This window comes from Actinomadura sp. NPDC048021 (genome assembly GCF_040653135.1).
GTDB classification, from domain to species: Bacteria; Actinomycetota; Actinomycetes; order Streptosporangiales; family Streptosporangiaceae; genus Spirillospora; species Spirillospora verrucosospora.
The window spans coordinates 1-57671 of the sequence record NZ_JBEZJQ010000040.1; the positions used below are offsets into that span (position 1 = coordinate 1).

The following is a 57671-nucleotide window of genomic DNA, read 5'->3' on the forward strand; positions in this document are numbered from 1 at the left end:
GTTCTTCTTGGTCGATGAACCATCTACCGGAGACCTCACTGCGTCCGGCTCACAACACGCCGATGCTCACCCCACTTCGAAACACGCCCTAGGCGCGTCGATGTGCACGCGCAGCACGGTCGGGCCAAGAGCGATCTCGTCGCCCGTGCGGAGGTCGTGTTCGGGGAAGTGCCGGTGGTCCGCGTCCTCGGGTGCCTGGCCGGCCTCCCTCTGCCCGATCTTCACGCCGTTGACGTATGTGCCGTTGCGGCGGCCGAAGTCGCGGACGCGGATGTCCGGCGCATTTGATGTCCAGCAGGCAGTGGTGCCGCGAGATGGTGCGGTGGTCACTGTCGTCGGGAACCCCGCGGTGAGCAGTCCGATGCACGCCCGACGATGCAGGTGGAGCGTTCGTGGAAGACGAACCTCCGGCCCCGCTGGGCCCCCTCGGTCACCTCGAGCGTGACGATCGCCTTCACCGGATCGCGCCCCCCGACTCGGCCGGGTCGTGGACTTGGAGTTCCCAGTCGAGCTCCCAGGTACGGACGGTCGCGGCCATGTCGGCGGACAGAGCGAAGCGGCCGTCGGCACTGAGGTCGACGCTGGTCACACGGTCGGTGTGACCAGCGAGGGTGCGCAGGCATTCGCCGGTGGCCAGGTCCCACAGCCGGAGGGCGGCATCGCCTCCGCCGGAGAGCGCGAAGCGCCCGTCGGTGCTCATGCTGAGCGCCTGCACATTGTCGACGGCGTCGATCAGGGTCCGCAGGCATCGTCCGGTGCCGACGTCCCACAACCGGATCTCGGCGTCCGCCCCCCCGGACAGGACGAGCCGTCCGTCGGCGCTGAGGCACACCGCGCGGGCCCTGCTCACCCGCGCTCCCATTCCGCCCAGCCGTGGGTCACACGGAAGGTCGACGGGCTCCGATCTAGCCCTCTGAACTGCGAAAACTCTGTCGGGACGGCGGGGTTTGAACCCACGACCCCTTGACCCCCAGGCACAGCAAACCAGTCGATCAAGGTCGATGGAAGTCGATCGGGGAGCCCCTCACCTGCGAAAGCGTGTGGGGGAGTCGTGACGAGTCCGGAGGAGTCCGACCACGGTGGCTCCCCGATCGGCTCCCCATGTTCTTCCGCCCAGGAGGGTTCTACGGCGGGCAGAGCTCGAAGCTTCGATGGTGTGTGGGTGGCTGTCAGTGCGCGTCGATGGAGTCTGTGATGCGGCGGGCCTACTGTCATGTCCACCGTGATGATGCCGTGGGCAAGGGGAGCCCGGCCGTTCGAAACCCTGCAGATCTCGACATGGTGTCCCCCGCACTGGGCGAACATCAGCCGCGCGAGGATGTCGTTGTAGTAGCGGACCGCATGCCGCCACCGGCCCCGCTCGGCGGAGGTGTCCACACCGATCTCCACTACCGACTTCGGCGAGACACCGATGTGGCGGATCGGTACCTGCGCCACGGGTCAGCCTCCCGCCCCAGCCCATTGGCAGCGCCGTGGGCCGGGGTGCTCTCGGCCCACGGCGGTGAGCTGGCCGGCGAGCTTGAACCGGGCCGGTGCTGCCAGCGGAGCCGAACGCGCCACGACCCCGTCGCCCCCTCATGTCCCTCATCGGTCCCGACCGAGGAGTGACCGGGAAGTGACTGGCGCGAGAGCGGCCTGGGGCAGCCTGAACAGGTATCCGATCCGCTAGTGCGTCGCCTTGGCCAGCGGACTGCCGCATGCCGGAGCGCGACGGCGTCAGAACGACAGAAAGGACGACGGCATGAGTGACGAAAAGATCACCTCTGACCTCGACGGCCTGCCCATGGACGTCTTCGAGCTGGCCGAGCTGGCCGGGGTGTCCCAAGCGGAGTTGGAAGTGGAGTCCTTGACCGCTGGTCACGGAATGCTCGAGACAGGTGCCTCCCCTTGCGCCTGCGTGTGCAGCAGCCTCTGCTCCTGCACATGCTGCTCCGCCTGACCGGCAGGGCGGGACCCGAGGCCGGCAGGCGCGGCTGACCGGGAGAGGAATCACGGAGAGGACCACGAAGGGAAAGGGCAATGCGGAATGCCGGGGCACATGGGGAGTCGCCGTGCGGTGAGTGGCAGGTGGGGCCGGTTCCGCTGGTCCGACTGGCCGGGATGCCGTCGTCCGCTCTCGCAGGCCTCCGCTGCGCGAGATCCTTCGCCCAAGTCCAATTCCTCCTCGACCAGGAGGACCGGCTAGCCGCCGAGGCGGAGGCACTGACGGACGCGCTCCACCGTCTGATCGGTGGCCTGGCGCCGGATTCGAGGGCGCGGCCGGGGCTCGTGGGGCTCCGCCGCGCACTCCACGCCCGGCGGCTACCGGGACCCCGCGCGTGGAACGCCGAGTTGGCCTCCGCGCTGCCTGCCGGTCTTGCCGGTCAGGTGGCCGACTGGACGGCACTGTGCACCGACCGCGACGGGACGCGAGAGGGGCTGCCGGCGGTTCTCGCGAGGGAGCACGCGGCCACCAATACGGCCCTGCGCGAGGCGGCGGCGGACGCCGGGTTCCGGCGCGCCTTATCCCAGGGGGCCCCGGCACTGCTCGACGACATCGGGAGCTGGATCCAGGACCCGAGACGGGCCCCGCGTCCGCGCAAGCGGCTCCGGATCGCCAAGTACCTCTCACGGGCAGCCGCCAAGACCAGTCCCTACAGCACCTTCATGTACGTCGCCACCGGACGGTGGCTCTCTGACGACCCGTCCGAGGCGCCACCGGCCGGTGCGCCGGTCGTCGCGGTCCGGCGCGGCTCGGCCGATCCGCTGGGCATGCTGGAACTCGATGGCGGGCCTCTTACCGCGCTCCGCACCCACCTGGCCCGCCATCCGGAACTGGTGGGAGCGGCCGTGGTCCGCATCAACCCCAGTGCGACGTACGTCGGCGATTCCGTGAGTTTCCTTGCCGCGTCACCGTCCGAACCTCTCATCACCCTGCGCTGCTCACCGGCGGTCACCCGCTGCCTGCGACTGCTGCGCGATGTGCGCGCTCCCCTCACCAGGGAGAAACTCGTCACGGCACTGGCACCGGGCCGCCCCGCCGGTGGCGGGAAGGACGCCGAGGGCTGCGCCGAGGCAGACCGACTGGTGGGCCTCCTTCTGGCCGCCGGGCTGCTCCAGGCCGATATCCCCATCGACGAGCACGCCGTCGATGTGCTGGGCGAGTTGAGCCGGTGGGTGCGCGCCCGCGCCCGCGAAGACACCGGTGACCTCCGCGAACTGGCCGAGCTGATCGAGGCGGTACGGGCCGAACTGCGGCTGGATGTGCCGGTGCCGGACGTGGACCGGAACCGCGCACGCCACGACCGGCTGCGGATGGCCGTCAACGCGCTGACGCGGCACATCGACATGGCTGCCGGGTACGACGACCGCGCCGCCTCTCCCACGGCCCGCCACCCAGCAGCCGGGTCCCCCGTTGCGGTCCCGCCCGCACCCATCGCGCATGAATCGGCGCTGCTGCTTGGTGAGGACGCCGAGCTGTCCATGGCCCGATGGCGTCCAGCCCTTGACGATCTCGATGTGCTGAGGTGCTTCCTCACCGTTTTCGACCCGAACCTCTCGCTGCGGATCACGTTGGGGCAACACGCTCAGGAACGCTTCAGCGAGGGCGAGGAGATCGGATTCCTCGCCTTCTACCGCTCCGTCCAAGAGGAACTGGAGGGCGACGGCGACAGCGTTTTTCACGCAGATCTCCGCCGGGCGCTCGTCCCTCTCTGGCCGGGTGTCCCAGCCACGCCCGCGGGCGGGTGGCGCCTGAAGCGCCTTCAGGAACTCGAACAATTGCGTGCACAGGCCGGTGATGCCTTATTCGGCCGGGTGGAGCGCGACGGCATCGCCCGCGCCGAGTCAGCGGTGCTGGCGGAACTGGTGGCCCGATGGCCCGACTGGATCGTGCCCCCCGTCTCGGTCGCCTGGTACGTCCAGGTTCTCTCCGCCGGTCACGAGTCCTGCCGGCTGGTGTTGAACAGCGTCCACGGCGGCCACGGCAGGGGACTCAGCCGCCTGCTGCATCTGAAGAGGCGCGCGGAGACCGGCGTACCACGGGCGTTCCCGGTCAAGGGCACGAACAATGGCATTCTCCGCGGGGGCGTACACGCTCCGACCCCCGCGGAACTCAGCGGCCTGTTCGGCTCGACCCTGAACGTGCGGCTGCCCGTCGTACCGTACGAGATCGACTACCCGTACACCACGAGCAGCCGTCCCACGGCCGAGCGGATCCCCCTGGGAGAGCTCAGTGTCAGGCTTGATCCTGCCACCGAGATGCCCGAGCTGCTCTGGGCGCGGGAAGGAATCCGGATCGTCCCCCACCACCTGGGCATGACCGCGGAGTTCACCCTCCCCAGGGCGGCGCGGTTTCTGATGCGCGCCTTCAGTCCCAGCTATTTCGTGCACTCCGTCGCCCCGCCGCTGTCAGCCGTGGGATCGTCCAGGCCCGCCGCGCCGGCCGAGGAAGCAAGCGCCGTCCACGAGCCCCGCGTCGAGGTCGGCCGCGTGGTGCTCCAGCGTGCCCGGTGGACCGTCCCGGGCGCGCTGGTCCCCTCCCGCGGGAGCGGCGAGTCGGACGCGGTCTTCATGGAGCGAATCGCCGCGTGGCTGCGGCGAGAGGGAATCCCCAGCCGGGTCTTCGTACGGGCGTGGCACACGCCTTTCCGTGTCGACGACATCAAGTCGCGCAAACCGATGTACATCGACTTCGCTTCGCCGTGGCTCCTCGCGCTCTTCGAACGCATGACAGGACCGGGTAGGACGGTCGTGCTCGACGAGGCCCTGCCCGACCCGCTCACACCACCACTCTGCGGCGCCAGGGAAGCCGTGGTGACGGAAGTACTGCTGGAGATGTCAACGGGGAGGAGCACGGGCCATGCATGAGCTGTCGATCCCGCGGGCCGGCGACGAGTCCGAGTGGGTCAGTGTCCACGCCTTCCACCAAGGCGACCTTACAGACCTCCTGCTGACCGCCGTCGAACCGCTCATGACCGCCCTCACGGCCGAAGGTACGGCGACCGCCTGGTTCTTCCTACGCTACTGGGACGGCGGCCCCCATCTGCGGCTGCGCGTGCTGCCCACCAGCCCCGCCCACCGCGACCAAGTACTGGCCCGGGTCACCGGAGAACTGGAACGGCATCTGCAGGACCACCCCTCGTCCCGGTGGCTTGAGCAACGGGAGTACGCGCACCTCGCACCGCTGCTTGCCGCGAGGGAGCACATGGCGTCATACGAGCGGCTGATGTACCCCAACGACTCCGTGGTCGCCCTGCCCTACCGCAGGGAGCACTGCCGCTACGGGTACAGCGTGAGTATCGAGGCCGTGGAGAGGCACTTCGCCGAATCCAGCCGGCTCGTCACCGGGCTGCTCCGCGCCGGTTGCCGGCGCCCGGCCCTGCGTGACACCTTCGCCTTCTGCCTGCTGCTGGTCACCTGGTCGGTCGCCCGGTCCCCATGGTCCGGGCGACGGCCGACCCCTGACGACCTCCCGGACACCGCTGAACTGGAGGCCTGCTATCTCGGTCAGCGGGACAGGCTGACCCGACTGGCGGCCGGCGTGCGGGCGTACGGGGTGCGCGGCAACGGGGAGCGCGGCCCGGCGAACGGCGCACTCGGCTTCTGGGCCAGGTCCCTGGACGAACTGAGGAGCATGCTCACCGGCGCTGGCAACGCCGGCACCCCCATCCCCGCCGTGCTGGACCTCTGCGCCCATCTGGCCTGCAACCGCCTGGGCGTCATGCCGAACGAGGAGTGGCGCATCCGCTATCTGGCCGCCCGCACGGCCGCCGAGTCCCTCGGCGACGGAGCCCGGTGATGACCGGCAACCTCAACCGGGCCGAAACCGAAACCGGCGCAACATGGCGAAGTATCCATGTGCACCACCACGACACCCGCCGTCAGGACGACCTCCTGCTGGACGCGGTGCGGCCGGTGATGGCACAGGTGCGCGATCGGGTGACCAGCGCGTTCTTCGTCAGACACTGGTTGAGGGGCCCGCATGTGCGGCTGAACGTCCGCGCCACGCCAGAGGTCTTCACCGCGGTGGTACGGCCCGTGGCCGAAGGCATGGTGGGGGAGTACCTGCGGACGGCGCCTTCCCGCACCGGCGGTCCCACGCCCAGGACGCTGGCGGGTCACCGGCGGCTGGCCGAGCTTGAGGCGGAACCGGGCCCCCTCCTGCCCTGGCATCCCGACAACTCGGTGCGTGAGCAACCGTACGATCCCCGGCTGTCCGTACTCGGCAGCGAGGAAGCGACCCGGTTGCTGACGGACCTGTACGACGCAGCGAACGACCTGGTCTTCCGTACGCTCGCGGGCGTACGGGAAGCAGGGATGTCCCGCCTGGGCGTGGCCTACGACCTGTTGATCGCCACCGCGCACGCCTTCGCCCCGTCGGGAATCGGCAGCGGATTCGTCTCCTTCCGCTCACACGCCGAGGCCTTCCTGACAACCTGGCCGGAAGGCCACGGCAAGCGTTCCGCGTGGGACGAGCACTACACCCGACACGCCGACGCCCTCACCCGGCGCGTGGACACGGTGATCTCGGCCGCGGCTCCGGGCACGGATACGGCACGGGACTGGGTGACCGTACTGGGCCGGTCGGCACGCCGCGGACGTGAACTGATCAATTCCGGCCACGACTTCGGCATGCGCCCACGCCCTGGCGGACCAGTCCCGGCCGCCCACGGGGAACTGCTCGGCAGGAGCCCTTTCCACCGCGCTCTGGAGGACAGCCCCCGTTGGCCGCGAATCCGCGAGTCCGCAGAATTCCTGCACTATCGGCTGAGCCTGAACCTGCTCTATCTCCACCTGACCCGGCTGGGCGTCACCCCCATGGAACGCTTCATGCTGTGCCACCTCACGGCCAACGCGGTGGAGGACGCCGTGGGAGTGCGGGCCATAGACCTCCTCCGGTCCTGAAAGAACCCGTAAGCCCTTCGTCGAAAGGCACTCCATGCCGGATGTCACCGCAAGCCTCGAAGAACTGCTCGGGATGCGCCGCGGCGTGTACAGCGCGACTAGTCCCAGTGGAGAACTCTTTCTGCTCTCGGCCGGGCAGGCCCAGTCCCTCGGCAGACCAAGCTCGGTACAGCGCGCGCTCCTGCGCGAACTGGCGGGACCGCCGCGCACCTTAAAGGAGCTGCTCGCCGCGGCTCGCGCGCCGGACAGCGACAACGACACTCTTCGCCTGATCCATCGCCTGCGGGAGGCAGGGTGGCTCACCATCACGGCTGTCACTGAGGGGAGACACACCCACACGGTGGAACCGCTCGTCCCGCCGCCACCACCGCCCCAGCCGCCAGCCGAGACGGAAGAAGGATGGCCGGTGCTGTCCCGCTTCGCCGCCGTCTTGCGACGCGATGACGGGCTGGTCCTGCAGTCCCCCCGGGCCTGGTGCGACGTCAGCCTGCACGACCCGGCTGCGGTGGGGCTACTCGGCTACCTGGCCGGTACAGGAACGCATCAGCCGCCCGGCAATCTGCCGCACCCGGCCACCACGGCCCGGCTCCTGTATGACCTGCGCTGGGCCGGTTTGACCGTCCGATCAGCAGGTGAGGAGGACGGCGAAGCGCGCACCCGTCAGTGGAGTCCGCACGAGCTGTGGTTCCACGAGCGCAGCCGGGTGGGATCCAGGGCCGCACTCGGTGAAGGGTTCGGTGCCACGCTCTGGGCCCATGACCGCTTCCCACCCGTCCCCGCGCGCCACCGGCCGTATCCCAGCCGCGTCGTCGACCTGCCCCGCCCCGACCTCGGTGCGCTGCGCGCTACCGACCCGACGCTCACCACTGTGCTGGAAGACCGCCGCAGCATCCGGGTGCACGTGGACGCCCCGGCCCTGAGCACCGCGCAGCTCGGGGAGTTCCTCTACCGGTGCGCCCGCACCAAGAAGGTCGTTTCCTACGGGGGCGGGGTGGAGTCCGCAGCGCGCCCCTACCCATCGGGAGGGGGGGTCCACGAACTGGAGGTGTACCCGGTCGTGCGCCGGATGGCCGATCTCGACCCGGGCATGTACCACTACGACTCGCACGCTCATGAACTGCGTCTGGTGCGCGAGCACACCCACCCGGCGGTACTAAGGCTGTTGCGCACCGCCGCCACCGCCCACCGCGGTCCGTTGCAGGTGCTGCTGGTAATCGCAGCCCGCTCCGGCCGGGTGATGCTGAGGTACGAGGCCATGGCATACGCACTGACTCTTAAACACGTTGGTGTTCTCTACCAGACCATGTACTGCGTGGCCACGGCGATGGGACTGGCGCCGTGCGCCCTGGGTGCCGGCGACGCCCCGGCGTTCGCGCATGCGACCGGTCGCGACGCATTGGAGGAGTGCGGCGTGGGGGAATTCGCCCTTGCCTGCACTCCCGCAACCCATCAGAAGGGGGAGCAGTGAAGCCCCGGCCGGACGATCCGGCGAACGGTTCGCGCCTGCGCTGGCGGGACGACGCGTATGCGGCGCTCTCGCCCACCGGTACTGCCGTGCTCACCCACCGCGGCACCACCATCTTTACCCAACCGGGAGCGCTCCGGTGGATCGAGCGGCTGATGCCCCATCTCGACGGGCGCCATACCCTGGCCGAGCTGACCGCTGACCTGCCGCCGGACCGTGCGCGGTACGTCGAACGCCTGGTGACCGCGTTGCTGGATGCCGACGCAGTGCGGGGGGCAGCGGAGGCAATGTTCGATCCAGGTGACTCTCCCCAGGGGGCCGCCGCTGCTCACCGAGGCGAGACGACGTTCCTCAGCTACTTCAGCGACGCGGGGCCACAGGCATTCCAGCGCTATCGCGACAGCACCGCCCTGGTCCTCGGCGCGGGCCCCCTGCTGCCCGCCGCCCTGCGAGCCGCCTACCGCACGGGACTCCGCAAGGTGCACGCTGTCGTCACCGCCGAATCCCCTACCGACGAGGAAGCGCTGTACACCGCCGCTCGCACCGGTACGGTGACCCGCGGTGGCCCGCCAGCGTGCATCAGTTGGTACCAGGGCGTCGCGGAAACTGAGGCGGAACTGGCCCGGCTGCTGGGCTCTCCCGATTTGATCGTCCACTGCGCAGGCCGGCCGCTGCCCGAACGCGCCAGGCTTATCGACCGCCTGTGCGAGCGCGGCGGCGCGATCGTGGTGCAGATGCTCCTCGCGGGAGATGACGTGTGGCTGGGGCAGGCCGGCTGCCCGGGCCCGGGCCGGCCGGGTGCCTCTGCGGCCCTCCACCGGCTCACCCGCCCCGGCGACGAACACGCCCCAAGCGGACAGCGAGCGGCGGAACGGGCAGGCGTGGCCGCCGCAGCCAACCGAGCGGTCCATGACCTCTTCCGCCGGGCCACGAACGTAGCGCCGTCCTCCGACCGCCCGCACCTGACCCGGGTGACGGGGCAGGGCCTCGACGGCGGCGTCCACCACTTCCTGCCGCACCCCCTCGCCTCACCGGCCGCACCCCCGTCCACGGAGGAATTCATCGACCACGTCCTCCGGCTCCAGCAGACCCCGGCACTGGCCGCCGACGACTTCTCCCGGCGCGCCGCGGCTTGCTCGGATCCACGACTCGGCGTCATCGGGGAGGTCTCGGAAGGTGACCTCCCACAACTTCCCCTGCACATGGCACGAAGTCTCGTCTCCGACCCCGTCGGACTGCTCGAACCGGGCGGCCGCGCACCCGTGACAGCGGTGGGCACGGACTTCACCGCCGCTCGGCACCGCACCGCAATGGCCGCCCTCGCGGCCTACACCTCGCTGATGGTCGACCCGCGTCGCCTGCTGACGGCATCGGGCCGTCCTCTGCTCGAAGCCGACGCGGCACCATCCGCCGCGCTCGCCACCCTGACAGGTCCCGGCCCGGCCGGCGTGCTCCCGGCCACGGCACACGCGTCCAGCGGCTTCGTCCACACCCTCTGCCTGAAAAGCGGCCGACCACACCGACTGCCAGCAGCGGTGGCCTTCCCCGCCCTGCGGCGCGTCCCCGGCGCCTACCGAACCCCCTGCGGAGTCGCAGCGGCGCACACTTGGACGGCGGCGCTGCAGATGGGCCTCCTGCAGCATTGCGAGCAATTGACCGTCTCCTGGGCCCGCTCACCATCCCGACCACCCCTGCCGCAGATCGATCCGGAGTCCATTCCCCAGGACGCGACGGTCCGCTGGTGCTTGCCCATGGCGCTGGCCCTCGGCCTGTCTCTCACCGTTCACGATCTCACCGGCCCGCTGGGGGTGCCGGTTCTCGCCTGCCGCCTCGGCGACCGTCTCACGGCATACGGCAGCGGCACGACCTACACCCGCGCTCTGGGTGAGGGACTGCTGCAGCTGCTGGCGTCCTGGCAGACACCCCCAGGACTCGGCAGATCCCCCGGGCATCCGTGGCACGGAGAACCGGCGATGCCGCCCGGCCGGCTCGGCCACCGCATCATACGGCCGGTGCGGCCCAGGCCTGCGCCGCCCATGTCCGACCTGGTGGCCGCCCTGACACGCTCGGGCCTGCGTGTTCTGGCCGTCCCCCTGGATCATGACCCGCAGGTCCACGCGCTCGTGCCGTTCACCGTGCATGTGGTGGTGACTCATGACAGCCCCTGACCTTCCGACGGCCGCATTCCTGGTGCTGGGCGAGGGGGTGCTTCGCGACGCAGTCGCCGGCACTCTCGCCGAGTACGGCACGGTGCTCCCGACTGTGCCGGAACCTGCCCCGATGGGTGACCCACACAGCAGCGCCATCCGGGCGGTGGTGTCGCTCAGCGACATCTGGCGCGCGGAGCACCCGGCGCAGCTGAGGCGGTGGCGCCCGGGCCTTCCGGTGCCCCGGCTTCCCGTACGCGCACGGCTCGGCACCGTCGTCATGGGACCGCTGGACTTGCCGGGAACCACGGGTTGCGGGCTATGCATGCACATGCGCGCCCGCCGTGTGCGCCCGGGCCTGGAGGACACCGAAGCCGTGCGGGAAGCACACTCCGCGGCGCTTTCCGAGCGGCCCTCGTCGTGGCTGACCACGCTGAGCTGCGACACCGTGGCCGCACTGGTCGCCGCGGAGATGACGCGCCTTGTCCGCCCCACCAACCCCGTGCTTCCACCCGACCCCTCCGCCGCGCCCCTCACCCACCGGGCGGTCCTCCATGTCGACCTGGAACAGCTGGCCGTCACCCGGCATCCTTTCCTCCCGGAACCCCTGTGCCCGGAGTGCGGGACACTCCCCGACGATGGACCCGAGCACGCGCAACTCGTAATCTCCGCCCGGCCTAAACCCGCACCGGACCACCACCGGATTGGGCTGGTCCACGGCCGATACGACGCCGTCCTCGACACCTACGTCGACGCGCAGGCCGGAATGATCCCCGCCCTCGGCCACGACACCCAAGGCGGGCTCGTCGTGGCCGTCGCTCCGTTGCCGCTGCGCGCTCCCGGCCGTACCGAACATGGGTTCGGTCGTACCCGCAGCCACCAGGCGAGCTCACTGACGGCGGTGCTGGAGGCACTGGAACGCTGGGGCGGCGTAGAGCCGGGAGGGAAGAGGACGGTGGTGCGTGGAACTTACGCCGACCTTGCCGGCCGGGCACTGGACCCTCGTGTCCTCGGAGAGCACTCCGAGCAGAGCTATCGGCTTCCCGGCTTCGGTTACCGGCGCTTCACCGAGGACGCCGTCTGCGATTGGGTGTGGGGATACTCCTTCGCCCGGCGGGAACCGATCCTGTTGCCGCAGACCTTCGCCTACTACGGCGGACCCCACCGGAGGGCCTCGGAGGAACGGCCTTTCGCTTACGAGACCTCCAACGGCTGCGCCCTGGGCAGTTGCCTGGAGGAGGCCATCATCTACGGAATCCTGGAAGTCGCCGAGCGCGACGCGTTCCTGATGACCTGGTACGCCCGCATCTCCGCGCCCCTCATCGATTTGGAATCCTGCACCGATCGAACCGTGCCGCTGCAGGCCGCGGCCATCACCGCTCGCACCGGCTACCGGGTGCGGGTCCACGACACCACTCTCGAGCATGGTGTCCCGACCGTGTGGGCCATGGCGGTGCACCCTGGCGACCACGCATTCGGCGGCCGCGCCGGAGGCCTTCCCAGGACAGTCTCCGCCGCCGGCTCCCACCTGCTCCCGGAGAAGGCCGTGCTGAACGCGCTGAGCGAACTCGGCCCCATCCTCGCCGACCGTATCCGCAGGCATCCGGCTGAGCAGCAGCGCGCCAAAGACCAGGTCGACGACGCCTACCTGGTGGAGACGATGGCAGACCATGCTCTCCTGTACGGGGCCTGGGAGGCCTACGACCGCCTGGGCTTCCTCACCGAGGAACCGGCGACATGCGCCATGAGAGACCTAGCCGCTAGACGAGACGGCGAACTTCGCGGACCCGGCGGCTTCCACAACGACGACCTACGAGACGATCTGGCGGGGCTGGTCCGGCGCTACACCGATGGGGGGATGGACGTCGTCGTCGTCGACCAGACCACGCCCGAGCACCAAGCCGGCCGACTCGCCTGTGTCAAGGTTCTCATCCCCGGCACCCTGCCTATGACCTTCGGACACCAGCACCGCAGGACACATGGTCTGCCCCGGCTGCGTGACGTCCCGCACCGCCTCGGTCACACTGCCCGCCCGCTGCGCCATGACGAGATGAACGACCATCCGCACCCGTTCCCCTAGGCCAACCGGTCATCGCGGGCCCACGCACGGCCGCCCATGCCTCTAGGAGCCCCTATGTTCGTCGCGGTACTCGCTTGGGATCTGGCTGAATCCCCCGTGACTTTCGCCGAGCTTCGCGCCTGGGTGGCGGGCACGGCTGCCGCCCAGTACGCGGCGTTGCCGGGAGTCTGTATCAAATGCTGGTTCTCGAACGAGGAACGGAGGGTGTGGGGGGCCGTCTACCTGGTGGAATCTCCTGAGGCCATCCATCCGGACAGGCTGCCGCGGCTACCGGACGGCAGTACCGGGCCGGTGGGGACCCCCCCGACGTCCGTAGCGTGGTTTGCGCTCGAAGCGTGTGTGTTCGGGCCTGGTGACATGGCGACCCTAGTATCCGCAGGACTTGCGATGTCCGCAGGTCTCCGCCCCTCGAAGCGACCGACGGCACGTCTGCGCCGTACGGCTCCCACTCGCCCGAGCGACCGATCGGTGAGGCCGTCGCAGCCGCCGCCCTCTGGGCTCGCCTGAGGATCCAGCCCTCACTCAACTCGAATGCAACCGCATTGCGATCGACGGGTCCGTTCCGTGAGCGATGGGGCGTGGGGCCACTACGTGCGAGGCTGTTTCTGCAGGTCAAGCCGAGGGTGCGGCGGCCTCGTGCGGTGGTGCGGACTGCGGGTCGGGCTGAGCAGTGGCGGCGGATGGGGGACCCTTCCTCGACGCCGAAATGCGGTTTCTTGGTGACCCCATCGAGAGCGCTCGATCCGCGATGCCTACCGATGTCCGTCCGGTCACGTGGGCTGCTTCGGGCAATGCCCCGACCGCATGGCCTTCGGTCGGCCCGTATGTCTCGCCGCGAAGGAGAATGGGCTCGGCTTGGCCCGCATTCCGCAGACGGTTCCAGATAAGCAAGTAGAGGGCGAATCCGGTGGACGCCGCTATGGTCACGAGCGGTGCAAGCAGCAGGCTCTCGGCGAGTGCATGGCGGGTGGCATGGGGCTCCTTTATAGGCACTGGTGGTCAGGGACAGAATGGTGTTCTTCGCGGTCATTGCGGAACTGTGCATACACCCGTGCGCAGCCGTGGGCGTTCCACTCTCGCTCCCAGCTGCCCGTTGCATTTGGCCGGGGCCGATCCGGAACGTCACGGTTCGGTGGTCGTCCACATCGTCGAGGTATCCGACGGCGATGTCGGTAGCGAACCCGGTCCGGTGATAGGCAGCGGTGGCGGTGTCGTCGTCCAGGTGAGGTTCACCGAGTCGGAACTAAACCCGAAAGGAGCACCGTCCAGGACCCGGTTCAGGGCCCTGACGAGCCCGCCTCTCTTATCTCTCCGGTGATCACCATGTCATTGCGATCTGCCAGTTGAGAACAACGCTCACCTGTCACCGGCCGAGCGACGGTCGGTCAGTTCTCTGGAAGTGGTGGCGGGCTTGCCGCGGTGGCCTGCAAGGACCTGCTGTCAGGGTCGGGGGCGAGGTTTCCTTCCATGTCGACCCAGGTGTCGTGCCAGGCGTGGCCGTGTTCAGGGCCTTGCTGCCAGGTGTGGGTGACACGCCCGCCGGGGTCGCGGGCGAACACCGACAGGTCGCCGCTGGGATTGAGGACGACGGCCGGGTCGCTGGTGAGCTGGCCGCCCAGAGGCGTCCATCCTGACCAGGGCCCGCCGGTTCCGGTCTGCCAGCGGTGGTGCAGGCCGCCGTCGGTGCCGCGGGCGAACAAGACCATCCCGCCGTCACGGCCCACCAGCACCGTCGGCCGGCCCACCACTGCGCCTTCCATATCGACCCAGCCTTCATGCCAGGCGTAACCCTCCTCGGAGCTGTGCTGCCAGGTGTGGGTGACCCGCCCGCCGGGGTCGCGGGCGAACACCGACAGAGCATCGTTGGGGCTGAGCACCACGGCCGGGTCGCTGGCCAGTTGGCCGCCCAGAGGCGTCCATCCTGACCAGGGCCCGCCGGTTCCGGTCTGCCAGCGGTGGTGCAGGCCGCCGTCGGTGCCGCGGGCGAACAGGACCATCCCGCCGTCACGGCCGACGAGGACGGTGGGGCGGCCTTGGGTGGCGCCTTCCATGTCGACCCAGCCCTCGTGCCAGGCGTAACCCTCCTCGGGGCCGTGCTGCCAAGTGTGAGTGACACGCCCGCCCGGATCACGAGCGAACACCGACAGAGCGCCGTTAGGACTCAGGACCACGGCAGGGTCGCTGGCCAGTTGGCCGCCCAGGGACACCCAGTTGGGGGCCCATGCACCCGCCTCGGACTGCCAGGTGTGCCACAGAGCCCCGTCGTCACCGCGGACGAACACCGCCAACTTGCCGTAGCGCCCCACCAGCGCCCACGGACGCCCCACCGCCGCCGCCGCAGGACGGCCCAGCGGCGTCCACCCCGACCACGCACCACCCGGCGCGTTCTGCCAGCGATGAATCACCCCACCGGAAGCATCGACACCGAACACCACCATCCCCGAACCATGGTCCACCACCGACGGCACCCCCACACTCACCCGCGACACCCACCGGGACGCGGTCCACCAGGTGGTCTCCTTGCGGGCACCGGCCCAGTTGAAGCTGAAGTGCACGTGGTTGGTGTGCGGGTTGTCTCCCGTGTACGGTCGCCAGCCGGCGTCGGGGCGGTACGCCTCCCACATGCGCCGGTTCCAGATCATGTACATGATCCCGAAGCGGCGGGCTAGTGCGTGCGGGTTGCCGTGCCGGTCGGTGGCCAGCAGCCAGTCGATGAGATCGGCTGCTATATGGGCCTGGGTGTGGACGTCCACGCCCCAGTCCCAGGCACGTCCTTCCTTGTGTTCACTGGGGCCGCCGCGGCCGCACTCCCTGCTGATTCCGAGGTCGTGTGTCTCGGGATAGGCGGCGAGCACCAGGTCACGGAACGCGGCCACTCCGGGCTTGGCCGCCGGGTCGCAATCCTGCTGGCCTTCGTACCTCGCGTACGGATCGATCTGGGGACCGAAGTCCGGCGGCCGAGGTGGCATGGCTGTGCTCCTTGAACAGGAAAGTGGTCCCGACACGACCTACTCTTCGCCCGCCCTCTATCGCCTCGGTCACCTCCCGGTCACGCGGTTGGGCCGCGGTCCCGCAGGGGCGTCGTGGTGGGCGTCCTCTGGCGGAAGACCTCGTCGGCGATGCCGAGCGCGAGCGTGACGCCGTCCTCGGCGTCGCCGCCGATTTGCCAGGCTTCGGCATACGCCTCCGCTTCCAGGTGTTCGCGGGCCCGATCCTTCGCGCGCGTGTGCTGGACATGGAGAGGGATGAGGCCGGTGAGCGCGGCACCGGTCACCTGGCGTTGGCGATGCGCGGCTCCCAGCAGTTGAGCGGCATGATGATGATGCTCGAGCGCGCTCGCCGCCCAGGCGAGTGTCTCCAGGGCCCATGCGGGACCCCACCGGTCGTCTATGCGGCGTTGCCGCACCAGGGCGTCGCACAGAGGCAGCAGCGCACCGCTGGGATCCCCATGCAGGAGTTCGGTCAGGCCGGTGCACCATTGGGCCCAGGTGCAGGCCCACTCGGCGCCAGAGGCGTTGGCGTCGGCGACGTAGGCTTCGCACGCGGAAACGGCGGTGCTCTGGTCCCCGAGGAAGGCGGCGGCAATCGCCCAGAACATCGTGGCCATGTGAGCGTCTCCGGTGTGGCCGGCGGCGCGGAAGCCCTCCCGCGCCCGCGCCAGTTGGTCGATGCAGGCGGGGTCGCCGTGCGCCAGCAACATGTGCACACCCTCGACATAGGCCACGGCCGGGGATTGCGCGCGCGACGGATCGGCCGAGTGGCAATGGTCCAGGAACGTTCGGGAGGCCGCCTGGTCTCCCTGGAGGGTGGCGATGAAGGCCTTCATGACCGTCGCCACGATGGTCGTCTCGCAGATTTCGGGGGTGAGATTCGCCGACAGACTTTCCAGCCAGTGCCGCGCCTCGCCCAGAGTGCTGCTGAAGAACCAGGAGCGGGTGCGGGTGAGGTCCGCGGCGATCTGCGCCCCATTGTGAGCCCGCTCGGGTCGGGTGAGGCAGAACCCGAGGGCGGCGCGCAGGTTGGGGAGTTCTGTGCGCAGCCGGTCCAGCCATCGGACTTCTCGAGGGCTGCACCAGTCCGCAGCGGCAGATTTGGCCAGGGCCTGGTAGTGGTCGCAGTGGCGACCGCGGTACTGGACATCGTTGTCGCCTGCCCGGAGGCGGTCCAGCCCGTATTGGCGGATGGTTTCCAGAAGCCGGTAGCGAGCGGCGCCACCGGTACGCAGCCGGATCTCGCCGTCGACCGCCAGGACCGACTTGTGGATGAGCCCGGTGATCAGGTCGAGCAGGTCGGCTCCGTCGATGCCGTCCCCTGCGCAGACGGCCTCGGCGGCTTTGAGGTCGAAACTCCCGGCGAAGACTGACATGCGTGTCCACAGCAGGCGTTCCGCCGACGTGCACAGGCCGTAGCTCAGGTCCATGACGCCGCGCAGGGTCTGCCGATAGCGGTTCTCCGCAGGTGTCCGTGGGGCGGCCAGGAGCCGGAAGCGGTCGTCCAGACGGTCCAGGATCTCCTCGGCGGTAAGGGATGTCAGGCGGACGGCCGCAAGCTCGATGGCCAGCGGAATGCCGTCCAGCCGGCGGCAGAGTTCGGTGGCCGAGCCACTGTCGCGCACTGGGGCTGCGCAGGCCTGCGCACGGTCGCTCAGCAGCCGGACGGCCTCGCAAGCCCCCTCGGCGAGATCGTCGTGAAGGCCCAAGCCGGAGACGACAAGCACGTGCTCGCCCGGCACCGCGAGCCGCTCGCGGCTGGTGGCGAGAACCCGGAGGCCTGGAGCCGCGCACAGCAGGTGCTGCACCAGCGGCGCCACGGCGTCCACCAGATGTTCGCAGTTGTCCAGGACGAGCAGCAGCCGCCGATCGCGCACATGGTCGGCCAAGGAGTCCACTGCCGAGCGCACGGACTGGTCGCGTATCTCCAGGGCTTCGGCGACTGCGCGTGCCACCAGCGTCGCGTCGGTCAGCGCGGCCAGGTCCGCCAGCCACACCCCTTCGGGGAAGGAGGCCGACACCTGCCGAGCAGCGCGCAGGGCGAGCCTGGTCTTGCCGACTCCTCCTACTCCGGTCAGCGTGACCAGACGGGACAGGCGCAGGAGGCGCCATGTCTCGGCCAGTTCTTTCTCCCTGCCGACGAAGGACGTCGTTTCGGAAGGCAGGTTCCCCAGATCGCGTGCTGTGCGCGGGTGTACCGCGGCGATCTGCGGGTCCGCCGCGAGTATCCGCCGATGAAGCCGCTGGAGTTCTTCGCCCGGATCGATTCCCAGCTCGTCGGCGAGCAGACGGGTGACCTGGCGGTAGCACTCCAGCGCCTCCGCCTGCCGACCGCGTTGGAAGAAGGCGAGCATCTGCTGCGCCCAGAAGCGCTCGCGCAGCGGATGGCGCTCGGTCAGACGCCGCAGCTCGGGGAGGGCATCGCTGGGACGCCCGCACCGGATGACCGCGTCGATCCACGACTCCTGCGTGGCCAGGCGCTTCTCGTGCAGGGCCGCGACGACATCTTGAAACCGCTCTGTGGGTAAATCCGCCAGGGCTTCGCCTCTCCACAGTCCGAGGGCCTCGCCGAGCACCGCCGCGGCCTGCTCGTGGTCTCCCACAGATGACAGGGTTTCTCCCTTCCGGACGAGCGAGTCGAATCGGCGCGCGTCCAAGCCGTCCCGTGTCACGTGCAGCACGTAACCGTGACGATCGGTCACCACGACGTTCGGTCCCAGAACCCGGCGGAGCCGCAGGACGTAGTTCTGGAGGGCGTTGCGCGCCCCTTGCGGCGGGTTCTGCCCCCACAGTCTGCTCACCAGGGCGTCCATTGAGACGGTCTGATCGGCGTTGATGAGCAGCGCCGCTAGGAGACAGCGTTGCCGCTCGGCGCGGATCGTGACGCTGACGCCATCGCGTGTGACGTTGAGAGGGCCCAAGATCCCGAACTCGTACCGAACCACCACCCAAGAATATAACAACGAGTTACCAAATAGACACTCTACGACTCCATGTCTCAACGCTGCCAGGCCGTCCGGACGGCGGTACTCGCACCCGCCCAGTGGAGGAGGATCTCCTGCAACTCGGCTTCTGGCGGCCTCGCTTCGCTCCAGGCCGGTGTGCCGGGCGGCGGCGGCCGCCAGGTCGGTGCTCTTTAGGCGGTCACGGCTCCCCGGTTCAGACCTGTATTCGATGGGGTCACGGTCCAGGACACGGCTGTGTCTGGAGAAAGCGCCCAGTCGTCGGTCCTGCTTTCACGGCGACCCGTTCGGTGCCCTCCGGAGGAGCGCTGTACCCGATCGAGGCCTACGTCGCCGGGGCGGGCGCCCCTGGGGCACTACGCCCCCGCGCACCACGTACTGGAAACCGTGCGCGAAGGCGATCATCGCGCCGCGGTGAACGCGGCCCTGGCCGAACCAGTGGAGGGTCCCGCGGGGGCCTACCTGCTGCTGACGGCTGTCTTTTGGCGGTCGGGATTCAAGTACGGCGACTTCTCCTACCGGCTGCAGTGTCAGGAAGTCGGCGCACTCGCCGCTCAAGCCCGCGCAGTGGCCGAACGCGACGGCACCACCGTCCAAACGTACCTGCGCTTCGACGATCACGCGCTGACAGGGCTGCTGGGGCTGGATCCCGAGGCCGAGGGACTGCTCGCCGTCCTGAGCCTCCCGCAGGTGCCGGCCTCCGCCCGCCTGCTCCGCGCCCGCACGTTCCCCGCCCGGACGGCGGTGCCTGCACGACCAGCCCGTCCCGCCGTCTCCTCGCCCCCGGTCGCCGGCCTCTTACCGCACCTGGTGGCGCCGCACAGGGCGGCCGGGGCGCGAGCCCCCGCACCCACACGCTCGCCTGAGCCCGCCAGTCAATCCCGCTCCGGTGGTCTCGATGACAAGTACCGAGAGCTCCCGCCTTGGAAAGATCTTTCGAGGGGTACTTCTACGCTGGTGCTTGCCCGGGCGGGATCAGTGATGCGGCCAAACTGGCAGCCCGGTCCGTCGCCGACCCCCTCCGGTCGATCCGGGCTGAGTTTCACGAGACCCCCTGCGGCGACCATGCGCGCCACGGTCGAGATACCGGTGACCATCTGAGCATGTGCCTCAGGCCGGGCCTGGGTCTGGCGGGCCGGTCCTGGCAAGTGCTGTTTGTACTGCTACCCGCCCTGGCCTCCAGGCACTCGAACGCAAACGGGGCGCTGCACGGGCCGCGGAGACAGACCCCGCACGAACGCGCCGTCGGGGCGAACAGGCCCCTGAATGCCCGACCTGCGGCCCTGCCCTCGCTTCGAAGAGCAGAGCGACAGGAAGGCCCAGAACGCATCTGCCTGGGCGGGTGACCCACCACGGTTTTATCGCTCAGGGCGGACCCGGCGCGATCTGTCACAGGTGCGGCCAGAGGTGGGCGAACTCATGCTCGATGGCGTTGAGGGTGCGTGGGGCACCGATCATCCGCTCGATCAGGGCGTAACGGCGGCGCCTGACCCAGCCGCCGACCAGGCTGCCGGCGATGGCCGCACCGGGGATGAGGGCTCCGATGACCGGCGAGCCGATACTGACCAGGTCCTTGGCCGCTCCCACCATCTGGTCCCGGTTCGGGCGGCTACCAGCCAGTTCGCTCTCGAACCGGACGCCGTAGGCAGACAGTTCCTTGCATGCGCGCACGACGTCGGCCCGCTTGCCCTCGGCGATGGCGGCGTCGACGCGTGCGCAGTACTCGCGGAACCTCCGGGCCTGGCGGCTGTCTCTGATCTCCAGAGTGATCTCAAGGACCTCGGCGGGTCGGCTGGCGCGGCTGAGCACGTACCTCAGGACCAGCGGAATCCGGATCTTGAACGCCTCGTAGCCGAGCACCTGGTTGATCTGGTGGTCGGTTTCGGCCTCGGCGTCGCCGATCAGCACTGCAGCCCGTTCGGCGAATCCGGAGGGCCCGCGGGGCTCGACCAGTTCGGCGCGAAGCGCGTCCGCGCTGTACGGACACCCGAGCATGTCGGCCAGCAGCGAGTACACCTGCGCTCGGTAGATCAGCTGCGCGGCGAACCGTTCGGGCGTCCCGTCGGTCGACGTCACCTCCGTCTGGCTCCGCGCGAGGAGCAGGGTCGCGAAGTTACGGGGATAGAAATCGCGGTCACGGGCGATCCAGCGCATCTTGTGCGGGGATTGGTGCGCCACGTGGGGGGTCAGCCGCTCAAGGGCGGCGAGAACCAGGTCGGGTTCCAGGGGCAGGCCCAGAAGGCCGCTGACCACCTCGACCTGGCTTTGTCCGTTAGCGCCCGTGTGGCCCTGGCCACCGACGGCTGCCAGGCAGGTCGCCTTGGCAAGCCCGAGCACGGCGGAGTACCTCGGGCCAGGTCATCTTCTCCGTAGCGACCCTGATGACGCCCGCAGCGTCTCCCAGTATCTGAGCATGAGCCGCTCTGGACGCGCCGCCCGGCCCCACCGTTTGCGTGTACGAACTGGTGCCCGCCTCTGGCCCCGTCAGCACGCGTTCGTAGAGCACGAAGGCGTTGACGAGTTCCGCGACCGCCAGCATCATGAGGCGTGGCCGCGCAGGCCGCTGGCTCCCCGACAGTTCCCTGCCCGCGGTGTCGAAGTAGCGCAGGGCGTGGTCGATCGTGGCGTTGTCGAGGAGAATGCTGGAGATTCTGGGGCGGTTTCCGCCGTTGGCGTCCACGCGCTGCACGACGGCTCTGGCTAAATCAGGGGTGTCGAACAACGCACGGGCGTACTGCTCATAGAGCCTGTTGCGCTCTTGGTCGCGCTGGGGGTTGAACGGTTCCGCACCTGTCACGCCCTCCAGCATGCGCGTCGCAGCGGCGCCGCGCACGGCGAATCTTCCCTACCGCCGATAGTGGTCCAGGACCAGAGCCACCCCCCCAATCAAGGGCCATCCGAAGACGCCGGGCGAACACCACGCCCAACGCGCAGCATCGAGTTCTCTCCCCCGCGTCCTCTGACGCGGTCTCAGCAGCACCGATCCCCTCCATGAGGCTGGTACTTCCGCTCAGGGCCGCGCCGGCGAGGGAGGGCCGCGCAGTCGAACGCTGCATCGGACGTCTCAAACAATGGCGCGGCCTCGCCACCCGGTTCGACAAACTCGCCCGCACCTACCGGACAGCGATCGTCCTGGTAACTGCTCTGCTCTGGAGCAACACGTGATCCGCCGGACACGCCCTAGGCAGGACGTCCACGGGCCTGCTGGGTGGGAAGACAATTGGGATCGTTCCGTAGATTCGGCCGCAGTGTAGGGCGAAGTCGTCCGCGCCCAGTACCCTGGTACGACCCGATGAGCGGGGCGTGGGGTGCCGACTGGGTGGCGTTCCTGCACGGCTGGTCGCTGGCGGCCTGACCGGCATCCAACCGGTACCGACGCACGCCGCCCTGGTCGAGGCGATCGGATCGACGCTGACCGGGTCGGGCTGGCAGCGGTGCCAGCCCCCACTATCCGCGCCCCCTGCTCAGCTGCGTCCCCAAGTCCGCCCAGCCCTGAATCACGCGGGAACTGGTTCACCATTCCACTGGACGTGACCGGTGCGGACCGTTTGACCGAGCGTCATGCGCTCAGCGCGGCATATCCGGCTAACGCGGTCGAACCACCGGGACGAAAGTCCCTTTCTGGTTGTGAGACTGGGGGGTGATGGCTCCCCCTGCGGCTCCCGAGCGACGTTCGGGAACCGAAAAGGGGCCTCGAGTGCGATGCTCGAAGCCCCTCTGACCTGCGAAAACTCTGTCGGGACGGCGGGATTTGAACCCACGACCCCTTGACCCCCAGTGCCCAAAAAGCATTCATCCCGCCTCCTGCGCGATCAGTCGAATCCATGAGAACATGCAGGTCAGAGGCCTAAAGTGCGTGACGTGCAGTCATCCTGAATCCCGCCCCGTGGGGCAGAGTCCACTAACGAGCGACTAACAAACGATCATTCGGGGGAGTGACGTTGGGGTACGCGTTCAAACGCATCGACCGCCACGGCAAGCCGCGCTACACCGCCTGCTACGAAGACCTCAAAGGCAAGATCACATCGGCGGGGACCTTCTCGTCCAAGAAGGAGGCCGACAGGGCCTGGCAGCGCGCCGAGGCCGAGGTCGGCAAGGGCCGGGACTTCAACCTCAAGCGAGGCCGGCAGACCTTCAAGAAGTACGTCGAGGAAACCTGGCTGCCCAACCACGAGGTCGAGCCGACCACCATGCAGAGCTACCACTACTCGATCTACAAGCACGTCATGCCCGAGTTCGGCGCGATGCGGATGATGGACATCCTCCCCGAGCACGTCCGCGCTTGGATCAGGCAGATGAAGAGGAACGGCGTCTCCGCCGCCACCATCCGCTACAACAAGGTCGTCCTGAGCGCCATCTTCACCACCGCCCTGAACGACCAGGTCACCTACATCCACCCCTGCAAAGGAGTCCGCACCCCCACCGTCCCCGAGAAGCCACTGGAATCATCAGCCCCGAGCAGTTCGACGACCTCTACCACGCCCTCCCGGACGCCGACTCCAAACTCCTGGTCGAAACCGCCATCGAAACCGGCCTGCGCTGGGGCGAACTCACCGAACTCCGCGGCCGCGACCTGAAAACCCGCTCCCGCCTCCTGACGGTCAGCCGCGTCGTGGTGGAGCTCAATCCGAAGTTCCACCCCGAGGGCAAACGCTTCCTGGTCAAGGACTACCCCAAAGACAAAGAGTGGCGCCGCTTCAAGCTCAGCGACCAGATCGTCGCCAAACTCGAAGACCACATCATCGAAGAGAAACTCGGCACCGACGGCCTCCTGTTCGTCTACCAGCGGAGACCACGACCGAGGAGCGACCCGCCCCGCTCGACCCCGAAGCACTCGGCTGGACCGAAGAGAACGCCAAGGGACGTCGCTACCGGCACGGCACGCTGAGCGCCTACAACGCCGCCAAGTGCCGCTGCGACCACTGCAGACGAGCCTTCGCCGAATACCGCGCCCGCCGCCGCGCCGACGGCAAAGACAACCCCCGCGAACCCCGCCGACGCGAGACCGACGGCCACATCCCCGCCAACTGGTTTCGCAACCGGATCTGGAAGCCCGCCCTCAAGAAAGCCGACCTGGACGCCAAGGTCCGCATCCACGACCTCCGTCACGCCCACGCATCCTGGCTCCTGGCCGGCGGCGCCGACCTCCAAGTCGTCAAGGAACGCCTCGGCCACGGATCCATCTCCACCACCGAGCGCTACCTGCACACCCTCGACGACGCCGACGACACCGCCCTCGCCGCCTTCGACAAAATCCGCAGCCGCCGCCGCACCGATTGACGAAGTGGGCGTTCCGCTCAAAGCAGGCCGGACAAGGAGGCATCAAGCGGAAGCGATCGCCCTCTATGTCCGTGTCATCCTGCAGCGATGCTGCGTCGATCTCGGCGAACATGATCGCTTCGATGTCGTCCAACGCGCGGTCACAGCGCCGCGGGACGTTCAGCCCCCTGCCGGTGACCCGGGCGCGCAGCACGCGCCCGCCGTCCGGATGCGGATCGCGGCGGATCAGCCCGCGCCGTTCCAGGTCGCGGATGACCAGACTCATCGCCTGCGGCGTGGCCTCGGGTAAAAGAATGGCCCGGCGCTGGCCGGGCACTGAGCCGAGGGCGGTGCGCGATGCCATCGCCGCAACCCTCACCAACTGGCCCGAGCAACTGCGCCGGTCGCTGACCTGGGACAGGGCGCGGAGATGGCCCAGCACACCCAACTACGTCTCGACACCGGGACTGGAGATCTACTTCGCCGACCCGCATAGCCCCTGGCGGCGCGGCACCAACGAGAATACCAACGGTCTGTGCGCCACTACTTCCCCAAAGGCACCGACCTGAGCCCACACGGGCAAGACGCACTCGACGCCGTCGCAGCCGCACTCAACAGCCCGGCCCCGAAGACCCTGGCCTGGAAAAGTCCCGCAGAAGCCCTCAGCAAGCATCTATGCTCTCCGACAGGCAGTGGGTGACGACTCTTTGAAGCCGAGCACAGGCTCTTCACCCCCTGGGCCGTGGCTCCGCTTGCTCACACACCTACGAGAGCTTGACCATTGGACGAATAGCTACTTGAGAAGAGTTGAGGCTTACTGTGGCACGGTTTGGAATTGACCAATCGGAAAACGGACGCCTCGACATTCGAATGGCTTCCATAGGCCAGGAGATCGAGGCGTACTTCATCCCCTCCGTCTCACCTGCCGAGGGTGCTCCGGCGGCAGCCCGCGCCGATGCGGGTGTAAAATTGCTAGGCCTCGTTCGAGGTTCCGGAGAACTTCGTATTTATCCGATCAACACGCTGTACGGTACGAGTGGATATCTCGGTCCCAAGTACGACCAGATACGTACCCTAGTTGTGGAGATTTCGGCGATTGACCCGTACTTCGAGGAGTCCGAACTAGAAACGGTCCTTGAAGTGCTCCCAGCTGGCTTTGTCAAGGACTACGCCTATGGACTTGGCCTCTTGAAAGACTGCAACCGGATCATTCGGCTGATTGAGAAGCACACAGCCTGCGACGAGATTGCGTTCACCAGCGCAGATGAGTCGGCTGTAGAGGGCCGAGTCTTCCGGCTCGGAATGTCTCGCTTTGCGGAAATGTGGTCGGAAATCAGGCGCATCAACGATCGCGGTAATCGCGCAGCGGGTCGAGTCAAGGACGCCTTCGTTCACAATGATCTGGCCACGGTGCTCGGATTGGTGTCTATGGACTTCAGTCTGGGGCGCCATCCAGTCTCACGGGTGATCGCGAAGGCGGCGGATGGGGTCGAAGAATTGAACGACCAGGAGCGGGACGCGCTGATCGCAACGCTCACATCCGAGTCAGCAGGGCTCGCCAAGGCTAGGCCCGAGAAGTTTCAAAAATTGCACCGCGAGATCGAGCTGGTGAGTCTCGATCACCTCATCGCCTCCTACGAAGAATCATTGGAGAAGGGTGAGAATGAGCAGTACTGGCAGACATTTTTTGATGACAACGCCTTTGCTCTCCAGCAAGTGTTCGGCGCGCCAATGGTCAGTGTTCAGTCGCAAGCAACGGTGGGCGGCGGCAGCCTCGCGGGAGGTGGTGATAAGATTGCCGACTACTTGTTTAAGAATTCGCTCACCAACAATGTGGCATTGGTGGAGATCAAGAAGCCGACAACCCGACTGCTCGACACGCGAGAGCACCGAACGGGAGTGTACGGCCCTTCAAAGGAGCTGAATGGCGCGGTCACGCAGGTTCTCGATCAGGCATACCAACTGACGTCGAACCTCGCCACGCTGAAGCACAATTCGCGCCGATGGGACTTGGAGTCCTATGCGATCTCCTGCTTTGTTGTGGCAGGACGCACCCCGCCTCCGGATGAGCCATCGAAGCAGAAGTCCTTCGAGCTATACCGCGCCAATTCTCGCAGCGTCACTATCGTGACCTACGACGAAATTCTTGAACGACTCAGGCTCCTGCGCAACTTCCTTGCGCCTACTGATAGCGGCACCGCGGAAGGCTGAACAAAATGGCGCCCTCCCGCTTGTAGACATACCCTCGGTGAGGCACAACGACCGGCACTCGTAGCGATTGACTTCTACAATCGGCCAGCGGCCGTCGCAGTGAGGTGGTCTCAGCGAAATCGATCCGGATAAGGATGCTTTTCCTGTCACAAACGAAGCTTTGAGGGCAGACACGCGAACGATCAGGCGGCGTCCGGAAAGGGCGTGGAGCCCCCGGTAGAAGAGGTCTCACCACGAGATCTCGTCCGCAGCCGAAAAGCTCCACTGATCAGCTATCGAGCCACGCTCGATGTCTCGCGGGGCGTGTCCGTCAGATGATCAGGCCTATCGGGCAACGTAGATGGTTGACGAGTGCGTCGAGCCACCGGGCCCCCACAGCGCCGTCAATGGCGCGGTGATCGATAGAGACCGTGAGCTGCATCAGTGGCCGGACCTGGCACTCATCGTCGATGGCGACGACCCCGGGTCGCACGGCGCCCACCGCCAGGATCACGGAGTGGGGTGGATTGATGATCGCCGAGAACGAATCGACACCGTACATGCTCAAGTTGCTCACGGTCAGTGATCCACCCTCAAGGTCGGCTTGCGTCAACCGACCGGTGTTAGCCCGTGCCACCAGATCTCGCATCGCACTGGACAGCAAGCCCAGAGAAGCCAACTCGGGGGTGCGCAGAACAGGGTTACCATCGATCCGCTTCGGAATCGCCGAGCCGACAACGAGCCGACATGGGCCGTTGTAGGTCTTGTGACTTCATCGCCGGCGGTCCCCGCCTGACCTGCGCGGATGACAACCATGCTTTGGCTGGCTCTGCTCCTAGTGTTTCGTGTGACGGTCGTGGTTCCGGGCCGACCGGCTGGATATGCGTGTGCGCTACTGGCCAGAATTGGACGCGGTCCGGTGTTGCGAGGATCCGGGGTGCTGGTTCGCCCATCGCTAGTATTGATCGGTCAAGATGAGAGGTTCCCAGCAGTGAGTCGATCTTTTTTCAGTGTTCTGCTGTCCGCACTCCTGGCCGGAACTATCAGTGGTGCCGCAACTAGCGCAGCCATAGGAGTGCTGGGGCTCAATAAGGGACCAGTTGGACCTTCGGGGCCGCCTGGTCCAAGTGGCGTCGATACCGCATCCATCAATGATTTCTCCGGCATGTATTTATTGAGCGATGCAATGGGTGATGGTCCCGCGTGCCCGGCTGGAACCTACGAGATCCCGGGAAGCAATGTAGTTCTTCAGACTAAAATGAAGTACGATAAAGACTACAGCCGATTGGTCGAGTATCGCGTATGCATGATCAAGAAGAGATAGTTGCACAGCTCTGGCCTTGGATCTCCGACGCGCCTCGCCAGGACATGGGATTAATCTGGTACAAACCCTGCCCTTCGCGACCTGGCCAGGCGCGTCTCCAGCGCGGCGGGCTTGGTCAACGGTGGCCGACGGCCAACCACCCAGGCTTCCGCCACGACGGTGTCACCGGCGGTGCAGCCGCTAGTCAGCGATGACCGGAAACGGGCATCTTCCGGGACCGCAGGAGGCCGCCCTTTGTCGGTGCGCCCTGAAATCATCGTTGTCATCTCTGGATCGGCTTGATGGGAAGAGACGTGCCCGATCACTCCCTAGTCCCGGCTAACTCCGCGGAGCTGGAGTTCCGTTTTCACGTCGGCTCGAGCCTGCTTATCGAGTTCGCGCTCAGTCATACCTCGGTGGATGTTCTGCGGGAACTGGTGCAGAACGAGTACGACGCGGGAGGTACCGAACTGGTGGTCGAGTTCGGTCCAGACGCTCTCAAGGTCCGCGGCAACGGAAAGACGATCGATCGCGCGGGATGGAAGCGGCTGAGTGTCATGCTCGGCCACGGTCTGATACCGGACGCGGCAGATCGTGTCGAGCCGAAGTCCAACGGCATCGGGTCGAAAAACTTCGGGCTCCGCTCCCTGTTCTTGCTCGGCGACCGCATCAACATCATGTCCGGTGGGAGGCGCACTATCCTCGACCGCACCAAGGGGGCGCTGGCCGAACCACTGCCGCATCCGGACTCCAGCACCCAGCCGGGTGTGACCCTCGTGGTTCCATACCGCAAGAGGGATGACGGCCCCCTGCGGGCCTTCGACGAACATCACGAGGCCGAAGCGCTGAAGGCTATCGCAGCCGAGTTCGCGCCGACCCTAATCAAGCTGGCCCACCCCGGGCCAGGGAAGAACCTCCAGTCCGTCGTGCTTTGCTCCGAGCGTCTCGGGCACGAGTTGCGCTGGCGGCAGTCTGCCCGCGCGGGGCAGCGGGGTTCCGGTTTGATCAAGCGGACGGCCAAGCTCGAAGAGCACGGCCCGTCGCTGGCCCACGCGTCGGGAACGATCAGCGAGAGGGAGTACCAGCGTGTTCTGATACCGCCAGCAGCGCTCCGCAGACCGAACGTGCCCAGCTACTTCCAGGTTCCCGGGGGCCGGATCCGATTGGGTGTCTCAGTCCGGACTCGGCGCCGCGGCCTGGACCTGGAGACACCGGGGATCTTCTACTACCCGATGGGCGCCATCCGGGCGCGGACCGGGTTCGGATTCAGCATCAGCGCCCCGTTCGAGATGACCGAGGACCGCAGTCAGCTTGTCGATCCCCAGAACAGCGACTGGAACGCCTGGCTGGTCGAGCAAGCCGCCGCGTTCGCCGTCCGCCTACTCGCCGAACGCCTGTTCGTCGAATTTGGCGCTCAAGCGTTCCTCGCCTTTGACCCGCGGGCAGCAGGCTCTTCCACAGTTCCCGCACTAAGGGAGGAGATCGACCGGCTGCTGCGTAGCGAGTCGTGCTGGCCGACCCAAGCGACGACAGGCCGCGCCAAGCGATCGCTACGCGCCCCGGTCGAATCCCTGACGATCCCGGCCAACCCCGCGCTGGCGGCCTTCAGAGCCGGTACCTCAAGCCCGGACCATCTGCTGCACTCCAGCCTCGTCACACGCCCAGAGACCCAGGCGATGGCGGTCGCGCTGGGAGGTAAGGCGTTCACGGTCAGCTCACTAATCCGCCTGCGCTGCGCAGGCGAGAACGCACGCGAACTGGCGACCAAACTCGACCAAGCCACCGAGGTAGCACGGTATTACACCGACTTCCCGGACGCGCTGCGCGATCTCACGCTCCAGCAGCACTTCGCGGCCGCCCTAGACGGGTGTAGGACCGCCCTCACCGCTGACCACAGGCGAGATCTCCGCACCGCGCCCACCACGCTGACCGGCGCGGGGACGCTTGGCTCGCCGAAGGGGCTTTGGATTGTCGACGAGGCAGTCGCCGACGTGATTTCCTGGGACCAGACGCTGCATCCAGACCTGGTCGACTCCAAGGTCCTTGCCGGGTTGTGCAGGCCGTTCAACTTTTCCCGATGGGCGATAGAAACAGCGAGCCGTCTTGTGGACGGGACCGCCTCCGAGCAGGCACGCGATGCTCTCGCACGCTACATACGAGGTCGGCCAACTCTGTCGAGGAAAGCGTGGGCCGCGGTCCGCCGCGCCCCGGTGCTCCAGGACCACAACGGCGAGTGGGTTGCTCCTGCAAACATGGTGAGCCGGTCGGCGAAGGGTGCCACGCTCCTTGCGCCGGCACTGCACTTGTCCACGCCTGCTGACGAGGACAACGACTCGTTAAAGCCCCTTCGATTCCGTCAGGCAGTTCGGGGCAGCGACATAGTGGCCCTTGCACGACTGGTGGAGCAGGGCACCGTTCCCCCAGAGGTCATGCGACAGGCAATCGCCCGCCTGCAAAGACTGCTTTCACTGTCCGTGCTCACCCACCTCAAGACCATCAAGTTCCTCGAGACGGGGCCGGGCACGGTAACGGCGCCCTCCGACGCTTACAACCGGTCCGACCATCTGGTCGCAGTGCTGGGGGAGGACGCCCCATACGCCGTGGGCATGTCGACGGCCCTGCTACGACGACTCGGATGCCGGACCGAACCCCGCGCGGACGACATCCTCGCAGCCCTGATGAAACTGCAGGAGTCCGGCAGTCACGTCACCAAGCCAGACCTTGTCTACCGGGCACTGGTATCGGCGTTGCGCCGGGAGAGGCGGCGTGCCGGCGAGCTGCGAGACCGGCAAGTCATCTGGACCGGTAGCAGATGGGAGGCAGCAGGTAACTGCCTTGTCGGCGCGGACAACCGCAGTGCTTTCCTCGACGTGGTCACGGTGCTGCCGGAGGCGTTGCGAGATACCTGGGTCTTCCTCGGCGCCACCCAACGGCCTACCCCCGCACACTGGCGGCGTCTGTTCGTGCGGGTCAGCGAACTCTACGGCGCGCAGCGCCCGATTCCCCGCCACGTGGCCGAGGCGTTGCGGCGGGCGTACCACCGCCTTGACGCACCCCCAGAGGGGCTCGCCCCCGGCACGCACCTGCTTCTGGACGACCAGCGTGGCCTGCACACTCTAAAGGAGGCGACCACGGAGGGCTTCCTCATCAACGACGACCCCGCGCTGGCGGCGGCAGCGGTGGCCGCGCGCGTGCCCGTATCCTTCGCCGACACCTCTGATGGGCGCGTAATCGGGTTCCTCGAAGCCGCTGGTACCAGGCCGCTATCTAAAGCAGCCAAACGGGAGGACACAGAGTACGGTTCCGAAATCGAGCCAGATCAAACGCTCCGGCTCGACATCACCCTCGCGCGGCTCCACGACCCGAATTTCGCGTCTGCGGTAGCTGCGCTTGCCTCCGCAGTCTCCGGACCGGATCAGTCGCGCACAGTTGGCAGACTAACTGCCCGGCTCGCCCGGATCACGCAGATAACCCTCGTCAACGGGATCCAACGCAAGTACCGTGTCGGCGGACACGCCCTCACCGTGGCCGTGGATTACAACGTAGACGACAATCAGATCGTCCTCGACCAAGTCGCCAGCTCCCATGAGCAGCGCAGGCTCGTCGCCAACGCGGTCGCTGGCTTGGCGGACTCAGGGCCGCTCGGGGAACGGCTGCTTGGCGACGCCGTCTACTTCCTGTTGCGGTGCCGGTCGGCACGTGAAATGCAACGTGAACTGGAGCGCCGCAAAGTGAACTGGCGGCCCCGCACACCCGGCACCGAATACGCCGAAGACGCGGACGACGAGGACCTAGCATCACTCTCCGACGCCCTCAGCCAGCATGTCGTCCGGGAAGCAATGTCAAAGCCGCTACCGGACAACAGTGGTTCACAGAAACCACCCACACTGCCGGCCGCCCGAGCCCTCCGGCCGCCCTTGCCTGACCTCGGACGCGTCCAAGCCCTGCCCGCAGAGAGAACAGCAACACCATCCCACAAGCGCCAAGCAACCGCAGGCAGCGGCGGTTCCGGCGCTTGGACACCACGCAGCTACCAGGAATCGGAGAATGACCGGGAGGTCGGCCGGCGCGGCGAAGAAATAGTCCTCGCCATCGAACGCGAGCGCGTGAGGCAGCTTGGCTTCTCGCCAGACCGTGTCAGGTGGGTCGCCGACGCTAACCCCGGCTCGGACCATGACATCGTCTCTGTTGACGACGATGGTGCCGAATTGTGGGTCGAGGTCAAGTCCACCACGAGCCGCCAAGGCCAGTTCGTCTGGCCCGCCGCCGAGTTCCAGCTAGCGGTGCGCGCCCGTCAGCGCTATGTCCTCTACCGCGTCTACGAGGCCAACACCACAACGCCGTCATGGCGTTGCATTCGCGATCCGATCGGCCTTTTCGACGCCGGCGAGCTCCATCTCGACCTCAACCGCCTCACAGGAGACGTTGGCCCTCTGGCCGGGCCCTCATGACTCGCGGGCTCAATGCACCAAGTGGGCTCGACGTCAGCGAGTAGCCACCCTGTGGGCACACTGAGCTTCCCCGGTTTGTCAATTCTAATGACTTCCGAACGGCCCGGTCCCGGTCGCGGACGTCTACTGAAACGTGCGACTTCGTTCGGAGGTGGCGCCGGGGGGAGCACCCGGACGCGTGCCGCACTGACGTCCTGGACGCCCTCTCCGCCGTCCTGGAGCGCGCCGAGGCGCTCGCGTGGCACCTGTCTCGCGCCGCCCGGTGCCCGCAGCCTGGTCCCGTAGCCAGCTCCCGAGCAGAGGCGGAGGGCCAGGCACCGAGTCGGCGGCGCGTGCGGCCCGGTTGTCGGGCCGCCTTGAAAGCTGCACACGAAGTCTTCATAAGTCCTGCTGAGTAGGGGTTCTCCCCAAGACGAACTTCATGACAACCATGACCACAACAGGGGACCATGGGGGTCGTGACAGCCTGCTCGCATCCGTACGACCACGTCAGAGTGGGTATCGCCAGGACCTGGCGCCGTGCTTCGCCGCGCCTGAATGCATCCTACCGGGAGCTCTCCGCTCCCAATCTTGCTCCCACCCGCTTGGGCGTCGCTCGCCACCGCACTCAGCGAGCGATGGGCAGCCCACAGCTGGACGCGCTCTCCCCTTCGACAGCACTGTCAGGACACCATCCAGTACTCTGCTGAACTGCTGAACCATCCCGGTCATTATGGAGGTATTCGTGTCGCCTAGCGTTTTGCTCTACGGTCCAGTCGGCCAGATTGCCAAGCGAGTAACGAGTCGCTGCGGTGTGGATGAAGTGGCAGCCTACACAGTACTTCTGAGCGTATGGTCGGCTGCTATAGCCGATACGGTCTCCATAATCTCGAGGAATAGGCTGCGTCCCCCACTCGTATGGACCGTGCTCGTATCGAACGAAGGTGACTCATCGGTTGCGGCCTTTGAGGCGGTTATGGAGACCCTGAGGGAGACTGAATCGAACGTTCTGGAGGGCATCGTTTATGGTGCCGTGACCACCGTGAAGGCTTACGAGAACCTAATCAGAAAGGCGCTACGTGATAGTCGTAAGTCGGCAAAGACCCACAATGTCTTGTGTACAGGATCGCCAATTGTTGCGCGCGGACGCGAGCCGTTCTCGTTCCAGGTTGGACTCGAAGCATCTGTTCGCTCTTCCTGGGATTATGGTGAGCAGCGGGAAGTGCATCAATCCCCCGATATGCAGGATGGCAAGGCCATGCCTAATGTTGGTGTTCAATGGGCGATAAGCAAGAACGCCTGGCTGCGGAGATTTGATAGGACCTCCGCCGCTACTAGCAGTCGAGTCATGTCGATCCTTGCTGGACCTTCGGACTTCGATCTCAAACATGACGACACCGCAGGTGCTGTTGGTGAAATCGGTCGGGCGTACGAATGGGCTACCGCTCAACAGCGCAATATCACGTTCACGCCTGCGGCGCTAAACAAGTTGAACGCGGCGTATCGCACGATAGAAGACTTGAGCGATAACCCTGATCGGTCATCCTCTATCGAGGGTCCGGAGTTCCATTTCGTTAGATCCTTCGAGCATCTGCTGCGCATTGCGACATCTCTGGCTGCAGCAGACCGATCGATGGTTGTGCGCTGTGCTCACGTGGTTGCAGCATGGTCTTTCGTTCGCAGGTCTATTTGGGACACGGTAGAGCTACTTGAAGCCAAAGGCAGCACCAATGAAGCGATAGCGTCAGCGCGCAACAAATCGTCTTTGATCGAGGAAATTTTTGAAATTGCGGAAGAGAATGACGACGTCACTTCCGTTTGCGGCGATGCCCCTGAGATCGTCGCGCGATCGGGTTCGCGACGCGATCGACGCATTGTCCGTGTTCAACGCAAGGAGGGGGGGACCTCACCGGACCTTGCCACTACTGATGGCGGCAATGCCACTAAACGGATCGAGCCGCGGCGGATGCTCCCCGGCGGCACCGCAGAGGATGCCGCACGTCAGGCCAACGGCTTGGTGAACCCCACTGTGAGGGAAGCCCGGACGGTGTTCACTTCACCCACAGGTGCGCTGAACCGGTGGTGGGACCAAGACCCCGCAGAACGGTTCTGGATGGAGATCACTGACCGCCCCGACCTCGGCAGCAACCTGCAGGCACTGCAGCGCAACGGTACTGGCGGGGAGTTCTGGTCCTACTCACTGGTCACTGCGATCAAGCCTGGTGACGTGGTCCTGCACTGGCACAAGAGCCTGCACGGCCAGCCCGGCATCGTTGGACACTCCATCGCCGCCGATGGTCCCTACGACGACCAGCTGATCTGGGACGCCCGTGGCACCTACGGCCAGCAACGCCCCGTCAACACTCACCCCCAACCGGCCTGGCGGTATGAGCTGACCTGGTACACCCCGCTGCACACCCCGATCGGTCAAAAGGCTCTCCGCCCTCTCGAAGACCAGCTTCATGCAATCAAGTGCGACCTGGAAGCACGCATCAACGGGCCGCTGTATTTCCCGTTTGTCTTCTCCCCGAGCCGGCCGCTGCGCACCGCACAGGCGTACCTGGTCAAAGTCCCCGCAGCCATGCTTAACCTGCTCCCCGAACTGGCCAGACTCAACCACTTTGCGCCCGCCGCCAGTACGCCAAGGCGGGTGCCCGCCCGTCTGCGTCGCCCACGCTCGCGGACCGGTGCCGGCTATCTGGCCGACCCAGCCCTGCGCAAAGCCATCGAAGAGCACGCTGTCCGCCGAGCCCGTGACCTCTACCCGGACCATGACATCACCGACGTCGGTGCCATCTGCTCCTACGACCTGCGGGCCGTCAAAGGCGACGAAGAGATCCACATCGAGGTCAAAGGTTCCACTGGTACCGCCGACGCGGTCGAACTCACCACCAACGAGGTCACTCACGCCCGGACCACTGCCCGCACCGACCTGGTGGTCGTCGACCAGATCACCTGGCAACGCCAATCCGATGGCACCATCCAAACCAGCGGAGGGCGTTGCCGTCACTGGACCACCTGGCAACCTGATGAGATGGATCTCCGACCGACCCGATACCGCTACACCCTTCCGAACTAGCGGTTCCAGAGGTCATCGCCGAGCGGTCACGTCGCGAGCGCGCTTCGGCGAGCGCGCTTGACCCCCATCTATCGGCAAACACGATCAGGGCGCTGAGCATTCCAGCATGCGGTATCCGTTGTGGTCGACTGGAATCCGCCCCCAACGGTGGGGTTGCTGTACTTCCCGGCTGTACTTTGACGCAGCACTCAACTCAGACAGGCCGGTGAGCTGGCGCGGGCACCTGGTTGGGGCCGTGGGTGAGGGTCGCGCCGCGCTCGAACCGGTCGGAGCGGACCCGGATGAAGGCCAACCGGTCGGCCTGCGTCCGGTCCATACCGTCCTTACGCCAACGTCACCTGTCACGATAGGCGGAAGGTGCCCGAGGCGATCACGTCCAAGAGCTTTTCAATCAAGAGAGTTGTAAGCTCTTGTGTCGTGGTCACCTTCAGAAGCTCGTCGAGTGTGATAACTATCAGACGATGCCCACGAACTTGGGCAAGAGAAGCTTTGTGATAAACCGCAGTTAGTTCGTTTTCATCACCTGTCACTCCATTGGCGGCCACGAGTACGCCAAGCTCAATCCGTCGATTCGCCAGCTTGTCTATAAAGGCACCGACGGTAGGTGAATCTACCGGGTCACTCCAGTTCTTGCACTCGACCAGGAAAAGGTTAGGAAAGCAGCCCATGTCACTGAGCTTACTATTGGCCACAGCTATGTCTATCTCTTCGCTGTGGAATTTGTTGAGGGTGTCCTTCCGCGTCCTAAAACCCGGAACCTGGTCAAGTAGGTAGCAGAACCAGTCTTCGAAGGCACGGCCACGAACGGTTGTGCTGCGCGTCTTATCTATGCTCAAGGCATGGAGGGCACTAATCCTGGAGGTCGAGTATGCCGCCATATCAGATGCGCTCCGTTGCCTTAGCGACTTCCTCGGTAAGCACCTCCGAGAGACTCTTGTGCCCGAGTTGCTCAATCAAATCCTCAAGGGCGAGTCTGAGTACAAGGGGTGTAGTCCTTTTTGCGGGAAAGCGTCGTCCATCAATGCTGTCATAGAGCAACACGCCCAGTTGAGCCCGCCGATCAAGCGTTGCTTCCTGAAGACGTAGTTCAGAATCATGCAGCCTTCGCTCGTTCAGACGTCCTGCCAGCACTTCTATTAGCGCGATCTCGTCTGACTCCCGCGATGGCAACACGGCCATGTCGAAGCCACGATCGGGCGTGCTCTTCTCTGGGTTCTCGGCGAATGCCACTCCTGTGGCCCGTATGAGCTCAACAACAAGTTGCTCTACCCTAAAAGAGGGTATGTTTGATCCTTCTTTTTGGCGCAGCGACTTAAGTAGACGTATGTATCGCTTGAAATCAACGGGAGGGCTGATCTGTGCGGGCGCTGTTGCAGTATCCTGCCGACGTTCTGCAAGGTTGGCCGTAAACGCCCAAAGATGCAGCCGAAGACTGTCTACATCGCTTAGCTGGCATGGAATTACTACAAGCTGACTAGGAACAGATGGAGCCCGGAGAGGTGGGGGCACGATCAGGCAGGCTGGGATTCTCCGTTCAACAGCCCTGCCCAACTGCAGCATTACTTCAAGGTTGGTTAGAGCAGTGACATTTTCGAGATCCAGGTCTGCTGTGGCAATGAATTGAGTGATATCAGACGGAGGGTCGAGATACCCTATAACGAGATCGGGCTGTTGTATATCCAGAGCGCGGTCCGCTACCACCTTATCCATGACCAAGAGTTCCTGGATATCAATCTCTCGGCAGATATCGATAAGGGGTCCTAGGTCAGGATTTCCTGCCTTAATCAACGTGGCAACAAGCATCAGCTAAGTACTGCCTTCACAAGACCGAGGGTGGTGGACGTATCGGACAGCACACTAGCTTGCGTAGGTCCCCTGAACCAGCAGCACGGGGGTTAGGTGGATCATTGAAGCGATCGTTCGGGCAACGCGCGTGGACAGCTCGAGGCCTAAGCGTAGGGGCTCCGGACGGGATGACCGACCGGAGCCCCTATGTGCCCTTTTGGTTAGACGTCCAGGTAGTGGAACGTGGGCTTGGGATGCATCAGGAAGTCATGGTGCGAGATGTCCAGGCGTAGGCGCCCGCCATCGAGAAGGCGACGAGGTCCCCGACGGCATGCTCTCGGTAAGCCGTGACCAGAGTGTTTCATCCGGTTTGGGGGATCACCGGCGAAGCTGTGCAGCCGGGGCTGACCGCTCCGGCGGCTGCGCTGCAGGCTCGTCGCGGATCAGGCTGGCGGAATGTGCCGTTCTACACAGAGCCGGCTGACGGCCGGGGCTAACCTGAGCCCTCCACCAGTCCGGGTGTCGCGCATGGTTGCTGGGAGGAGTGCTGCGGGTTCGCAGGCGCTGGCGCTGCGGGCTCGGATCGTGCTGCTGTGGGCCGAGGGCGCCACGATCGCCCGGGTTGAGGAGAAGGCCGGCGCCTCGCGTAACACGGTGTCGAAGTGGCGGTCGCGGTTCCTGGCGCGATCACGGCCCATTCGCGACAGGTGCCAGACGACGGAATGGGCGTCAGCGCCGTCTGAAGACGCGGTCCGATCTGTCCCAGGGCACCGAACGCCTGCTCATCGGCATGCGAGGAGGATTCGGTGGGTCTGTCCAGTTACGGCTCTGTCGCTCTGCCGTTGGTAGCAGAGGACGGCGGTCTGTCGCGCTCAGGCGAGATCAAGGTCGATGGGCTTGTCAATGTGGTGTTCTCGGGCCTGCCCGGCCTGGTCACTTACGGTGTTGCGGATGAGGGTGAGCGGCTACACCGGTAGCCAGAACCTCCTCCATCGGTACATCAAGACTGCAGGTCAGACAGGGGCGCGCCTGGCAGGATTCGAACCCGCGACCGTCGGACTAGAAGGTCGATGCGTCAATGCTCCAGATCGCGGGCGAAGTCGCGGCGCGCCGGTCGTGAAGTTGGTGCTTGGCCTTCGGGTCGTCCAGTATGAAGCACGATCAACTTTAGGAGATGTCATCCAGTAAAACGCTTTTGATTGCTCGCGTGTGCGGGTCAGGCGCGTTGCGATGCAGAGCTCCGATCAGGGGCGGCAGCTAGGCGGCGGAGATCGTGATGCCGTCATGGTCTCGCCGGTTCTCGCCGCGCGGAGCAAGTAATAGGCAACGTTCATTTGTGTAGTTGGACCGGGCGCGGTCTAGCCAGGGCAGAGGGGATCGGGCGCGATCCCCGCGGGGGGTGGGGCATACGGTCGAGATCGGCAAGTCGGTGTCGGGGTCCGGGGGGCCGCGGAGGCGGCGTTCGGTTCGGTCGCAGCAGCGGAGTCGGTCGGTGAGGATCGCGCTGTCGGAGCAGGAGTACGCGGTTTTGGCGGCTGCGGCGGCGAACGAGGGGTTGGCGCTGGGGGCGTTCGCCGCGCAGGCGAGTTTGGCGGCGGCGCAGGGACGAGTGGTTGCGGAGTACGCCGTGGTGCGTGAGGCGCTGGCGGCGGTGTTGTTCGCTGCCGGGCAGGTGCAGCGGGTCGGCGTGAATCTCAATCAGGCTGTTGCGGCGTTGAATTCCGGTGAGCTGGTCGAGCAGCTTCGGTGGTACGCGCAGGCGGCGGTGCGCAGCGTTGACCGACTTGATGAGTTGGCTCAGGAGTTGCGGCATCGGCTCCCTTGAGCGGTCGGCCGGGGGCCGTGGGTGATTGGGAAGATTCGTCGTGGAGAGCGTGTCATGGGGCTGCTGCGCTACCTGTACGGTCCTGGCCGGCACGAGGAGCATCGCGATCCGCATGTGGTGGCGGGTTTCCGGAGCGCGCCGGAGTTGGAGCCGGGTGTGCGGGCGGATGGGAGCCGGGATTTCCGGCGTTTGGACGCGCTGTTCACGCAGCCGCTGGCTCTGCTGGGGGAGCGGAACTATCGGCAACCGGTGTGGCATCTTCCGTTGAGGGCGGCGCCTGAGGACCCGGTCATGTCCGATCAGCAGTGGGCTCGGATCGCTCATGAGGTGATGGACCGGGTCGGGCTTGCTCCGGCTGGGGACTTCGGCGCGGTCCGGTGGGTGGCGGTCCGGCATGCTGCCGACCATGTCCACATCGTGGCGACCTTGGCGCGCCAGGACGGTGGTCGGCCCGATGTGTGGAACGACGGCTACCGCGTCCGGGACGCTTGCCGCGCCATCGAGCGGCAGTACGGGCTGCGGCGGACGGCTCCGGCGGACCGGACGGCGGCGCGGCGGCCGAGCCGGGGCGAGATCGAGAAAGCCGTCCGCCACGGCCGGCCGCTACCGTCCCGCACGCTTCTGCGCCGCAAGGTCCAGACGGCGGCGGCCGGGGCGAGCAGCGAGGCGGAGTTCTTTAGGCAGCTGCGTGATGAGGGTGTCCTGGTCCGCCAGCGTTTCAGCGAGCGGACGGCCGGCGAGATGACCGGCTACGCCGTCGCCCTCCCTGACGGTCTGAACAGCGATGGGCGGCCTGTGTGGTTCGGCGGAGGGAAGCTCGCTGCCGACCTCACTCTGCCCAAGCTTCGCCGCCGGTGGACGGGGGCGGACGGGTCCGTCCACGCGTCGTCCCCGCTCCGTCCGCTGGACGGACGGCATCTCTCCGAGCGGACGAGACGAGCCGTGCTGCGGACGGCCGTCCGCCGCGCGGCGGACGAGTCGGCGACGACCAACGAGTTCCTCGACCGGCTTCGGGGTGAGGGGCTCCTGGTCAAGCTGCGCTACAGCCAGACCGTTGACGGGCAGATCACTGGCTACGCCGTCGCTTTCGCTGCTGAACACGATGGTCATGAGCCGACGTGGTATCCCGGCAGCCGTCTTGCCGATGACCTGTCACTGTCCCGTCTCCGCCAGCGTTGGGCCTCTCCTGCCGCGTACCGCCAGTCGGCTGCTGGCCAGGATGAGTTGACACCGGAGGAGCGCCAGGCGTTCTACGACGATGCGGCCCGGGCCGCTGCCTTCGCCACCGCCCAGATCCGGCGGCACCTTGTCACCAACCCGCACGCTGCGCAGGACGCCTGCTGGGCGGCCTCCGATGCCCTTCACGTGGCAGCCCGAGTCACCGGCAACCGTCACCTCCACCGCGCCGCCGATGCCTACGACCGCGCGGCCCGCGCCCCCTGCGGCCGTATCCCCACCCCGACTCCGGCAGGCAACGCGCTGCGCACCACAGCCCGCCTGCTCGCGCTAACCGGCATGGCGAAGGACCGAACGGTGGTGTCGACGATGGTGCTCGTCGCCAACTTCATCAGCCTGCTCGACACCATTGCCCAGCTGCGCAGCCTCCAGGAGCGTCACGCCCAGGCCGACGCGGCTCGAAGAGCCGCCGCGCACACGCGAGAAGCACGCCCAGCGGGCGGCGCTCCCTCACCTCCGCCGGCTGGCCCGAGCGCGCAAGCGCGCCTGGCCATGGCCGCCTTCCCGACCGCGTGGGCTCCGCTGCCGCAGGATGCACAGAACAGATCAGCGCCGTCGGCTCCTACGGGCCCAGCGCGCTCCGGTCGTCGACGTCCGTGATCGAACGGCTCTTCATCACGCGGCCTGCCGGCACTCGCCGCACGGAGGGACTCCTCTCGCCAGTCGGTCATTTCCGCTCTTCGAGCTGGCGGAAGGCACGCTCGAAGGCTTCTGGGTCGGCGGTGTGGAGCAGGTCCATCAACTCGTCCAGGTCGGACGCCGAGATCAGGACGCGCCCCGTTGCCCTCCAGATCCCTTCTCGGTCCAGCGTGATCGACCATTCAGGGAAGAGGTGCTGCAGTAGCAGCAACGTGACTTGCATCGTTTCCTCGCAGGAGCGTGGTCCCCAGCTCTTTGTGTCGGCCACCTCGCAAGGTCAGGGCAGCTTGGCCCAGATGACCTTGCCGCCTCCGGTGAGGTGCTTGACTCCCCACTCGTGCACGAGCTCCGCCACGAGCTGGAGGCCACGGCCGGAGGTGGCGGCGTAGTCCTGGGGCTGGACCGTGGGGTGGCCCGTGCCGGTGTCCGATACCTCGATCACCGGTTGCCCATCGTCCGGGTCGAGGAAGAGCCGAACCACGATCGTGCCTTCGCCGTGCTTGTAGGCGTTCGTGGCCAACTCGCAGACCACGAGACGGCCCATGTAGTCGTCGCTGATGCCCCAACTGGCGAACTGTTCGGCGAGGAACCGGCGTGCGAGGCGGGGCGCCTGATCGGTGCAATCGAGGACGATCGTCGGGACTTCAGGAGTTTGCGGTGCTGCGGACATCGGCACGACCTTCGCTGGCCACTGACAGGTTGGGTAACTCGCTGCACAGCTTCAACTCCGCCGCGTAGCGTTACCACCGAAGCGCCCCAGCACACACGTGGCGCTGTCGATCGCTGGTAGGTGGGTTCCCCTCGCTCACGTGGAGGCGAAGCAGTGGCCGCACGCAAACCAACAGCCAAGACCGTCGCCTTCGGCGCAGAGGTCACGCGCCTCCGCGAGGAAGCGGGACTCAATCGAACGGAACTCGCCGCACGGACGGCGGTCACCCGGAGCTACATCTCGCAGGTCGAGTCCGGACGCACCAAGTGCCGCAGGGACTTCGCCGAACGGATGGACAAGGGGCTGGACTCGGGCACGGCCCTGGTCGATGCATGGGACGAACTCCTGCGTTCCAGCAGCTACCCGAAGTTCTTCGCGGACTTCCCCCGCGCCGAGGCGTCCGCTGACGCCCTGCGCGCGTTCGAGATCAGGTTGGTCTACGGGCTTCTGCAGACCGAGGCGTACGCACGTGTGCTCCTGTGCAACGACGATGCCGTCCGCGAGCGGATGCAACGGCAGAGAATCCTCACCAAGCCGAACCCTCCGACCGTGTTCGTCGTGCTGGACGAGTCCGTCCTCCTCCGCGAGGTCGGCTCCCGGCAGATCATGCGCGAGCAGTTGGAGCATCTCATCGAGATGTCGGAGCAGGAGAACATCACGATTCAGATCGCCCCGATCGGCTACTACCGCGACGCCCGAGCGCCGTTCGTGATCGCCACTCAACCCGATCGGAGCGAGATCGTGTACCTGGAAAGCAATATCGGGGGCGAGACGAGCGCAGAGCCGAGAGACCTGGCGCTCGTCAGCGAGGCTTTCAGTAGGCTCCAGGCGGCGGCGCTTTCGCCGAAGGCGTCGGTCGAACTGATGCGGAAGGTTGTGGAAGAGCGATGGACGTGACCTGGCGCAAGTCGTCGCGTAGTAGCGAGGCCGGAGACAACTGCGTCGAACTGGCCGACCTCGGCGAGGCCGTGGGCATCCGCGACAGCAAAGACCCAGCCGGCGCCAAGTTCACCCTGCGCCGCGACGAGTTCGCGAACCTCGTGGCGATCTTGAAGCGCTAACGCCCGGACAAGGCACCGAGGAAGCCCCGGCCTTCGAGGGACCGGGGCTTCCTCGCGTGGACGGCCGCCATGCCAGGACCACACTCACGACATCAAGCCTGCGGCCAACTCTGCGCGATGCTGCTGGACCCAGTGATGGGCGGCTTGCACCTCGTCGATGGCGCCACCCTGACAAAGACGGATCATCGCCGGGTCGCCGGCTTGAGCGGCGGCCGCGATGCCGCGCCAGCAGCGGTCCTGCCACCACAAGATCACATCCACCAGCTCGCTGCGATCGGCCAGTCCATAGGCGTCGCAGATCAACCGCGCTCGCCGAGCGGCCGCCGCGACGTCGACGATGCCGGGCCCGAGCCCCAGGTACTGCCAGCACACATGCGCGACGTCATGGATCCGCCGCCCGGGGCCGGCCAGGTCCCAATCGATGAAGGCCACCGGACGCATCCCCGCACCCGAATCCCGGTACACCGTGTTCTTCGGCGACAAGTCGTTGTGGCACACCACCTCACCATCGCCGGCCAGGTCCGTCGCGGCCGTCAGGTCGTGAAACTCCCGGACCAACTCGGCGACCCGCCTTAAGCTCTCGTCGCTGTCGACCCGGATGGCCTGGACCGGCTCCCAAGCCACGTGGCCATCGAGGAATTTCAGCACCTCCCGCCCTTGTCCATCGATCCCCAGAAACCGAGGGGCGCCTTCCCAGCCGGCCTGCTCCAACAGCCCCAGCAGCCGGGCACGAACTCCGCACGAGCAGCAGGCCGTCGGCGCACCGTGTCACCCACACGGACGCTCTCACTCACGAACCCGCCAGGCAGCGAGAACTCAGACACCGCACCAGTCCTCCGCATGCCGCGACCGCTTCCTCGCAATGGAACGTGCCCCCTTTTCGCTACAACGGCCCCTCGCCGACGTCACCCCCACCGCCAAACCTCTCCGACCTGGAGGTCGCGTATGCAGCCGTTGAAGAACGCCGAACTTGCGGAACTCCCCACCGTCGTCGACATCAACACCGCCGCCCGAGCCCTCGACCTCTCCCGCACCTATGCCTACCAACTGGTCAGGGCCGCCCTCGGGTGCGCGGAGAATAGCCTCAGCAAGCGTCCTGGCCGCGGCATGGTAGTCCTCGGTCATGACCTGAACTGAGCCCAAGGTCGTGAGCGTCCCGCTGAACTCGCGCTCGTAGCGTCCCGGCTGCTACAGCCAGATCACGGTGCGCACCAACCACTACTCGGTCCCGGTCCGGCTGATCGGCCGCCGGGTCCGGGCGATGCTGCACGCCTCGGAGCTGATCGTCTATGACGGCCGCACCGAGGTCGCCCGGCACGAGCGGCTGCTGGCCAAGGCGGCCAGCCGCCTAGAACTGGACCACTATCTGGAGGTGTTCATCCGCAAGCCGGGTGCGCTGCCGGGCGCGACCGCGCTGGACCAGGCCAAGGCGGCAGGGAAGTTCACGCCCGTTCACGAGCAGTGGTGGGCACGGGCCTGCCAGGGACACGGCGACCGGGACGGTACCCGGGCCCTGATCGAGGTGCTGCTGCTGGCCCGCCACATGAACCACGAGCACATCGTCGCGGGCCTGGCCGCCGCGCTACGCGCCGGGGCGCTCACCGCCGACGCCGTCGCGCTGGAGGCCCGCAAAGCCGCCGAGGCCGACGACTCCGTTCCCGAGCACGATCCTCGTGAGGCCGGGCAGGCGGCCAGCGCGGTGACGTTCCTGACCCAGCGGCGGCTGGCGAACTTGCCGCCCGACACCCGCCCGCTTCCCTCGGTCGCCGCCTATGACCAGCTGCTGCGCCATCGCCCACCCGGATCGGAGACCGCCTCATGACCCAGCACCGTCACCGCGGGATGATCGAACAGGCCGCTCAAGCCTCGATCGAGCAGGCATGCCGGCTGCTGCGGCTGCCCACAATCCGCGGCCGCTACGGCCGCGTCGACCTGCTCTGCATCGACGAACTCGGCTACATGGAGCTGGACCGTCACGGCGCCGAACTGCTGTTCCAGGTCCGGACCGAACGCGAGGAGAAGGCCAGCGTGGCGATCGCCTCCAATGAGTCCTTCGGCGGCTGGACCAAGACCTTTACCGACCCGCGGCTCTGCACCGCGATCGTCGACCGGCTCACCTTCGGCGGCACCATCATCGAGACCGGGACCGACTCCTACCGCCTCGCACAAAGCCGCACCCGCGCCGCGCAGAGCGTTTCTTAGCCCAGGTCCCGGTCCCAGAACAGGACTCCGTCCTCGTCCGGGCGAGCCTCATATCCGCCGATCCTGCCGTGGTTGTCGAGTGCGTCGGCGATGTCGGCGAGCATGGCGGTCACGCTGCCCCAGCGCACTTCGCCGTCCGTGGAGACCCTGTCGAACTCCCGCACGCACCCGCGCCTCGGGCCAGACCGCAGATCGACGAACAGGTCCGCGCCGCCGCTGCCGGCGATGGGCAAGAAAGCGAGGAGCCACATTCTCGCCTCGGTGCCTGCAGGGTCGGCTTGCGCCTTGGTGAAGACCTCCTCCGTGAGCAGCCCTTCCCCGATCATCTGGTCATGCCACACCTGCCACCAGACCCTCCGCGAGTCGAGAGCGTGCTCGATGCGGAAGGGACAGTAGCCCGGGAGCAGGTCGAAACGCTGGTGGGACCAGCTGGACGCGCTTCCGTTCGCGAGCCGCCACCACGCCACAAGATCAGCCGGCAGCCTCGCGCCCACCGCTTCTTCAGCCGCGGCGATGTCCGCGTCGGCGGCAGGTGGACCGATGCGCTCCAAGGTGGCCGGAGCATGCTGGGTCAGCCATCCCAGGATCCGGTCCCACGACTCATCAACGGTGGAAGTCATCGACACATGAGCAACCGAAGAACCGGAGACCTCAACCTGTCAGCTCGAACTGGACCCGAGCAGGCGCTGTCACTTCTCACCAACACTCACGACCCACAAGATCGCCTGGCGCTGCTCAAACAGCACTACAAACGCTGTCGCTTCTCAACTACGGAGCCATAGGTTGCAAACCGTCCGCTCAGGCATCTTCGCCGACAAGCGCATGCAGGACCTACAGAGGGGACGGTCACCCCATCATTGGAGTCAGCGCCGAGTAACTCGGCGCGTCCTGCCAGCCCCGGGTGTCCCCACCTCGATCGGAGACCGTCGTGAAGAACAGCGTGTTGTGGCGAGTTGTCGACAACGACAGTGGCGCCGAGGCCATCGTCAGTACGCCTGCCGAGGCGGTCGCGTTCATCAACAGCCGGTTCGACACCGATGAAAACGGCGAGCCATTCAGCTTCACCGAGGTCGGTCCCTTCGTCCCGAAGCCGCTCGACGTCATCACCGCATGGGCGGCCAAACAGGACGACGGGCGGACCGATGGGCGAACTGCACCGATCACGATCAGGCCGGTAGTGACTGACGGCGCCATCGACAAGTGCGACGACGTCGTGCTCTGGGGCGACGTGCAAGTCACGTGGGACCACGACGTGTACACCGTCCTTGGACCGGACGGCTACGAGTACAACATCGCCGACAGCGCAGCCGAGCTCAACGAGATCCTCGACGAGTACGCCACCGACGACGAGTACGTCGAACCCGAAAAGTCCGACGGCCACGAGCGGCCGAGCCAGCGAGAGTTGATCCGGTACGGCGCCCAGGAGTGCGCCAGCCGGTTCGGGCACCTTGACGACGACGCTCTGCTGTGGCTCGCCGCCACCCGGATCACGCTCGCCCTCTGGCGCAACACGCCTGTCGAGAACTGGCATGCCGGCAGGAGCCCGCTGCACGACGGCACGATGATGCGGATCAACGCGGCGACCACCCGGCTCGTGCGCTCGATGCTGTCGTTTGACCATGTCGACTGGGGCGCTGTCGGTCTCGCGATCGTCAACCCGTCTCGGGTTCTGCCGACTGGACAGTCCGTGCTCGAGCTCGGGTTGGCCTGCCACAACCCTGACGACCCGGCGCACGAGAATGATCCGCGCGACGACCTCGCGGAGATGGCACAGGCCGCGATCTCTTGGGGCCGTGCGTACCGCCTCCACGAGCAGGAGTTCGGCCTGCGGACCCTGATCGAATTCTTCTGCGCGCTCGACACCGGCTGGTTCGGCGCACCTAGTTGGGGCTGCATCGTCGATCGGTTCGTTGCCGCAATCGACGACCGGGAGCACGGACACTGGCGCGTGCACCGGGACCAGCCTTGGTTCGACGAGTGGTTCACCAGCCGTCCGGCCGACATTGCCGACAACGTTGAACTGCGTCGGCTCCTGCTTGCCGGGCCGGACCTGCTGTCCGAAGCAGCTGCCGAATGGTGCGTGGAAGGGACCATCGGCTACGTCTGTCGGAACGACCATGCGAACGGCTGCAAGCGGTGCGGCGTCCCGCCGGCGACAGAGTCGTCGAGTTAAGGCGTGTTGTGAAAATGATCGAGCTCGCTGCCTGGCAGCTCACAACCCACGGATGACTTCGGCCAGGTCAGGGCCGTAGGGGGCCTAGCAGATGATTGAACCGTCGGCGTCGAGCTGCCCCATGAACCAGCCGTCGTCGGCGCGTGCAAGGCACAGGTCATGGAAGGACAGAATGACGTCAGGCTGGAGGACGTCGTAGTCGGCCGAGCCGTACTGTTCGACAACGACGAGTCGTTCAAGCGAGAGCAGGTCCGATCCCGCACTCGACCGCGTGCCGCTGCTTGTAGTCGTCCTTGTCGAACTCGGGCGGACGGCCACCGCGGGAGCCGAGCTTTTGGCGGTTGCGAATCTGGTCCGCCTTCTCCGGGATGGTGCACTTCACGCCGCGTCGGCGCAGATAGGCATGGTTCGCGCGGGAGCCGTACGCCTTGCCTGCGCGGACCCTGTTCGGCTTCGTGCGAGGCCAGCCCGGTCCGGTCCTGGGCACTCGCATATCGTCGAGGACCGGCTGGAACTGGGGACCGTCGTGCCGCTGGCCGGCGGTGACGAGCAGGGACAGCGGCTTCTGTCCCTGCTCGACCGCCAGGTGCAGTTTGGTAGTCAGCCCGCCGCGCGAGCGCCCGAGGCCGTGGTCGTCGGGCTCGGCGTCGACGCCCCCGGGAGGCTTCTTTTGGAGATCCCTCTTTACGCGCTCCAGCGGCATGCTGATAGGTGCGCGCGATGGTGGAGTCCACGCTTACGTCCCACGTGATCAGGTCTTTTGCATCGGCCTCCGCCTGCAACTGCTCGAAGAGCCGTTCCAGGTGCCGTCGCGCTGCCACCGCCAGAACAGGTCGTAGGCCCGGTCCCACGGCCCATAACGCTCCGGAAGATCACGCCACGGAGCGCCGGTCCGGGTCCGCCACCGTATCCCGTCGATCAACTGCCGCCGGGTTCAGATCCGCGGCCGACCCGGCTTCTTGCCCACCGGCAGCAACGGCTCCAGCCGCTCCCACTGGCTGCGGTCGCTGGAGTTGGGCGACGCACCTGGTACCTGCGGCGGCCTGGAGGCCTGGTGGTTCGGCGTGGCTCGGTTGAACACAGGGAGAGGGCGCGCCGGCGGTGCTCGGGGCTTCTGGTCCTGTGTGAACCGTCCGGGTGCCGGGGGAGACGGCTCGGTTCGCTAACGAACGGCTAACTAACGATCAAGAGGCCGGTTCTCCATGGTGGAGAAACGGCCTCTGAGCTGGTACTTCTTGTCGGGACGGCGGGATTTGAACCCACGACCCCTTGACCCCCAGTCAAGTGCGCTGCCAAACTGCGCTACGTCCCGGTGCCCGTTTGAGCGGGCGTGATTACTGTAGCGCAGTCTGCGGGGTCGTGCGTACCGAGATACGGGGGCGCGGATCTCTGGTAGGCAGGCCTGATGGTGCGTTTGCGGGCGGTGCTGGCCGGGGTCTTGGGCCTGGGGCTGGTGGGCGGGTGCGGGGACGGTGGAGGGGCTCGGGCGGTGAGCGGGAGTCCTGAGCCGGAGAGGTCCGTGCCGCGGGTTTCGGAGGCGCCGGTCGTGCGGGTGCCGGTTGGTGTGCGGGCCTCGTACGAGGTGTTCGATCGGGCCGCCGGGCGGGTGGTGGTCGCGCGGGCGACGCGGCGGACGTTCCGGTCGGCCTCGGTGGTGAAGATCCTCATCGCGCTGGACTACATGGATCGGCATGAGGTGTCGGCGGCCGATCGGCGGTTGCTGGTGCCGATGCTGCGGTCCAGTGACGACGGGGCCGCGACGGAGTTCTGGCGGCGGGGCGGGCGGAAGCAGATCATCGAGCGCATGGTGCGGAAGATGGGGCTGGAGGACACCGCGCCGCCGCCCGCGGAGAAGCCCGGGTACTGGGGTTACACGGCGCTCAGTGCGCGGGACGTGGTGCGGATGTACCGGTACCTGCTGGAACGGGCGCCGGAGGGGCAGCGGGAGTTCGTGCTCCAGCAGTTGCGGGCGTCGACGCCCTGCGGGACGGACGGGTTCGACCAGACGTTCGGGATCCCGCGGGCGGTGAAGCGGCCGTGGGCCGTCAAGCAGGGGTGGTCGGGGTTCGGGGAGACGCCGTCGGAGCCGTGCCATGTGCGGCCGGCGGCATGGCGGCCCGACCTGGGGCTGGGGCGGCCCGTGCTGCACACGACGGGGGTCGTGGGGGACAAGATCGTGGTGGTGCTGACGCTGCATCCGGCGGGGACTCCGTTCGGGACGGCGGCGGCGCGGATCACCTCGTTGACGCGGCAGGTGACGCGGGTGTGACGTGGGTCACACGGCGGGGAACGGGTCCGTTTTGAGACGGTCACCGGAAGTGGTCGGCTTCGGGCGTGAACGGAAAACCCGGGCAAAGATCTAGCCTCTTTGCAGGGACATGGGCGAATAGTCCCTCACTGACGTATGTAGCTTTTTTCTCCCAGGGGCAGGTGACGCCGAACGGGGGACGGGGTTGGCGGAAGCGGAAGGCACGCAGCCCGGGGTGCCCGGCGCGGACGTGGAGGACCTCCGGGGCGCGGCGCGCGACCGGGCCGTGCTGGCGGAGGCGCGGGTCGTGCTGGCCCGGCGTCTCGGCGTCCCGCCGGGCGAGGCCCTGCAGCACCTGATCTGGCTCGCGCGCGATCTGGACATCGACATGGCCGAGGCGGCGTCGCTGCTGGTCAAGGACGGCGGCGGCGGGCCGGTGGGGGCCGTGGTGGCGGGGCGCAGGGCGCCGCGCGCCGAGGAGGTGCCCGCGGAGCGCCAGGCGGTCCTGTCGGAGGCCGAGGACGTCCTGCGCCGGGTGACGGCCGAGGACACCGCGGGGGACGCGGAGATCCTCGCGGGGGTGCCCGACGACCCGGCGGCGACGGCGGTGCTGGAGGGGGCGCTCGACTCGGCGGCCCACCTGGTCCCGGTGCGGGGGCCGGACGGCAGCGTGGTCGACTTCCTTTTCGCGGAGCTCAACGGCGTCGCCAAGGACATGTTCGGGCGGGGCCGGGAGGAGCTGACCGGACTGCGGCTGCTGCGGACGGACCCGGGGGCGGTGCTCAGCGGCCTGTTCGACGACTACGTCGGGGTGCTGGAGTCCGGGATGCGTTTGGAACGTTCCTCGATCCAGTATTCGACGGCTCAGCGGGGCCTGTCCCGCTCGTCGCGGATGAGTGTGCGATGCGTGCGGGTGCCTACCGGTATCTGCGTCACATGGCGGTACCACCTGGCCGAGGACCGTATCGCGCGGCGGCTGGAGCGGGTCGAGCGGCTCGCGCTGATCGGGTTCGGGGAGTGGGACCTCGCCACCGGGGAGGCGGACTGGACGCCGCAGATGCTGGCCAACTACGGCCTGTCTTCCGACGAGGTGCCGCCGATGCCGCACGACCTGCCGAAGGTCGTGGCCGACGACGACCTGCCGCTGGTCGAGGAGGCCGTCCAGACCATGTTCTCGCGGCGTGAACCGGTCGAGGCGGAGCACCGCGTGATCAGCCATGACGGGACGCCCCGCCATCTGTGGGTGTTCGCCGAGCCCGTGCTGGGCGAGTCCGGCCTGCCCGTTTCGATCAACATCGTGTCGCAGGACATCACCCGGCGGCGCGGGGTGGAGCGCGCGCTGGCCGAGACCCGGCGGCAGATGCTGCGCCAGCAGGCGCGGACGGCCCAGGAGCGGCGCGTGGCGGTGACCCTGCGGCGGGCCATCCTGCCGGACGAGGACGAGGTCGAGCAGCTGCCGGGCCTGTGCACCTCGATCCGCAGCATGGCGGCGGAGAGCACGGCCCGCATCGGGGGCGACTGGTTCGCGACCAAGGCCCTCCAGGACGGGCGGGCGATGTTCGCGATCGGGGACGCGGCCGGGCACGGGCTGCCGGCGGCGGCGGCGATGGCGCGGACCCGGAACGGCCTGCTGGGTCTCGCCTGCACGGGGGAGCGCCCGGGGCGGCTGGTCGGCTGGCTGAACGAGCTGATCGGCGGCATGGACCCGCCGGCGACGGGCACCGCCATCGTCGCCCACTACGACCCGTCCCGGCACGTCCTGGAGTGGACGTGCGCGGGCCATCCGCCGCCGATCCTGGTCCGGGACGGGCGGGCGACCCCGCTGGAGGTGGTCCGCGACCCGATGCTCGGCGCCATGCCCGGCTGGGAGTACACGACGATCACCACTGGGCTCACGTCGGGCGACATGCTCTTCCTCTACACCGACGGCCTGGTGGAGCGCCGGGACGCGGACCTGGACGAGCGGATCGTCCGCCTGACCCACATCCTGCGGGACTCCTCCACGCGTCCCGACCGGGTGCTGGACGAGGTGCTGGCGCGGATGGAGCACGACCGGGCGGCGGACGACACCACGCTGTTCGCCCTTTACGTGGAGTGACCGTCCGGGCCTCGCGGTGACGGACGGCACGCCTGGCCAGCGAAGATCACCTAGTGTGACGTGCGCCTCACCCGGCGGGGCGGCCGGGTGGCGGGCCGCCTCGGCGGAGACCGTCCGACGCCCCCTATTCGATCTTCTTTACCTTTTCCCGAAGGCTCGGTAAGGGAGGCGGGCAAGGGGTTGGGCGCCTCTCGAGAAAGATCGGGAAGAGGGGGCGCCGCCCCGGTGTTGGGAGTCTCTTGAGAGGGCTTTGAGCAGGCAAGACTTTACTTTATGCCTGGTTTGCTTTTCTTGAGAAGGTTGGTACCTTCGATCCCGAATCACGCAGCGCGTCCCATGCGTTGCCACCGGCCGCACCATGCGCGGCCGAGGATCGCGGAGCGGTATCCGCACGCGATGCGCGCCAATCGACGCGCGCCCCCTCATCAAGATCTGCCAGAGAGAACATCCGTATACCTGCACCGCTCCCGCGGTGCGAGGCCGAGTCCGTCCGGTCGGTGACCGGAGCGGAGCCGGGGACCCACGTTTCTGGGGTGAATCGGCGCGCCCGAGAGTCGCGCCGTAGGGCTGCTTCCATGCCCGAATCCGTCAGCTAACCCGGTAGGCGCCATGGAAGACAAGGAGATTCCCTGCATGTCCGGTCTTTTCGATCGACTTTCGCTCAACCGCCTCACCCCCGAGGACAAGGCCGTCGGCGTCGCCGTGGGCGCGGTCCTGGCGGGCGCGGTCGGGCTCTCGGTGGTCAACCCCCTCGCCGGCGGCCGCGCGGCCGCCGAGACCTCCGCCCAGGCGGCGGTGGTCTCCGAGCAGGGGACCGCCGCTCACCAGCCCTCCCAAGCCAAGACGGTGAAGGCCGAGAACGCCGTCGCCGAGGCGCGGCGCGAGGGCTTCAAGGTCCCCCCGCACGCGGTCAAGCCCGCCGAAGTGATCAAGCTCGCGGAGTCGCAGGTCGGCGTCCACGAGGGCAAGGGCGGTCAGACCAAGTACCACAAGTGGTACATCTCGACTCCGCACGCGAAGGCCACCGCCAAGCGCGACGGCGGCTTCTCGGTCAAGGAGTACAACGGCGCCCAGTGGTGCAACATGTTCGTCTCCTGGCTCGGCGCCCAGACCGGCGTCAAGAACATGGGCTGGGACGCCTACACCGTCCAGCACGCCAGCTGGTTCAAGCAGACCGACCGCTGGGGCCACAAGGCCAGGCCGGGCGCCGTGGTGTTCTTCGACTGGCAGGACGGCTCCAAGGCCGGCATCGGTGACATCGACCACGTCGGCATCGTCGTCAAGGACAACGGCGACGGCAGCATCACCACCGTCGAGGGCAACACCGACAACGCGGTGCAGAAGAAGGTCCGCGAGAAGTCGCAGGTCGTCGGCTACGGCTACCCCGACTACGCCCGCTGATCCGACGCGTCCCGAGAAGGTGCGCGCCTCGCGAAGGCGCCCGGCCTCAGGCCGGGCGCCTTCTGGCGTTCCGGGTGTTGTGCCCAAACCCTCCGGTGACGGTGGGTAATGCTAAGCGTTGACAGCCTTTGATCCCTCTTGGACCTCAGTGCGGAGTTCCTGGAAAGGAATCCAGCACGCCGGAGTCTGCGGAGGGGGATGCCCATGGCGGTGCGCCCGGATGTCAGCGTGGTGGTGATCGCCTACAACGACGCCCGCAGGCTTCCGCGGGCGGTGGCCTCGACGCTGGCGCAGTCGCTGGGCGGCGTCGAGACGGTGATCGTCGACGACGCGAGCACCGACGGGACGGGCGAGGCCGCCGACCGGCTCGCCGCGGCCCATCCGGGGCGGGTCCGGGCCGTCCACCTGCCGGCCAACTCCGGCGGCTGCGGCCGTCCCCGCAACACCGGGATCGAGGAGTCCACCGGCCGGTACGTGATGTTCCTCGACAGCGACGACCTGCTGGACCGGCACGCCTGCCTCAACCTCCTCGCCGCCGCCGAGGACACCGGCGCCGACGTGGTCTCGGGGCTCTGCGACCGGATCTTCCTCGACCTGCCCGAGGGCGCCAAAGGGCGGATCCGCCCCTGGTACCCGTGGCTCTACCGGCACAGCGCGGTCTACGGGTCGCTGAGCGAGAGACCCGATCTTCTCTACGACACCCTCTCGACCAACAAGGCCTACCGCCGCGGCTTCCTGGAGGAGCACGGCCTGCGGTTCGTCGAGCGGCTGCACTACGAGGACCTGCTGTTCACCGCCGAGGCCTACCTGGAGGCGGGGCGGACCGCCCTGATCCCGCACCGCGTCTACAACTGGCTGGTCAAGGAGCGGACGCGGGCGCCGTCGATCTCCAACCGGCGCGCCGACCTGGCGAACTTCACCGACCGGCTGGAGATCCACCGCCGCATCGACATGCTCTTCGCGCTGCGTGGCGCCTACGACCTGCAGCGGGCCAAGGACGTCAAGTTCGTCAACCACGACCTGGTGCTGTACCTGCGCGACCTGCGCGACCGCGACCCGGCCCACCAGGCGCGCTTCCTCGACCTGGCCGCCGCCTACCTGGATGAGCTGGACCCGCGGGTCTTCGAGCAGGCCAACCCGCTGCCCGCGATCGCCGCGCACCTGATCCGCGAGGGCGATCACGCGGGCGCGCTCGCCGCCGCCGAGTACGACCCCGTGAAGCGTCCCGAGCTGCGCGCCCGCCTGGTGGAGCGGGACGGGCGGGTCTACTGGGGCGCCGGTCGCCCGCGCGGCACGCTCGGCCGCCGCGTCCGGGACGTCACGTCCTTCGGGTTCCATGTGCGGCCCCTCCGGGAGCTGCGCCCGGCGAACACCGTGACGCGGCTGGAGACGCGCGGCGGCCGCGTGCTCATGGCCGGCCACGTGCTGAACCCGCTGGAGCGGATCCCGCGGGATGCCGAGCTGGCCGGGACGCTGGAGTTCCGCGACCGGCGCGGCCGCTCGCGGAAGGGGCGGGTCCGCGCGCCCGTCCGGCATGAGGGCGACCGGCTCACCTGGCGCGCCGAGTTCGACCCCGCCCGCAGGATCCGCCCCCTCGGGTTCATCGACCCCGTCTGGGACGTGCGGCTGCGCATCCGGGTGGACGGCGAGGAGGTGGTCACTCGGCTCGGCGAGGGGCGCGGGTCGCCGTCGCTCGGCGGGGTCTTGCTGCCCGTCCGGCCGCGGCTGACGCGGTTCGCGGGGGACCGGCTCCGCTCCTACGTCACCGAGGGCGGGCACCTGGCGTTCGCCCTGGAGGCGGGGAGCCCGTGGGCGCGGCTCACCCGCGCCGCCGCGCGCCGCGCCGCCCTGTCCCGCCCGGGACGGCTGACCCGGCACCGGCTCCGGGAGCTGGGCCGGGCGGTGCGCCGGACCCTGACCGGCCGGAACACCAAGATCATCGTGTTCAACCGGGTGCTGAGCCGGCTGCCCGTCCGGGCCGGCATGGCGGTCTTCGAGAGCCAGCTCGGCCGCCACTACTCCGACAACCCCAAGTACATCTACCGGGAACTGCGCAGGTCCGGCCGCCCGGTGACGGCCGTGTGGTCGTACGCCTCGTCCCCCAAGGGGTTCCCCGACGACGCCCGGCTCGTCAAGCGCGGGTCCTGGGCGTACTACCTGGCGCTCGCGCGGGCCCAGTTCTGGATCGACAACCAGGGCTTCCCGGACCGGCTGCGCAAGCGTCCCGAGACCACCTACATCCAGACCTGGCACGGGTCGGCGTTCAAGCTGATGGGGCTGGACCAGCCGCGGATGAAGTCGGGGCCCGCGGGCGACCAGGAGCGGCTGCGGCGGATGGTGGAGCGCTTCGACTGCTTCCTGGTGCGTTCCGGGCACGACTCCGAGACGCTCTGCAGCGGCCTCGGCGTGCGCTCCGAGCTGCTCCCGGTGGGGTATCCCCGCAACGACCCCCTGGTCAACGGGGTGGACGGCGACCCGGAGCTGGCCGCCGAGGTCGCGGCCCTGCGCGAGTCGCTCGGCCTGGACGACGGGCGCCGGGCAGTCCTGTACGCGCCCACGTACGTCACCGGGCCGAGGGGGCGTCCCGTCCGGCTCCTCGACCCGCCTGTGGATCCGGGGGTCTTCGCGCGAGAGCTGGGGGAGGAGTGCGTCCTGCTCGTCCGGCCCCACTACCTGTGCCGGGCGAACGTCCCGCCGGGCGCCCGTGCCGTCATGCGGGACGTCGGCGCGGTCCCCGACGTGACGCCGCTCCTGCTGCTGGCGGACGCCCTCGTCACCGACCACTCCTCGATCATGTTCGACTTCGCCCTGCTCAACCGGCCGATCGTGCTGCACCTCCCGGAGGGCAGGGACCTCGCCACCGGCTACTTCGACCTGGAGCGGCACGCTCCTGGGCCGATCACCCGCACCGAGGACGAGCTCGTCGCCGCGCTCGCCGGCCTGGACGCGGCCGGGGCCGAGCACGCCGGGCGGCGCCGCGCGTTCGCCGCGCGCTTCGGCGAGCACGAACGCGGCACCGCCGCGAAGACGGTGGTGGACCGCTACTTCCCCGCCGCGCCGAGCAGGAGGGAAACGCCATGACCGCGCCGCGTGACGTCTTCATCGTGTGCAACAACGCCGACGAGATGGGCGGCCTCCAGCGGTGGGCGCACCACATGGCGCGGCTGCTGGCCGGGCGCGGCGACCGCGTCACCCTCGTCGGGATCACGCGGGGGCCGGAGCCGTACCACCACGGCCGCGACGGCTCCTACGCCGTCGAGGTGCTGCACGGGGAGTGGGGCCCGCCCGCCATGGCCTGGCGCCCGCGCAAGGCGCTGCAGCGGCTCGACCCGGCGGCTCGGGCCCGGGACCTGTGGCGGACGGCCGCCCAGCGGCGCGGCGCGGCGCGCCTGTCGGAGCTGTTCGCCGCCGCGCGGCCGGGGGCGGTCGTCATCGTGGCGCAGGTGTGGGCGATGGAGTGGGTGCGGCTCGCCGACACCTCCGGGCTGCGCGTCGTGGGCATGAGCCACGAGTCCTACCAGGCGACCCGGAGGTCGTCGCGGTACCGGCGGGTCAAGGATCTCTACGCCTGCGCGGACCGGATGCTGGTGCTCACCGCCGAGGACGCCGATGCCTGGGCCAGGGACGGCATGACCAACGTGGACCACATCCCGAACGCGCTGCACGTCACGCCCGGCGTGCATCCCACGCTCGACCTGCCGGTCGTCGCCTGCGTCGGCCGCCTGGCCTACGAGAAGGGCGTGGACCTGCTGCTGGAGGTGTGGGAGCGCGTCGCCGGACGGCATCCGGGCTGGCGGCTGCACGTCTACGGCGGCGGTCCGGACGAGGAGGACCTGCGGGCGCGGGCGGACGCCGCCGGGCTGTCCGGCTCCGTCGAGTTCCGGGGCGTGGTCTGCGAGGTCGAGGAGGCGCTCGTCGAGGCGTCGGTGTTCGCGCTGCCCTCGCGGGCCGAGGGCTTCCCGATGTCGGTGCTGGAGGCCATGGCGTACGGGCTGCCCACGGTGGCGTTCGACTGCGCGCCGGGCGTCCGGGCGCTGGTCGAGGACGGCCGGGACGGGCTGCTGGCCCCGCCGGGCGACGTCACCGCGTTCGCCGCCGCGCTCGGGCGGCTCATCGAGGAACCCGAGCTGCGCCGCGCGCTCGGGGCCCGCGCCCGCGTGTCGGTGTCGCGGTTCGGGCCGGACGCCGTCCTCGCCCGGTGGGACCGCCTGTTCGACCTGCTCCACCGCGGGCGCGCGGCCGCCGCGCCGGTTCTCGCGCCGCCCCGGGCCGCGGCCTCCGCCGCGCCGCTCGCCGAGCGGCCGGTGGTCGCTCTGGAGGCGGAACCCGCCCTGGGGGGTGATTCTTTCTAACAACTGTTTGGTAGAGTCCCTGGCGTGAAGCAGAACGAGTCCCCCGCGGACCGGGCCTTCCGCGCCGAGGTCCGCGACTGGCTCCAGGGCAACCTGTCGGGCGAGTTCGCGCACGCCCGCGGGCTCGGCGGCCCCGGCCGCGAGCACGAGGCCTTCGAGGAGCGGCTGGCCTGGGAGCGTCACATGGCCGCCGCAGGCTGGACCTGCGTCGGCTGGCCCCGCGAGTACGGCGGCCGCGGCGCCACCGTCGAGCAGCAGGTGATCTTCCACGAGGAGTACGCGCTCGCCGACGGGCCGGCCCGGGTCAACCACATCGGCGAGAACCTGCTCGGGCCCACGATCATCGCCTTCGGCACCGACGAGCAGCGCGCCCGCTTCCTGCCGCCGATCGTGGCGGCGCGGGAGCTGTGGTGCCAGGGTTACTCCGAGCCGAACGCGGGCTCCGACCTCGCCAACGTCCAGACCCGCGCCGAGCTCGCCGGGGACCACTGGCTGGTCGACGGGCAGAAGGTGTGGACGTCGCTGGCCCTCGAAGCCGACTGGTGCTTCGTCGTGTGCCGCACCGAGCCGGGGTCGTCGCGCCACAGGGGCCTGTCGTACCTGCTCGTCCCGATGCGCCAGGACGGCGTGGACATCCGGCCGATCGTCCAGCTCACCGGCACCTCCGAGTTCAACGAAGTGTTCTTCGACGGCGCCCGCACCGACGCGGGCAACATCGTCGGGGAGCCCGGCGAGGGCTGGAAGATCGCGATGGCGACGCTCGGGTTCGAGCGCGGCGTCGCGACGCTCGGCCAGCAGGTCGGGTTCCGGCGCGAGTTCGAGGGCGTCGCCGACCTCGCCCGCCGCACCGGCGCCATCGACGACCCCCTGCTGCGCGACCGGCTGACCCGGTCCTACATGGGCCTGGAGATCATGCGGCTGAACGCGGTGCGCACCATGGCGGGCGTCGCGTCGGGCGCCCCCGGCCCCGAGTCGTCGATCTCCAAGCTCGTCTGGGGCACCTGGCACCGCGAGCTCGGCGAGCTGGCCATGGACGTCCTCGGCGCCGCCGGCCTCGTCGCTGACGGGGCGCCGGGCACCGGTCCGGACGGCGGGACCGCGCAGCCCTACGACCTGAACGACTGGCAGCGGCTGTTCCTGTTCTCCCGCTC

The 57671-nt window shown here is 67.7% G+C and carries 44 protein-coding genes, 1 tRNA gene, 3 pseudogenes and 1 riboswitch (1 of these 49 running past the window's edge); of the genes and pseudogenes, 31 read left to right on the plus strand and 17 right to left on the minus strand.

The annotated features are described in order from the left end of the window. Positions 1-66 precede the first annotated feature (66 nt). Both AB0C87_RS39955 and AB0C87_RS39960 read right to left on the minus strand, forming a co-directional pair. Entirely contained in the window at positions 67-330 is a 264-nt protein-coding gene (locus AB0C87_RS39955; protein WP_360581782.1) for an FHA domain-containing protein, read from the minus strand. 124 nt (positions 331-454) lie between these two features. Further along, positions 455-850, minus strand: a complete 396-nt coding sequence (locus AB0C87_RS39960; RefSeq protein WP_360581783.1) for a hypothetical protein — start codon at positions 848-850, stop codon at positions 455-457. Positions 851-1783: 933 nt separating this feature from the next. Here AB0C87_RS39960 and AB0C87_RS39965 point away from each other — a divergent pair. The 7 genes and pseudogenes from AB0C87_RS39965 to AB0C87_RS39995 form a co-directional block, all read left to right on the plus strand. Beyond that, positions 1784-1864: pseudogene (locus tag AB0C87_RS39965) on the plus strand (hypothetical protein); the annotation flags it as partial. Positions 1865-2331: 467 nt separating this feature from the next. Beyond that, positions 2332-4848 carry a lantibiotic dehydratase gene (locus tag AB0C87_RS39970; protein WP_360581784.1) on the plus strand — a complete coding sequence of 839 codons (2517 nt, stop codon included), beginning with the start codon at positions 2332-2334 and terminating at the stop codon, positions 4846-4848. Next, on the plus strand, positions 4841-5779 hold the full coding sequence (locus AB0C87_RS39975) for a thiopeptide-type bacteriocin biosynthesis protein (protein ID WP_360581785.1): 939 nt from the start codon (positions 4841-4843) through the stop codon (positions 5777-5779). Before AB0C87_RS39970 ends, AB0C87_RS39975 begins: the two co-directional genes overlap by 8 nt. Continuing rightward, positions 5779-6885 (plus strand): thiopeptide maturation pyridine synthase, encoded by a 1107-nt coding sequence (locus tag AB0C87_RS39980; protein WP_360581786.1) that lies wholly within the window; start codon positions 5779-5781, stop codon positions 6883-6885. Before AB0C87_RS39975 ends, AB0C87_RS39980 begins: the two co-directional genes overlap by 1 nt. A 34-nt stretch (positions 6886-6919) precedes the next feature. Next, positions 6920-8353 carry a SagB family peptide dehydrogenase gene (locus AB0C87_RS39985; RefSeq protein ID WP_360581787.1) on the plus strand — a complete coding sequence of 478 codons (1434 nt, stop codon included), beginning with the start codon at positions 6920-6922 and terminating at the stop codon, positions 8351-8353. Further along, a complete protein-coding gene (locus AB0C87_RS39990) occupies positions 8350-10518 on the plus strand; it encodes a hypothetical protein (protein ID WP_360581788.1) in 2169 nt (722 codons plus the stop codon). Before AB0C87_RS39985 ends, AB0C87_RS39990 begins: the two co-directional genes overlap by 4 nt. Continuing rightward, the gene (locus tag AB0C87_RS39995) at positions 10505-12577 is read left to right on the plus strand and encodes a TOMM precursor leader peptide-binding protein (RefSeq protein WP_360581789.1); all 2073 of its coding nucleotides are present in this window, start codon (positions 10505-10507) and stop codon (positions 12575-12577) included. Before AB0C87_RS39990 ends, AB0C87_RS39995 begins: the two co-directional genes overlap by 14 nt. Positions 12578-13962: 1385 nt before the next feature. On the opposite strand, the gene AB0C87_RS40000 is transcribed toward AB0C87_RS39995, so the two are convergent. The 4 genes from AB0C87_RS40000 to AB0C87_RS40015 form a co-directional block, all read right to left on the minus strand. Next, positions 13963-15546: a hypothetical protein gene (locus AB0C87_RS40000; RefSeq protein ID WP_360581790.1), complete on the minus strand. Its 1584-nt coding sequence runs from the start codon at positions 15544-15546 to the stop codon at positions 13963-13965. A gap of 80 nt (positions 15547-15626) precedes the next feature. Next, entirely contained in the window at positions 15627-18512 is a 2886-nt protein-coding gene (locus AB0C87_RS40005; RefSeq protein WP_353832895.1) for a BTAD domain-containing putative transcriptional regulator, read from the minus strand. Between the two features lie 1407 nt (positions 18513-19919). Beyond that, a complete protein-coding gene (locus tag AB0C87_RS40010; protein ID WP_360581791.1) occupies positions 19920-20867 on the minus strand; it encodes a hypothetical protein in 948 nt (315 codons plus the stop codon). Beyond that, positions 20803-21363: a hypothetical protein gene (locus AB0C87_RS40015; protein ID WP_360581792.1), complete on the minus strand. Its 561-nt coding sequence runs from the start codon at positions 21361-21363 to the stop codon at positions 20803-20805. Before AB0C87_RS40015 ends, AB0C87_RS40010 begins: the two co-directional genes overlap by 65 nt. A 158-nt stretch (positions 21364-21521) precedes the next feature. Between AB0C87_RS40015 and AB0C87_RS40020 the strand changes: the two genes are divergently transcribed. The 6 genes and pseudogenes from AB0C87_RS40020 to AB0C87_RS40045 all read left to right on the plus strand — a co-directional run bounded on the left by AB0C87_RS40020 (position 21522) and on the right by AB0C87_RS40045 (position 26000). Further along, complete coding sequence (locus tag AB0C87_RS40020; protein WP_360581793.1) at positions 21522-21695, plus strand: transposase; 174 nt, start codon at positions 21522-21524, stop codon at positions 21693-21695. Between the two features lie 770 nt (positions 21696-22465). Continuing rightward, on the plus strand, positions 22466-23107 hold the full coding sequence (locus tag AB0C87_RS40025; protein WP_360581794.1) for an N-terminal phage integrase SAM-like domain-containing protein: 642 nt from the start codon (positions 22466-22468) through the stop codon (positions 23105-23107). Then, positions 23038-23418 (plus strand): hypothetical protein, encoded by a 381-nt coding sequence (locus AB0C87_RS40030; RefSeq protein ID WP_360581816.1) that lies wholly within the window; start codon positions 23038-23040, stop codon positions 23416-23418. Before AB0C87_RS40025 ends, AB0C87_RS40030 begins: the two co-directional genes overlap by 70 nt. A gap of 203 nt (positions 23419-23621) precedes the next feature. Then, complete coding sequence (locus AB0C87_RS40035) at positions 23622-23810, plus strand: tyrosine-type recombinase/integrase (protein ID WP_360581817.1); 189 nt, start codon at positions 23622-23624, stop codon at positions 23808-23810. A 443-nt stretch (positions 23811-24253) separates the two neighbouring features. Further along, positions 24254-24489: pseudogene (locus tag AB0C87_RS40040) on the plus strand (IS30 family transposase); the annotation flags it as partial. Positions 24490-24608: 119 nt separating this feature from the next. Continuing rightward, a complete protein-coding gene (locus tag AB0C87_RS40045) occupies positions 24609-26000 on the plus strand; it encodes a Shedu immune nuclease family protein (protein ID WP_360581795.1) in 1392 nt (463 codons plus the stop codon). 310 nt (positions 26001-26310) lie between these two features. Here the strand turns inward: AB0C87_RS40045 and AB0C87_RS40050 are convergent, their stop codons facing one another. After that, complete coding sequence (locus AB0C87_RS40050; RefSeq protein ID WP_149264415.1) at positions 26311-26703, minus strand: 2-oxo acid dehydrogenase subunit E2; 393 nt, start codon at positions 26701-26703, stop codon at positions 26311-26313. Between the two features lie 881 nt (positions 26704-27584). On the opposite strand from AB0C87_RS40050, the gene AB0C87_RS40055 reads away from it, so the two are divergent. Both AB0C87_RS40055 and AB0C87_RS40060 read left to right on the plus strand, forming a co-directional pair. Beyond that, on the plus strand, positions 27585-31733 hold the full coding sequence (locus AB0C87_RS40055; RefSeq protein ID WP_360581796.1) for a DUF3883 domain-containing protein: 4149 nt from the start codon (positions 27585-27587) through the stop codon (positions 31731-31733). 1012 nt (positions 31734-32745) lie between these two features. Next, positions 32746-34791, plus strand: coding sequence for a DUF3883 domain-containing protein (locus AB0C87_RS40060; RefSeq protein WP_360581797.1), 2046 nt, complete (start codon positions 32746-32748; stop codon positions 34789-34791). Positions 34792-34984: 193 nt separating this feature from the next. Here the strand turns inward: AB0C87_RS40060 and AB0C87_RS40065 are convergent, their stop codons facing one another. The 3 genes from AB0C87_RS40065 to AB0C87_RS40075 are packed head-to-tail and all read right to left on the minus strand — an operon-like array spanning position 34985 to position 36594. Further along, on the minus strand, positions 34985-35107 hold the full coding sequence (locus AB0C87_RS40065) for a hypothetical protein (RefSeq protein WP_268843306.1): 123 nt from the start codon (positions 35105-35107) through the stop codon (positions 34985-34987). Positions 35108-35132: 25 nt separating this feature from the next. Then, positions 35133-35627: a restriction endonuclease gene (locus AB0C87_RS40070; RefSeq protein WP_160161208.1), complete on the minus strand. Its 495-nt coding sequence runs from the start codon at positions 35625-35627 to the stop codon at positions 35133-35135. Between the two features lie 43 nt (positions 35628-35670). After that, a complete protein-coding gene (locus AB0C87_RS40075) occupies positions 35671-36594 on the minus strand; it encodes a hypothetical protein (protein ID WP_360581798.1) in 924 nt (307 codons plus the stop codon). 510 nt (positions 36595-37104) lie between these two features. Between AB0C87_RS40075 and AB0C87_RS40080 the strand changes: the two genes are divergently transcribed. The 4 genes from AB0C87_RS40080 to AB0C87_RS40095 all read left to right on the plus strand — a co-directional run bounded on the left by AB0C87_RS40080 (position 37105) and on the right by AB0C87_RS40095 (position 40237). Further along, positions 37105-37425: a helix-turn-helix domain-containing protein gene (locus AB0C87_RS40080; RefSeq protein WP_360581799.1), complete on the plus strand. Its 321-nt coding sequence runs from the start codon at positions 37105-37107 to the stop codon at positions 37423-37425. Beyond that, on the plus strand, positions 37383-37553 hold the full coding sequence (locus AB0C87_RS40085; RefSeq protein ID WP_200842419.1) for a hypothetical protein: 171 nt from the start codon (positions 37383-37385) through the stop codon (positions 37551-37553). The genes AB0C87_RS40080 and AB0C87_RS40085 overlap by 43 nt, the downstream gene beginning before the upstream one ends. Positions 37554-38068: 515 nt before the next feature. Further along, the gene (locus AB0C87_RS40090) at positions 38069-38401 is read left to right on the plus strand and encodes a mobilization protein (RefSeq protein WP_149264421.1); all 333 of its coding nucleotides are present in this window, start codon (positions 38069-38071) and stop codon (positions 38399-38401) included. Between the two features lie 54 nt (positions 38402-38455). After that, on the plus strand, positions 38456-40237 hold the full coding sequence (locus tag AB0C87_RS40095) for a hypothetical protein (protein WP_360581800.1): 1782 nt from the start codon (positions 38456-38458) through the stop codon (positions 40235-40237). Between the two features lie 67 nt (positions 40238-40304). Here the strand turns inward: AB0C87_RS40095 and AB0C87_RS40100 are convergent, their stop codons facing one another. Together AB0C87_RS40100 and AB0C87_RS40105 are read right to left on the minus strand one after the other, a co-directional pair. Beyond that, positions 40305-40499: a hypothetical protein gene (locus AB0C87_RS40100; protein WP_360581801.1), complete on the minus strand. Its 195-nt coding sequence runs from the start codon at positions 40497-40499 to the stop codon at positions 40305-40307. Between the two features lie 54 nt (positions 40500-40553). Beyond that, positions 40554-40946 carry an ATP-binding protein gene (locus AB0C87_RS40105; RefSeq protein WP_149264425.1) on the minus strand — a complete coding sequence of 131 codons (393 nt, stop codon included), beginning with the start codon at positions 40944-40946 and terminating at the stop codon, positions 40554-40556. 153 nt (positions 40947-41099) lie between these two features. Here AB0C87_RS40105 and AB0C87_RS40110 point away from each other — a divergent pair, with 153 nt between their 5' ends. Both AB0C87_RS40110 and AB0C87_RS40115 read left to right on the plus strand, forming a co-directional pair. Further along, positions 41100-41882 (plus strand): helix-turn-helix transcriptional regulator, encoded by a 783-nt coding sequence (locus tag AB0C87_RS40110; RefSeq protein ID WP_160161212.1) that lies wholly within the window; start codon positions 41100-41102, stop codon positions 41880-41882. Next, entirely contained in the window at positions 41873-42046 is a 174-nt protein-coding gene (locus AB0C87_RS40115; RefSeq protein WP_149264427.1) for a DUF397 domain-containing protein, read from the plus strand. The genes AB0C87_RS40110 and AB0C87_RS40115 overlap by 10 nt, the downstream gene beginning before the upstream one ends. Before the next feature lie 84 nt (positions 42047-42130). On the opposite strand, the gene AB0C87_RS40120 is transcribed toward AB0C87_RS40115, so the two are convergent. Next, positions 42131-42694: a phosphotransferase gene (locus AB0C87_RS40120; protein ID WP_360581802.1), complete on the minus strand. Its 564-nt coding sequence runs from the start codon at positions 42692-42694 to the stop codon at positions 42131-42133. A gap of 297 nt (positions 42695-42991) precedes the next feature. Between AB0C87_RS40120 and AB0C87_RS40125 the strand changes: the two genes are divergently transcribed. From AB0C87_RS40125 to AB0C87_RS40135, 3 genes and pseudogenes are all read left to right on the plus strand, one after another. Then, complete coding sequence (locus AB0C87_RS40125; protein ID WP_360581803.1) at positions 42992-43183, plus strand: hypothetical protein; 192 nt, start codon at positions 42992-42994, stop codon at positions 43181-43183. A 67-nt stretch (positions 43184-43250) separates the two neighbouring features. Then, on the plus strand, positions 43251-43868 hold the full coding sequence (locus AB0C87_RS40130; RefSeq protein ID WP_360581804.1) for a hypothetical protein: 618 nt from the start codon (positions 43251-43253) through the stop codon (positions 43866-43868). Positions 43869-43960: 92 nt separating this feature from the next. Further along, positions 43961-44248 (plus strand): annotated as a pseudogene (locus AB0C87_RS40135) (ATP-binding protein); the annotation flags it as partial. On the opposite strand, the gene AB0C87_RS40140 reads toward AB0C87_RS40135, so the two are convergent. Beyond that, entirely contained in the window at positions 44245-44868 is a 624-nt protein-coding gene (locus AB0C87_RS40140) for an SMI1/KNR4 family protein (RefSeq protein ID WP_149264430.1), read from the minus strand. The pseudogene AB0C87_RS40135 and the gene AB0C87_RS40140 sit on opposite strands and share 4 nt — an antisense overlap. Before the next feature lie 308 nt (positions 44869-45176). On the opposite strand from AB0C87_RS40140, the gene AB0C87_RS40145 reads away from it, so the two are divergent. Continuing rightward, a complete protein-coding gene (locus AB0C87_RS40145; RefSeq protein ID WP_360581805.1) occupies positions 45177-46421 on the plus strand; it encodes a hypothetical protein in 1245 nt (414 codons plus the stop codon). Positions 46422-46656: 235 nt separating this feature from the next. Here AB0C87_RS40145 and AB0C87_RS40150 read toward each other — a convergent pair whose 3' ends face one another. From AB0C87_RS40150 to AB0C87_RS40160, 3 genes are all read right to left on the minus strand, one after another. Beyond that, a complete protein-coding gene (locus AB0C87_RS40150; RefSeq protein ID WP_360581806.1) occupies positions 46657-47124 on the minus strand; it encodes a transposase in 468 nt (155 codons plus the stop codon). 48 nt (positions 47125-47172) lie between these two features. After that, complete coding sequence (locus AB0C87_RS40155) at positions 47173-47343, minus strand: transposase (protein ID WP_360581807.1); 171 nt, start codon at positions 47341-47343, stop codon at positions 47173-47175. A gap of 316 nt (positions 47344-47659) precedes the next feature. Continuing rightward, positions 47660-47733: transfer RNA gene (locus AB0C87_RS40160), tRNA-Pro, on the minus strand. 207 nt (positions 47734-47940) lie between these two features. On the opposite strand from AB0C87_RS40160, the gene AB0C87_RS40165 reads away from it, so the two are divergent. The 6 genes from AB0C87_RS40165 to AB0C87_RS40190 form a co-directional block, all read left to right on the plus strand. After that, positions 47941-48690, plus strand: a complete 750-nt coding sequence (locus AB0C87_RS40165; protein ID WP_360581808.1) for a hypothetical protein — start codon at positions 47941-47943, stop codon at positions 48688-48690. 184 nt (positions 48691-48874) lie between these two features. Next, a complete protein-coding gene (locus tag AB0C87_RS40170; protein WP_360581809.1) occupies positions 48875-50767 on the plus strand; it encodes a SpoIIE family protein phosphatase in 1893 nt (630 codons plus the stop codon). A 468-nt stretch (positions 50768-51235) separates the two neighbouring features. Next, positions 51236-51389: riboswitch (cyclic di-AMP (ydaO/yuaA leader) on the plus strand. Between the two features lie 11 nt (positions 51390-51400). Then, a complete protein-coding gene (locus AB0C87_RS40175; RefSeq protein WP_360581810.1) occupies positions 51401-52168 on the plus strand; it encodes a CHAP domain-containing protein in 768 nt (255 codons plus the stop codon). 204 nt (positions 52169-52372) lie between these two features. Then, a complete protein-coding gene (locus AB0C87_RS40180; RefSeq protein ID WP_360581811.1) occupies positions 52373-55249 on the plus strand; it encodes a CDP-glycerol glycerophosphotransferase family protein in 2877 nt (958 codons plus the stop codon). Beyond that, positions 55246-56520 (plus strand): glycosyltransferase, encoded by a 1275-nt coding sequence (locus AB0C87_RS40185; RefSeq protein ID WP_360581812.1) that lies wholly within the window; start codon positions 55246-55248, stop codon positions 56518-56520. Before AB0C87_RS40180 ends, AB0C87_RS40185 begins: the two co-directional genes overlap by 4 nt. Before the next feature lie 24 nt (positions 56521-56544). Further along, on the plus strand, positions 56545-57671 hold the 5' portion of the coding sequence (locus AB0C87_RS40190) for an acyl-CoA dehydrogenase family protein (protein WP_345172474.1). It continues 106 nt past the right edge of the window; only the first 1127 of its 1233 coding nucleotides appear in the window; its start codon is at positions 56545-56547; its stop codon lies beyond the right edge, outside the window.

Coding starts and splice junctions, on each gene's coding strand:
- AB0C87_RS39975 (WP_360581785.1), top strand. CDS start 4,841: ATGCATGAGCTGTCGATCCCGCGGGCCGGCGACGAGTCCGAGTGGGTC.
- AB0C87_RS39980 (WP_360581786.1), top strand. CDS start 5,779: ATGACCGGCAACCTCAACCGGGCCGAAACCGAAACCGGCGCAACATGG.
- AB0C87_RS39985 (WP_360581787.1), top strand. CDS start 6,920: ATGCCGGATGTCACCGCAAGCCTCGAAGAACTGCTCGGGATGCGCCGC.
- AB0C87_RS39995 (WP_360581789.1), top strand. CDS start 10,505: ATGACAGCCCCTGACCTTCCGACGGCCGCATTCCTGGTGCTGGGCGAG.
- AB0C87_RS40000 (WP_360581790.1), bottom strand. CDS start 15,546: ATGCCACCTCGGCCGCCGGACTTCGGTCCCCAGATCGATCCGTACGCG.
- AB0C87_RS40020 (WP_360581793.1), top strand. CDS start 21,522: ATGAGGCTGGTACTTCCGCTCAGGGCCGCGCCGGCGAGGGAGGGCCGC.
- AB0C87_RS40055 (WP_360581796.1), top strand. CDS start 27,585: ATGGGAAGAGACGTGCCCGATCACTCCCTAGTCCCGGCTAACTCCGCG.
- AB0C87_RS40065 (WP_268843306.1), bottom strand. CDS start 35,107: ATGGACCGGACGCAGGCCGACCGGTTGGCCTTCATCCGGGTCCGCTCC.
- AB0C87_RS40075 (WP_360581798.1), bottom strand. CDS start 36,594: ATGCTTGTTGCCACGTTGATTAAGGCAGGAAATCCTGACCTAGGACCC.
- AB0C87_RS40080 (WP_360581799.1), top strand. CDS start 37,105: ATGGTTGCTGGGAGGAGTGCTGCGGGTTCGCAGGCGCTGGCGCTGCGG.
- AB0C87_RS40095 (WP_360581800.1), top strand. CDS start 38,456: ATGGGGCTGCTGCGCTACCTGTACGGTCCTGGCCGGCACGAGGAGCAT.
- AB0C87_RS40100 (WP_360581801.1), bottom strand. CDS start 40,499: ATGCAAGTCACGTTGCTGCTACTGCAGCACCTCTTCCCTGAATGGTCG.
- AB0C87_RS40105 (WP_149264425.1), bottom strand. CDS start 40,946: ATGTCCGCAGCACCGCAAACTCCTGAAGTCCCGACGATCGTCCTCGAT.
- AB0C87_RS40115 (WP_149264427.1), top strand. CDS start 41,873: ATGGACGTGACCTGGCGCAAGTCGTCGCGTAGTAGCGAGGCCGGAGAC.
- AB0C87_RS40125 (WP_360581803.1), top strand. CDS start 42,992: ATGCAGCCGTTGAAGAACGCCGAACTTGCGGAACTCCCCACCGTCGTC.
- AB0C87_RS40140 (WP_149264430.1), bottom strand. CDS start 44,868: ATGACTTCCACCGTTGATGAGTCGTGGGACCGGATCCTGGGATGGCTG.
- AB0C87_RS40150 (WP_360581806.1), bottom strand. CDS start 47,124: ATGCCGCTGGAGCGCGTAAAGAGGGATCTCCAAAAGAAGCCTCCCGGG.
- AB0C87_RS40175 (WP_360581810.1), top strand. CDS start 51,401: ATGTCCGGTCTTTTCGATCGACTTTCGCTCAACCGCCTCACCCCCGAG.
- AB0C87_RS40180 (WP_360581811.1), top strand. CDS start 52,373: ATGGCGGTGCGCCCGGATGTCAGCGTGGTGGTGATCGCCTACAACGAC.
- AB0C87_RS40185 (WP_360581812.1), top strand. CDS start 55,246: ATGACCGCGCCGCGTGACGTCTTCATCGTGTGCAACAACGCCGACGAG.